This is a genomic window from Bacteroides sp. L10-4, from assembly GCF_013373675.1.
Taxonomy (GTDB): domain Bacteria; phylum Bacteroidota; class Bacteroidia; order Bacteroidales; family Bacteroidaceae; genus Bacteroides; species Bacteroides muris.
In genome coordinates this window covers 1-56,789 of the sequence record NZ_JABXJH010000017.1, presented here as the reverse complement: position 1 = coordinate 56,789, position 56,789 = coordinate 1, and the positions used below count along the sequence as shown (strand labels likewise).

The window sequence follows — 56,789 nt, the reverse complement described above, 5'->3', positions numbered from 1 at the left end:
TACCAGGAATATGCGGGAGCTCTCATTTCTTCATATTGATATGATGGTTCTAATCCTTATTGCAGTAGACCTTCCTGCTTTCAAGGCGTTTCTGCTTGTTAAACGAAATGAGTGGTGAAAAGGTTACATCAGACATTGAAGAATGTTGCATGATGCTGTTATTCAAAGCAAACGTAGTGACTGATTTTCTCCAAATCGGTATCGGAGAATTCCTCGTAAAGTGCAAAAGGTTTCAGACTATGAAGGTTGCCTTTCTTCTTTCGGTATTCTACAATGGCCTTTGCTTGGTAGAAGTTGATGTAAGGATGGTTGCGTAGCCTCTCTAGGCTACTACGGTTCAGGTTGATGAGGCGGATGGCCCGGGTGTCGATGGAAAACCAAGACTGCAATTGGCTGGTGTCCAAATGGATTTCTTGTAGTTGCGTGATGTCGTAGAATCCTCCCAGGCGTTGTCGGTAACTGATGATTAGACGGGCAATGCCGCTACCGATGCCTGGTATTTTCTTCAGCTCTGTGGTGTCGGCGCGGTTCAGGTCGACAAGAGTTCCGGCCGGATATTTTTCCGGCGCAATTCGGGAAGTGGCAGCGCTGTCATTGCTTGCAGGAGAGCTGTACAACCGGGCGGTTCTTGTTTCTGTGTCTTCCGGAGTGATGTGGATATAGGGCAGGAGTGTCTGATATTGTTTTTCTGTCATTCCATATATTTTCCGGAAATCTTCTGCCTTACGGAACTTCCCCCCTTTGCTACGGTAGCGGAGTATGTTTCGCGCCATCCATCCGGGCAGTCCCAGTCGACAAAAAGTGACGGAGTCGGCGGTATTGGGATTAAAACGGGCCAGGGAGACAGTTGGAGGGTGCTTTAGGAGAGAAGAATTAAATCTGTTGTCCCATTTTTGTTCCTTTTCTTGTATGGATGCGATGAACGATTCGTATTCTGCCATGGCAGTGGCCTGCCGCCGGATTGCTTCATCGGAGAGGGGGCGGTTTTCTCTTTGGTATATATAAATATACCCGGAGAGAAAGACGAGAATGATGCCGGTAATCAAAACCAGTATTCCGCGTCTTTCTCCTCGGGAGAAATAAAGGAATTCTTTAAAAGGATTCTGCATGATAGCTTATTTTAGAAAACCCAGTTCATTGATAAAAATCAGTGCAATTCCTGTTGGGGCGATGTATCTCAGAATGAATATCAGCAGCTTGTAGACGGATACTTTCAGAGTTCCGTTGTTACTGACTTCTTCCCATACGATTTTTTTGTCCAGATACCATCCTATGAAAATGGAAATGAAGAAACCGCCTAACGGCAACATTAGCTTGGCTGTTACAAAGTCGAACAAATCGAACAGGTTTAGCCCGAATACGGTATAGCTCTTGCCGATGCCGAGAGACAGTGAGCAGAAAACTCCCAAGAAAATGCAGCCGGCTGTTACGTATCTGGCTGCCTTGCTGCGTGAAAGCTTGAATTCTTCATGCAGATAGGCGGTTACCACTTCGTGCAGGGAAATGGTGGAAGTAAGTGCTGCCAATGCCAGTAGGATATAGAACATCAGAGATAGCAGGACTGCCAGCCAGGGAATATTGCCGAATGCTTGCTGAAAGACATTGGGTAGGGTGATGAACAATAGACTGGGACCTGCATCCGGTTGGATACCCACAGAGAAGGCGGCAGGGAAGATGATGAATCCTGCTAGGATGGCTACCATGGTGTCGATAGCGGCCACGTTGAGTGCCGTTTTGGACAAGTTTGTATCGTTACGGAAATAGGAAGCATACGTACAGAGACATCCCATCCCAAGACTTAGGGAGAAAAATGCCTGCCCCATAGCTCCAAGGAACACATTGCCGTCCACTTTGCTGAAGTCCGGTTTCAACAGGAATTCAATGCCTGCTCCTGCACCGGGCAGGGATATGGAGCAGATGGCAAGGATTATCAATAGGACAAACAGCATCGGCATCATGATTTTGGCTGATTTTTCAATACCTTTTTCCACTCCTTTGACAATGATGAGATGGGTGGCCAGCAGGAATAGCACCAGCCAGATGACCGGACGCCAGGGGTTGCTGACAAAGCTGTTGAAGGATGCGATGAAATCGGCTGCCGACTTCCCGGCAAAACTGTTGGTAGCCGCTTCGCCGATAAACTCAAGCGTCCATCCTGCCACAACGGAGTAATATCCCAGAATAAGGAATCCGGCCAGTACGCCCATACGTCCTACCCAACGCCAAGGCGTGCTGGGTGCCAATTTCTGATAGGCTCCTGCTGTATTGGCTCGCGAGCATCTGCCGATGAGGAATTCTGCAATCATGATGGGAAGCCCGAGAATGAGCACACAAACCAGGTATACAAGGATAAATGCCGCACCTCCGTGATTCCCGGTCTCAAACGGGAAACGCCAGATGTTACCTAGACCTACTGCGGAGCCTGCCGAGGCAAGTATGACGCCTAATTTGCTTCCGAAGTTAGCTCTGTCACTTTTTGTCATAAAACGTAGATTTTTCTTTCAATTCGTTATTAATACCACCTAAAACATGCAAATATAGAAAATGTTCTGTACTTTTGCGCACAGTTCGTTGATAATTTGGTATATGCTATATTATATTAAGAAATATCCGGTGTCGCTTTTTATTATTCTGACGGTGGTTTATCTTTCATTCTTTAAACCGCCTTCTACAGAAATAAGCAAGATTCCCAATATAGATAAGGTGGTGCATATCTGTATGTATTTCGGTATGTCAGGAATGCTGTGGCTGGAGTTTTTTCGCGCTCACCGGAGAGACAACGCCCCTTTATGGCATGCATGGGCAGGGGCGTTTGTCTGTCCCGTTTTGTTCAGCGGAATGGTGGAGTTGCTGCAAGAATACTGCACGACATACCGTGGCGGAGACTGGCTGGATTTTGCGGCCAATACCATGGGAGCGGTGCTTGCATCAACGGTCGGCTATTTCATTTTAAGGCCGAGGATGAAATAGGATTATAAGTATTCAACTACGGAACTTAGCTTGATTCCGTTCGATCCTTTTATCAGAATTGTTTTCCCACAAGGTTTCTCTCTTTGCAGCTCTGCGATGAGTGCGGTTACATCGGGATAACTCTGATAAGAGTGGCGTGTGGCGGCAAACAATTCCCCTACAAGAGCTACGTTCTTGAATCCGCATTCTTCCAGATAGTCTGTAATCTTCTGGTGCTCGTCGGCACTGTCTTTGCCCAACTCCCGCATATCTCCTAATATCAGCATTTTGTTTTCGGCCTGCATGTTCCGGAAGTTACTGATGGAAGCCATCATGCTGGTGGGATTGGCATTATAGGCATCGATAATCAGAGTGTTGTCCGCTGTTTTTTTTAGTTGTGAACGGTTGTTTTGCGGGGTATATCCGGCCAGTGCCTTGTTTATTTTCTCCGGTTCCACACCAAAAAAATGTCCGATGGTGACAGCTGCCAGAGCATTGGGGAAGTTATATTCACCGATAAGCTGGGTTTGTACTTCGTGATATTTGCTTTCATTGCCCGTTTTCCACTCGAAGGTGAGGTAAGGAGAATTGCCGGTGACGTGTCCGTTGATGTACAGTCCGTCCTCATTGCCGTAGGCAATCTGACGGAGTCCGTAGGCTATCTTTTTTAAGCAGGGATTGTCGTTATGGATGAAGATGGTAGCTTCTTTCCGCATCCGCAGATAGTCGTACATCTCTCCTTTGGTTTTGATGACTCCTTCAAAAGAGCCGAATCCTTCCAGATGTGCTTTTCCTACGTTGGTAATTATTCCGTAGTCAGGTTCGGCTATCTCTACCAGCTCCTTGATGTCTCCCGGGTGGCTGGCACCCATTTCCACCACGGCAAGGTCGTGTTCAGGGCGCAGGCGGAGCAAAGTGAGGGGAACACCGATGTGATTGTTCAAATTTCCCAAGGTATAGAGCACGTTGTGAGTTTGCGAAAGTACGGTGGACATCAGCTCCTTGGTAGTAGTCTTTCCGTTTGTACCCGTAATGCCGATGATAGGGGTACGCATTTGCCGACGGTGGTAATTGGCAAGTTGTTGCAAGGTTTTCAAGCTGTTTTCCACCACGATGTATCGTGTATCGCCTTCGGGGGCATAGGCTTCTTCGTCCACTATGGCATAAGCGCTTCCGCTTTCCAGCGCCCGGGAGGCAAAGGCATTTCCGTTGAACGACTCGCCTTTCAGCGCAATGAATAAAGAGCCTTGGGGGCAGTTACGGCTGTCAGTAGTGACACTGGTGCATGTTAGGAATATCTGATGTATAGCTGTTATATCCATGACTTTATAATTAAATCAATCTGGTAATTTGTAGTGAACCATTGTGCAAAGATATAGTTTTAATCTTCTCTCTTCTTGGACACAAGCAAAAAACTTATCAGTTTTATGAGTTTATGTATTTTGAAACCACTTTTTTGTTTACATTTGCAGGTATTATATAGAATAGAGAGCCTATGGAAATTCCAACTACCAAATATATAAATGTCAACGGTTCGTTGCTAGACCTCTCCAAGTCTCGTGTCATGGGCGTACTGAACGTTACTCCTGATTCCTTTTATGCCGGTAGCCGTACACAGACAGAGGTGGAAATTGCACGTCGGGTAAAACAAATAGTTTCGGAGGGAGCGGCCATTATTGACATAGGTGCTTACTCCTCCCGTCCCAATGCCGACAATGTCTCTGCTCGGGAGGAGATGGAACGGTTGCGTATGGGCTTGAAAATACTTTTTGAGATACAGCCGGATGCTGTGGTGTCGGTAGACACTTTCAGGGCGGATGTGGCAAGAATGTGTGTGGAGGAGTATGGTGTTGCCATCATCAATGATATTGCGGCCGGTGAGATGGATGCGGATATGTTCCATACCGTTGCGGCGTTGAACGTACCTTATATTATGATGCACATGCAAGGTACTCCGCAAAGTATGCAACAGCATCCTCATTACGACAATCTTCTGGAAGAGGTTTTCCTGTATTTTGCACGCAAGGTGCAGCAATTACGTGACTTAGGTGTGAAAGACATCATTCTGGACCCCGGTTTCGGCTTTGGAAAGACAATGGAACATAATTATGAATTGCTGTCCCATCTGGAAGAGTTCCGCATTTTTGAGTTGCCCTTGCTGGTAGGTGTTTCACGTAAATCGATGATATACCGCTTGTTGGACATTACTCCTCAGGAGGCGCTGAATGGTACCACGGTGCTCGATACCATCTGTCTGCTGAAAGGTGCTGACATCCTTCGCGTACACGACGTGAAAGAAGCCGTGGAAACCGTACGGATTGTGCAAGCCATGCAAAATAATTCATAACTTATAACTCAATTCGCTGTGTTTTTTGAATTTGGAATAAAAGATTTTATAGATATTCTGTTAGTGGCTTTCTTGCTATATTATACGTATAAGCTGATGAAAGCCTCCGGCTCTATAAATGTGTTTACGGGTATCTTGGTGTTTATCCTGATATGGCTGGTGGTGTCACAGGTGTTGGAGATGAAATTGCTTGGCTCCATCTTCGACAAGCTGGTCAGTGTGGGCGTGTTGGCGCTTATCATTTTGTTTCAGGACGAGATACGGCGCTTCCTGCTGACACTCGGCTCGCATCAGCATGCCAGTGCGCTGGTGCGCTTCTTCACTGGCAATAAGAAAGAGAAGTTGGAGCATGACGATATTATGCCGGTGGTAATGGCATGTATCAGTATGGGAAAACAGAAGGTTGGTGCCTTGATTGTTGTTGAGCATAATCTGCCTTTGGATGATGTGGTGCGTACGGGAGAAATTATCAATGCTGATATAAACCAGCGCTTGATTGAGAATATTTTCTTTAAGAACAGTCCGTTGCACGATGGAGCGATGGTTATCAGTAAGAAACGTATCAAGGCGGCGGGATGTATCCTGCCCGTTTCCCATAATTTGGACATTCCCAAGGAATTGGGGTTGAGGCATCGTGCCGCCATGGGAATCTCCCAGGTGTCTGATGCTCATGCCATCATTGTGTCGGAGGAAACCGGAGGTATTTCAGTGGCTTACAAAGGACAATTCTATCTGCGCCTGAATGCTGAGGAATTGGAAAGTTTGTTAACAAAGGAAAGCTGAGGTGTGACAAAATCTCCTGCTTTTACGTCATATAACATATGATATAAAACAAAAAAATATCTTATAACTAATAACTGAAAAGGATGGATAGACGAAATTTCTTACGGACGGGAAGTCTGGCGATGTTAGGTTCGCTGGCGGTACCCTCGTTGGCTATGCCTGCGTCAGTACGCGGAGCTTTAGGAGGAGCAGATAATCAGTCTGCCGTAGCTTCGGCAATGGCTCATTTTGGCGTAACAGAGGCTGACTTGAAGAAAGTGATGGTTGCCGCTCTGGAAAAAGGCGGTAATTATGCCGACCTTTATTTTGAACACACATTCAATAACAGTGTGGTTCTGATGGACGGCAAAGTAAACAGATGCGGTTCTAACATAGACTTCGGTATGGGCGTGCGCGTATTGGCGGGCGACCAGACAGGCTATGCTTACGTAGAGGGAGTAACTTTGGAAGAAATGTTGCGTGCTGCCCGGACAGCAGCACGTATTGCTTCTTCGGGCAAGGCAGGCAAGCCGGTGGGGCTGACGGAAAAGACAATTGCCAAAAGCCGCTATGCCGTCGCCGAACCTTGGGAGGACGTAAGTATCAAGACTAAAATCCCCTATCTGGAAAAACTGAACGAAAAGATTTTCTCTTTGGATAATCGGGTGCGCAAGGTGCAGGCATCACTTTCAGATACTACCTCGCACGTGCTTTTCTGCAATTCCGAGGGTGTGAGCTACTATGATTATCGCCCGATGGTCTCTTTTGCGGCTGTCTGTATCATGGAAGAAAATGGAAAGATGGAGAACGGTTATGCTGCTCGTTCTTACCGTAAGGGGTTTGAATTCCTGACGGACGACATCGTGGATATTCTTGCACGTGAGGCGGTGGATAAGACTGCTATCTTGTTCAAGGCTGTGAAACCCAAAGGTGGCGAAATGCCTGTCGTGATGGGGGCAGGCGGTTCGGGTATCTTGTTGCACGAAGCCATAGGACATGCTTTTGAAGCCGATTTCAACCGGAAACGTACTTCCATCTTCTGCGACCTCCTTGGAAAGAAGATTTGCAACGAACATATCAATGTGGTGGACGACGGTACCATCGCCTTCAATCGCGGCTCTGTAAACTTTGATGATGAAGGAGTGGAAGGACAAAAGACCTATATCGTGAAAGAGGGAATACTGACCAGTTACCTGCATGACCGTATTAGTGCCAAGCACTATGGTGTGGCTCCTACCGGAAACGGACGTCGCGATACTTTCCGCAATACTCCTATTCCTCGTATGCGTGCCACTTACATGGAAGCAGGCAACGTGAAAGAGGAAGACATTATCTCCACCGTGAAGAATGGTATCTATTGCGACCAGTTCACTAACGGCCAGGTACAAATCGGTGCCGGAGACTTTACCTTCTTCGTTAAATCGGGTTACTTGATTGAAGACGGCAAACTGACGCAACCTGTCAAGGATATCAACATCATCGGAAACGGTCCGAAGGCATTGGCAGACATTACGATGGTGGCAAGCAATGATAAGATTGACAACGGTACATGGACGTGTGGCAAAGATGGTCAGTCTTGTCCCGTTACCTGTGGTATGCCGTCGGCACTGGTCAGCAAACTGACTGTGGGAGGTGAAAGTTAAATATTAATGGAGAATTGATAGCTGATGATTGATAATGTTTCTTTCATTGTCAACTATCAACTGTCAACTATCACTATCAATTAAGGATATGATTACAGACGACAATAAAAAATTGGCACAATGGGCTATGGAGTATGCCTTGAAGAACGGCTGCCAAGCAGCCAAACTGGTGCTGTATACGAACTCTAATTCTTCTTTCGAACTGCGTGACGGCAAGATGGACCGTTTGCAGCAGGCTACGGAAAACGGATTGGGACTGAATCTTTATGTGGACGGACGTTTCGGCTCGTTCTCTACCAATCGCTTGAACAAAAAAGAATTGGAAACACTGATTAAGAACGGTATCGATTCTACCCGTTATCTGGCAGTGGATGAGTCGCGTATCTTGGCCGATCCGGCACGTTACTATAAAGGGGGAAAACCCGATTTGCAACTTTTTGACAAGACGCTCTACAATCTCAACCCCGATGACAAAGTGGAACTGGCCAAGGTTGCGGCCGGAGAAGTGATGGGCAAAGACGAACGTGTTATTTCGGTAGATTCTTCCTACAGCGACGGTGAAAGTTCTTCTTACCGCTTGATAAGCAATGGCTTTGAAGGAGAATCGAAAAGCACTTGGTTCTCTGTGTCGGCCAGCGTTTCCATAAAGGGAGAAGGAGAGGCGCGTCCGCAGGATTATTGGTATGGTTCATCCTTGTTCTATGATAAACTGACCAAAACGGGAATCGGTGCCAAGGCATTGGAACGCGTATTGCGCAAGTTGGGACAGAAGAAAGCAAAGTCGGGTAAATATACAATGGTGGTTGATCCTATGAATGTGGGAAATCTGCTCAGCCCGATGCTAAGTGCATTGTACGGTAGTGCTCTGCAGCAAAAGAACTCCTTCCTGATGGATAAGCTGGATGCGAAAGTGGCTTCCAGTCTCTTCACGTTGCGTGACGAGCCGCATGCTATCGGTGCAAACGGTTCACGCTATTTTGACAACGAAGGGGTGGCCACACAGCCGCGTGCTATCTTTGACGGAGGAGTATTGAAAACTTATTTCATTGATACTTACAATGCCAAAAAAATGGGTGTGGCTCCTACCATCAGTTCGCCTTCGCGCCTGATTCTGACACCGGGCGACAAAGACCTGAAGGGGTTGGTGGCCGATGTGCAGCAAGGAATCTTGGTTACCGGTTTCAATGGAGGAAACAGCAACAGCAGCACCGGAGATTTCTCTTACGGTATAGAGGGTTTCTTAATTGAAAACGGACAGCTGACACAGCCCGTCAACGAGATGAATGTGACGGGTAATATGATTACGTTGTGGAATTCTCTGGCAGCCGTGGGTAATGACCCGCAGCCGAACCGCTCATGGCAGATTCCTTCGCTGGTATTCGATGGGGTTAACTTCAGCGGATTGTAATGCTAGTTCAGCATCAGGCTCATATATGGGCTTGATGTTGTAAATATCTTTTCGGTGAGTTCGCCGATTGTAAGTGCCAAGTGGCTGCCCGGCAGACGCTTGGCACTATTCATACATTTACCATTGTTCAGGTAGTAGTAGCCGTTATTGGCACTGACCTGTTCATCGGTAAGATGAATGTTGAGTTTCAGTTCCGGATGGGCTGCGGCATAGATTTGCAACATGGTTTTGGCATTGATGATGCGTGCCATGCCCAAAAGTTGGCTTTCATCGGTAGCGGGAGGAGTGAGAACCCGGACGGACGGGAGATTCAGGCTTTGGCAGATAAGTTGAAGCAGTAAGGTTTTTGTTGCAGGAGTATCTGACACGATTTCTCCAATGCGCCAGTAGTCTTTCCTTATAGGATAGGTAATGGCCAAAGCTGTGATTTTCTCTCCTTTGTTCAAAGTGCAAACGGAGCCCTTCTCCAGTTGCAAATCGGCAATGATAACCCGGAAATCCTCCTCCGTATGCTGGATGCAGCAAGGGCACTCCCGTAATTTCCGATTGAAATATTCATATTTTTTTTCAGTATATTCGGCAGACATTTCCAGGGTGAAGCCCGTGTCGGCTGCCGGTGTGTCGGAAGCGATGAATGTCTCTTCGGTATAACGGAATACGGGGGCGTAACCGCTCCGAGCATAGTAGTCGAACAGCCACGGTTCTGCCGGTATCAGGGTAGACAAGGAGGCATTATTGTGCAACATCCGTGCAAAGGCTTGCGATAACAGCTCTTGCATTACGCCCCGATTACGGTAGTCAGGATGTGTGCAGGCGCCTGATATATAGGCTGTATGAATATCTTCTCCTTCGAACGTCATAGGATAAGGCAACATCTGTAGGGCGGCAATCACTTCTTCACCGCTCTGGATGGCAATATTGACATCATTGTTGTAGCGGAGTCGGAAATACATTTCAGTAAACTCCTCGCTATCATTGAAACAGAGCTTCCATAAATTCTTTACCTTTTCTTGTATCATCAACCCCTTGTCTTTTTAATCCCTACCCCTTACTTTCACCACTTGATTGCTTCTACCGGTTCATCTCTCAAGCATGCCACGTATTTTTCCAGAATAATGGCAGGCTGGTACGAAAGTTTGGCTTTGCGCAATCCTTCAATACCCAAATCTTCTTCACGGTTGAGGTAGACATACTGTTCAGAGATATGGTTGGCAAATTCATAGTTAATCATTGCGTACGCTCCGTCTATGCTGGTATCGGCCTTTTCCACATGTATCCCAAAGGTATCTTGGTTGATGGGCATTCCGAAAGTGAAGGCGGCAATCTTGCCGTCTACATGCAGGATGCCTCCGGTCAGTCCCAGTTCCTCAAAATTGTGGAGGGCGTAGACCAGTGCGCGACGTTCGTTGCCCGTTCCTTCATGCTGGTCGCAGTTGTTGGCCTTGCACCATTCGGCTTCCAGGTCCATACATTCTTGGATGCGGTCGGGAGTGATGGGGGTATATTCGTAGTTATAGGTACGCTTGAATTTGTTGACATGATTTCGTTTGGACTGGAATTTCTTTCCGGCAAGCGCGGCGAGATCTGTACGCAGATATAGGTAGTCGGCATAGTCCCGGTCTGCTGTGAATTGGAATTTTCCGGTCATGAAGGCTTCCAGTTCCGAGCACATGCTCGAGCATATCCCCAGCAGGCAGAAAGGTTCCCCTTCCCGGTGTGCGTCTTCAACCAGTGCATCCAGTACTTTTTTCAAATTCCCGTTGCCTATCGGCATCATGTACACCGGTTTGCCGTTTGCCCAGAATTTCAGTAAGAGGAAGCCTTCTATGATGGCAAACTTTGTATTGTATAGAAAGCGCCAGCTGCATAGGTTGGAGAATGAGAGGTCGCAATTCCTTCGCGGACTGTTCTGTGTATAGGAAGTGATAAGTTCTTTGTCTTGTAATTCGATATCTTTAAATGCAATCATGCGTTATTTTTAGTTGGTTATGATTATAAATAACAAAAATAAGAAGATTTTGTTAGAGTAGCCCTAATAATCGCAGAATAGTTGGAGTCAACAATGCTGTGAAGATACCGTTCAGGGTCAGGCCAAGACTGGCGAATGCGCCGTATTTGCGGCTGATGTCCATAGCTGTGGAAGTTCCTACCGCATGGGCGGCGGCTCCCAAGGAAAGGCCTTGTGCCATAGGGCTGCCAATGTGGGTCAGTTTCATGGTCTTGAAGCCCAGTATTCCACCCAACAAGCCTACACAGACCACTACGGCGGCGGTGAGTGAGGGAATGCCACCCAGCGACTTGGTTACTTCCATGGCTATCGGTGTAGTGACAGACTTGGGTGCCAGAGAGTAGATAATTTCGTCGGAAGCCCCCATCAGTTTAGCTATCAGCACAACCGAGACAACTCCTACAATGCAGCCGGCAAGTTGTGACAGCATGATGGGGAGCAACTGTTTCTTAATCGTTTCCAATTGGAGGTATAGGGGTACTCCCAAGGCTACAACAGCGGGTTTCAGCCAGAATTCTATCAGATGCCCTCCTTCATTGTAGGTCTCATAACTGATATGCGTCATCTTCAGGAAGATAATAAGGATGGCAATTGTCAGCAGGATAGGGTTTAGCAGCATGATGCCGGTCTTTTTCTGCAGAAGTTTGGCCAGAAAGAAAATCCCGAAGGTGACGGCCAATAGGAAAAACTCGTTTTCTAAAAAGTTCATTTGATTTTACGTGTTAGTTGATGAACCCATCCGGTGACTACAATCACCAGCAGGGTGCTGATTATGGAAGCGGTCACTATCGGCCAGAACTCGGAGGCGATAACATCGAAGTAAAGCATGAGGGCTACACCGGGCGGAACAAAGAAGAACCCCAGGTTGGCAACCAGAAAGTCGGACATGCCCTGCACCCAGTGCAGTTTAATCCAACCCAATTTCAAGAACAGGGTGAGCAACAGCATACCGATGATGCTGGAAGGCAGTTTGATGCCCGTTAAGAAAACTATTAGTTCCCCCAGGGCTAAACATCCGAAGAGGATGGCGCATTGACGAATCATAATACCTATTGTTATACGTTGAAAACGCTGCAAAGGTAGGTATTCTATGTATTGTTTGTTACCGTTGTATCCTGATTTTTTTCATGTCGTTGGTAGAGTCGGGCGAGTTGTCCCCGTGGAACGGGTAATTGTTTATTGTAGAGCGATATGTGTACGCACACATGAATGCCGGGAGTACCTAATGTTAAATATTATAATAATTGTGGTTTAGGCAGTAAAAAGAGTGGTGTTTGCAATGTAGATATTGCAAAATTGTGTACTTTTGCGGTGTGAATAGCACATACTGCCGATTCTTAATAGACAATTAAAATATCATGCAAAGATTAATTAACGAAATTGTTGAGCGTGCCAAAGCAAACCGCCAACGAATTGTTCTTCCCGAGGGTACGGAAGAACGTACATTGAAAGCTGCCAATCAAATCCTGACTGACGGAGTAGCCGACTTGATTATCCTTGGAAACCCTGCCGAGATAGAGGCTTGTGCCAAAGAGTGGGGGCTGGGAAACATAAATAAGGCTACTATTATCGACCCGGAAGACCATCCTAAGAAAGAAGAATATGCCCAGTTGCTTTGCGAGCTCCGCAAGAAGAAAGGCATGACCATCGAAGAGGCCCGTAAACTGGTTGTCGACCCGCTTTATCTGGGCTGCCTGATTATAAAGAATGGAGATGCTGATGGCCAGTTGGCAGGTGCACGTAACACTACGGGTAATGTACTTCGCCCTGCTTTGCAGATTATCAAGACCTCTCCCGGTATCACATGTGTCTCGGGTGCTATGTTGCTACTGACTCATGCTCCCGAGTATGGCAAGAACGGTGTTCTTGTGATGGGTGACGTGGCTGTGACTCCGGTGCCCGATGCTTCGCAATTGGCACAGATTGCCGTATGTACGGCTCGCACTGCTCAGGCTGTTGCCGGTCTCGACCCCAAAGTGGCCATGCTGAGTTTCTCTACCAAGGGCTCTGCCAAGCATGAAGTAGTGGACAAAGTGACTGAGGCTTTGAAGATAGCCAAAGAAATGGCTCCTGACATTGCCATCGATGGTGAATTGCAGGCCGATGCCGCCTTGGTGCCGGAAGTAGGTGCAAGCAAGGCTCCGGGTTCTTCCATTGCCGGACATGCCAATGTACTGGTTGTTCCCAGCCTTGAGGTGGGCAATATTTCCTACAAGCTGGTGCAACGTCTGGGACATGCCGATGCCGTAGGTCCCATCCTGCAAGGTATCGCCCGTCCGGTGAACGACCTCTCTCGCGGTTGCTCCATCGAGGATGTCTATCGTATGATTGCCATCACTGCCAACCAGGCCATTGCTGCCAAAAAACTTGCTGAATAATTTAAAAATCTGATAGGTTATATGAAAATCTTAGTATTGAACTGCGGTAGCTCGTCCATCAAATACAAATTGTTTGATATGGACCGGAAAGAAGTTATCGCTCAGGGTGGTATCGAAAAAATTGGTTTGAAGGACTCTTTTCTGAAGTTCACTTTGCCTGGTGGCGAGAAGAAAGTGCTTGAAAAGGACATCCCAGAGCATACCGTAGGTGTGGAATTTATCCTGAACACCTTGACAAGCCCTGAATATGGAGCCATCAAGTCTTTGGATGAAATTAACGCTGTGGGTCACCGTATGGTGCATGGAGGCGAAAAGTTCAGCGAGTCTGTACGGCTGACTCCGGAAGTGCTGGCTGCTTTTACTGCTTGCAATGACTTGGCTCCGCTTCATAATCCTGCCAACTTGAAAGGTGTAAATGCAATTGCTGCCATTCTGCCCAATGTTCCGCAGATTGGTGTATTCGATACAGCTTTCCACCAGACTATGCCGAAGCATGCCTACATGTATGCTGTTCCTTATGAACTTTATGAGAAGTATGGTGTACGCCGTTATGGTTTCCACGGAACTTCCCACCGTTATGTTTCGCAACGTGTTTGCGAATTCCTTGGCGTGCAGCCGGAGGGAAAGAAAATCATCACTTGTCACATCGGTAACGGTGGCTCTATTACTGCTATCAAAGATGGTAAGTGCATGGACACCAGTATGGGCTTGACGCCATTGGAAGGTTTAATGATGGGTACCCGTAGCGGTGACATTGATGCAGGTGCTGTATCGTTCATCATGGAGAAAGAAGGTCTGGATGCTAACGGTATCTCTAATCTGCTGAATAAGAAGAGCGGTGTGTTAGGTATTTTTGGTGAGTCCAGTGATATGCGTGACCTGGAAAATGCGGTAGCTGCCGGTAATCCGAGAGGCATCTTGGCTGAACAAATGTACTTCTATCGCATCAAGAAATATATCGGTGCATACGCTGCTGCATTGGGTGGTGTGGATATCATCGTATTTACGGGCGGTGTCGGAGAAAATCAGGCAAGTGCCCGTTGGGGTGCCTGCGAGGGTCTGGAATTCATGGGTGTGAAACTGGATGCCGAGAAGAACAATGTCCGCGGTGAAGAGATGGTCATCTCTGCCGATGATTCCAAGGTGAAGGTAGTGGTAATCCCCACTGACGAGGAGCTGATGATTGCTTCGGACACGATGGATATTCTGAAGAAGTAATATCGCTGTAATATTTCCCGGTTCCGGCTTCCCGGAGTCCGGATGTGGTTTCGCCCCTGCAAATATGTAATGTATTTGTAGGGGCGAAATGTTTTCCGAATCCTTTAAAATCCTTATCTTTGTTACTTGGTTAAAAACAATAAAGGCAATTTTCCGAATAACTTTAAATAAGAACTGCTTATGAAACGATTAATGTATGTGTTGTTCTTTGTACTGCTGACCAGCGGCATGGCCTATGCCCAGCAGGCGAAGTACGTGTTTTATTTCATCGGTGATGGAATGGGTGTGAACCAGGTGAACGGTACGGAGATGTATCTGGCCGAACAAGAAGGGCGTATCGGTGTAAGGCCTTTGCTGTTTACTACATTCCCGGTTGCCAGCATGGCGACTACTTTTTCTGCCACCAACTCGGTGACCGACTCTTCTGCTGCCGGAACAGCCCTGGCTACCGGTGCGAAAACTTACAATGGTGCCATCGGCATGGACGATAACAAAAGTGTTCTACAGAGTGTGGCCGATAGAGCCAAGAAGTCCGGTAAGAAAGTTGGAGTAACTACCAGCGTCAGCGTAGACCATGCTACTCCCGCTGCATTCTATGCCCACCAGCCGAGCCGTAGCATGTATTACGAAATAGCCCTCGACTTGCCGAAAGCCGGTTTCGACTTCTATGCAGGCGGCGGTTTCTTGAAACCGACCACTACTGCCGACAAGAAAGAGGCTCCGAGCATTTTCCCTATCTTTGAAGAAGCCGGTTATACCGTTGCAAGAGGTCTTGACGAATACAAGGCGAAGTCTGCCCGCGCAGATAAGATGATCCTTATCCAGAAAGAAGGTACAGAGCCTTCTTGCCTGCCTTATGCCATCGACCGCCAGGAAGGTGACTTGACGCTGGCCGAAATTACCGAAAGTGCCATCGCTTTCCTGACCAAAGGCAGTAATAAGGGTTTCTTCCTGATGGTGGAAGGTGGAAAGATTGACTGGGCCTGTCACGGTAACGACCCCGCCACAGTCTTTGAGGAAGTGGTGGATATGGACAATGCCATCAAGGTGGCTTACGAGTTCTATAAGAAGCATCCCAAAGAAACGCTGATTGTGGTAACTGCCGACCATGAAACCGGCGGTCTGGGTCTGGGTACCGGTAAATACGAGCTTCAACTGAAAGCCCTTGCCAAGCAGAAGCAGTCTCAGGATATCCTTTCACGTTCCATCACGGACTTACGCAAGATGCGCAAGGTTATCAACTGGCCGGAAATGAAGGAATTCCTGGCAGAAAAGATGGGTTTCTGGAAAGAACTGCCGGTGAGCTGGGAGCAGGAGAAGATGCTGCGTGATGCTTACGAAGAATCATTTGTGAACAAGCATGTAGTGTTTGAGGAAAGTCTTTATGCCAAGACTGAGCCCCTGGCCGTTGCCGCCAAGAAGGTGATGAGCCAGATTGCCATGGTAGGCTGGACCGGCGGCGGCCATACAGCCGGATATGTGCCGGTATTCGCAGTAGGTGCAGGCTCCAAGCTGTTCGTGGGTAAGATGGACAACACGGAAATCCCGAAACGCATAGCCAAGGCTGGCGGATACAAATAATATAAATTCACTCAGGTTACGCGGATTCTCACAGATTGGACGCTCTGATATCAAGTATAAGAGACTAATCTGTGAGAATCCGTGTAATCTGTGGTGGCTGTCAATTTATTCCTTAAGGTCCTTCTTTATAATTTCATCCATCTCCCGGATACGTTTCTCCCGTTCCTTGGCGGATTTTATTTTCTGGTCCTTGTATCCGGTATCTGTCCGTTCGGAGACCTCTTCGCTCCATTCCTCGAATTCATCCGTTGCCGGACGTCCGTGCGGGTCTATGTTCTCTTCGGCAATCGGGTCGTTTCTGTAAATCATATCATCCATGACGCTAATGTTTTTAATGTTATGATGTTATTGCAACCATGCCGGGAAAAAGTTCCGGTAATCTTCACTTTTTCGTAATCATTTATAAGAATAAACGTTTTATAGCGCGGGCAGCAGGTACTTCCATATTAGATTCAGCTCTGCCTGCATGTCGGGGATGTTGGCGGTGACGGCAATGACGGCATCCTTGTCCGGCAACACCAGTATGTATTGTCCGTTGGCACCATCGGCACGGTAGGCGTTGTGGCGGCAGCGCCACATCTGGTAGCCGTAGCCCTGCAGCCAGTCGCTTGTCTTGGCGCTCATCTTCGCTTTCTTCAGCATCTCCGGTTTCATGCCGGCGGGCAGTGAGGGCACTTGGCAGGCAGATGCCTCCTTTACCCATTCTTCGGGCAGAATCTGCTGTCCGTTCCAGTTTCCTTTCTGCAGGAACAGTTGTCCCATCTTGGCAAGGTCTTCCGTTTTGAGGTACAACCCCCAGCCTCCGGTATTGATGCCTTGCGGGCTTTCCTGCCACCGGGCGTTGACGATGCCAAGCGGGCGGAACAGACGGGGATAGAGATAATCCACCACTTTCTCGCCCGTCACTTTCTGTACGATGGCTGAGAGCATGTAGGTTCCCAGGCTGTTGTAGGTGTAGAAGGTACCGGGCTTGTGCTCCACGGGGAAGGCAAGGAACTCCTGCACCCAATCGGCGTCCGCCTTTTTGCGTACCGTTCCGGTGGGGTCGGTGTCGTGCCCGCAGTTCATGGTCAGCAGGTCGCGTACGGTCATGGCTGCCAGATTTTCGCTGACGGTTGCCGGAAGCTTGTCGGGGAAGAAGGAGATGACCTTGTCCGTCAGCTTCAGCCTGCCTTCGGAGGCGGCAAGTCCCACGGCGGTGGCGGTGAATGTCTTGCTGACGGAGTTCAGGATGTGAGGCTTATCCTCTTTCCCTTCGCCCATCCATTCTTCGGCAATGACATTGCCGTGTTGCACAATCATGATACTGTGCAGGTCTTGTCCGGCTTTCTTTACGGCATCCAGATATCTGTTCATGGCCTTGTCCAGCTTCGGAGCAGCAGCGGCGCGGAGCAGGCCCTTGGTCAGTTGGTTGATGGAAATCAGCTTTATGCCTTTGTCTTCAATGGCTTTCCGGACGCGGGGGCTTGTCAGCAGGTCGGTCACTCCCTGGCGGTCCAGCGCCACGTCCTCATATCCGATGTGGAAGACGGTTTTCATTTCATCGTTGTCCAGTGCCGGGTGGTCTAAGAAAAGGTAGCGCTGGTCCGGCTGCAACTTCTCCAATGCTTTGATGAAGCTGGCCTCCTTTTCTTCGGCGGTTCTTTTGGGGCCGTCGTACCCGATGTAGGTAAACCGGTAGTCCTTGGAGGAGTCCATGCGGTCGATGGACGGCAGGTTGTATTCTTTGGCGAGCCGTTGCACCAGCTCGTTCACTTCTTTGCTGAAACCGGTGGAGAGCATGTGTCCGGACAGATGGCTGAGTTGCGGAATGCTTTTCAGCGTCGTCTCTATCTGCGCGCGGAACTCCTGCTCTATCTCCTTGATGTCCCATTTCTGCTCCATGATGGACTGTCCCGGATAGGCGGGGTTAGGGAACATCATCGGGTAGAAATAGCCGTTCTCGTCCGTCAGGCTGGGGCAGTGGGTCAGCGGACGCCACTTCACGTTCTCCCACTCGCTGGTGATGACGAGGTGCAGGCCGACGTCCAGTCCCGGATTTTCTTTCAGCATCTTGATGGCTTCTGGATACCAGGCTGCTACGGGCATCACTTCCACGCTGCGGGCAATACCCGAGCGGTAGGTCTGGATGCAGGCTTCGTTGACGGAATGCAGGGCACCGAGATCGTCAATGCGGATGACAAGTGTCGGGGCGCCGGATTGTCCCCATACCGGCAATGCTCCTGCTGCGAGCAGGCATCCGGCAATCATGTTTTTCAGTCTTAAAGGTTTCATGGGTGGTAGTGGTATGATGGTCGACGATTTGAATATACGTATTATAGCTTTGTCTCTCCCTCCACATAATCTTCGAGGAAGAGGTTCTCGCCGTCAAAGACGGCATACGAGAAATAGTTTATCCAGTCGCCGAGGATGAGTATACGGGCGGTACTGCTCAGCATCAGGTCCAGCTCGATGTGGCGGTGGCCGTAGATGAAGTAGTTGATGTTGGGATGGCTTTTCAGGTATTCCTTGGTGTAGAGCACCAGGTATTCGTTGTTTTCTCCCATGTATGCGGGTTCTTTCCCGTCTATGCGTTTCAAGCGGCTGTGCTTGGCCCAGTTCAGTCCCAGCTCCATGCTCCAGCGGGGGTGCAGGGCAGAGAACAGCGTCTGTAGGGTACGGCTGCGGAACATGGCGCGCAGCATCTTGAACTTCTTGTCCGGGTCGCCTAGCCCGTCACCGTGGGCAAGGTAGAACTCTTTCCCGAAGATTTCGGCGGTCAGCGGTTCGCGGTGTATAATGACGCCGCACTCCTTGGTCAGATAGTCGCCACACCAAAGGTCATGGTTTCCCGTGAAAAAGTGGACTTCCACTCCCAAATCGGTCAGTTCGGACAGTTTGCCCAGAAAGCGGGTGTAGCCTTTGGGCACTACGGTACGGAATTCGTACCAGAAGTCGAACATGTCTCCCAGCAGATATACGGCCGATGCCTTGTGTTTGATGCTGTCCAGGAAATTGACCAGCCGCCGTTCTTGGGTTCGCCCATGTTCGATGGCTCGTGAGCCCAAGTGAGCATCCGAGAGGAAATATACATTTTTCATTATCAACTATCCATTATCAATTAGTTAAAGAAATCCCAGCTCCAGTTTCGCTTCTTCGCTCATCATGTCCTTGTCCCACTCGGGCTCGAAGACGAGATTGATGGTGGCGGAGGTCACCCCGTCGATGGATTCCACTTTCTGGCGTACATCTTCCATGATGAAGTCGGCTGCCGGACAGTTGGGGGCGGTCAGCGTCATGTCGATGGTTGTTTCTCCCAGGTCGGAGACGTCTATTTTGTAAATCAGTCCAAGGTCGTATACGTTGACCGGTATTTCCGGGTCGAATACGGTCTTGAGCATGGAGACTATTTTCTCTTCTATTTCAAATCTGGTCATATTTGTAAGGTCTTATATGTAGGTTTTCAAAGAACAAAGCTATGGAATTTAATTGAAAATGCCAAGTAACGCCCTTCTTTTCATTGCTTCGGGGCCACGGCTTTTTCATTTAAAGGAGTTCTCGGGAGTTAGAAGGGGGTATCGCCCTTCGGCCTTAGGAATTGAAGGCCGATGGTTCTGTTGATGTATAGCGATACTATCTTTCCACCGCAACGTCGGCATCCGACAGAATGACATCCGGCTGTTTCTTTACTGCATGTGCATGCCGGGGAAGCGGTCTCCATCTTCTTCATCTGCCCTCGGACTAGTGTCTTTGAAAGTGAACGACCCGGGTCGTCTGATTGAACAACCCTAGTCGTTCGATTGAACAACTCAGGTCGTTCGATTGAACGACTAGGGTTGTTCACTTATAAAAATATATATCATGTGCTGAATGCGAAAGTATGTCGGGGCTGTGGAACCATCTTGGTTGGCGGTAGAATGGCTTCTCGGTTTTTTGGTTTCCGGCATGCGGGAAACTGAAAATCCGCATGTGCAGTGAAGGGGGGAGAGAAGTTTCACCGGAAAACCCGATGGATAGGCAGACGGGAGAAGAAGATGAAGGATGTGAAAGGTGAAAAAGCGATGTAGCCTGTGGCGGGATGGTACGGAAAAACGGAAAGGGCTGAGGTCAGATAATCCCTTCGTCATTGAAGCTGTAATACTTTCCGTCCGTGACGATGATGTGGTCGGTCAGGCGTATGTTCATGGTCTGGGCGGCTTTTCTTACAAGCTCCGTAAGGCTGCGGTCGGCATGGCTGGGGGAGGGATTCCCCGATGGGTGGTTGTGGATAAGAACTATTTGTACGGCACGCTGTAGCAGGGCTTCGCGTAGAATGGTTCGGACGTCGGCGGTGGTCTGGTCGATGCCGCCGCGGCTGATGCGTACTTTGTCGATGACTTTGGCGGCTTGGTTCAGGAGCAGCACCCAGAACTCTTCGGTGGGGAGGTCGCAAAGCAGGGGATGGAACAGCTCGTAGATGTCGGCAGAGGAGCGGATGGTGGTACGTTCGGAGCGTTCCTGCAGTTTGCGGCGTTTGCCCAGTTCCAAGGCTGCCATGATGGTGATGCTCTTGGCGGGGCCGAAGCCTTTGAAGCGGGAAAAGTCGCGTACTTCCCATTTGCCCAGTTGGCTGAGGTCGTTGTTGCAGGCGGCAAGCACTCGCTGCATCAGGGCCACGGCGCTTTCCTCCGTATTGCCGGAGCCGATGAGGATGGCTAGCAGTTCAGCGTCGCTCAAGGCTTCCGCTCCTTTTTGCATCATCTTTTCCCGCGGGCGGTCTTCTGCAGCCCACTGGTTGATATTCAGTTTCTCCATTCCTTACCTTTCTTTTTCCGATTTTTCAAATTTGTCCGTCTTCGCCGATTCTTAATCTCTCCTTGTCACTTGTAAAAGTTCTTTTTGAACGCCTCGAACTCATCTTTGCCAAGTATGCAACGGTTCCACCAGGCGCGCAGGAACCCCGTCCCGTATCCGATGAGCTGGATGAAGGAGGCTGCAACGGAGTGGAGCCCGATGCTGAGGCTACGGTTCCGGATAGTGGAGTCGGTGCATACCAGAAGCGCATAAAGAGCGATGGGCAGCAGACTGTACGGACAGAAGGGCGTTCCCAGCAGGAATATGGCCACTCCCAGGGTGAATGCGGCAGGTAGCAGATGGACGGGCTTCAGTGATTCCGGATACTTCTTGTACAGATTGATGCGGGCAATCCCGGAATTGTGTACCTGCTTGAAGAACTTCCGGAAGTCTGTCCGGCGCTTGTGGTACACCCAGGCGCCTGGAAACAGCCGGCATGTATGTCCTCCCTTGAAGATTCGGATGCTGAAGTCGATGTCTTCCCCGAAACGCATCCGCGAGAATCCGCCTAGGGCTTGGTACACTTCCCGCCGCACACCCATGTTGAAGCTGCGCGGGTAGAACTTGTCCATCTTCTTCTTTCCCCCGCGGATGCCGCCGGTGGTGAAGAAGGAGGTCATGGAGTAGTTGATGGCTTTCTGTATGTCTGTGAATGACTCGTGTGCCCGGTCGGGGCCTCCGAAGGCATCGGCGGCTTCATGCTGCAGTTCCTTTTCCACTGCATGGAAATAGCCTTCGGGCAGGATGCAGTCTGAATCCAGTATTATCAGGTATTCGCCCTTGCTTCGTTCCGCCCCGTAGTTGCGGGTCTGCCCGGGGCCGGAGTTGGGCTTGTCATAGTAATGCACGTCCAATAGTTCCTGATGCTTCTCTATGACTGGCTTGCAGGGGATGGAGGACCCGTCCTCCACTACAATCACTTCAAAATCCTTGAAACTTTGTCGCGTCAAGCTATGCAGCAGTTCGTCCACCTCATCGGGGCGGTTGTATACGGGGATGATGACGGAGTATCTCATTGGTATGGCTCTATGTTTTGGTTGTCTCCGCAAAGATATATCATTTAAACTTTGCAGATGAATAAATGGAAAGAAAAATCCCCGGATGCCGAGCGGCACCGGGGATGATATGAAAAGGACATTTGCCTAATTTCCAAAAGGGATTATGCTTTTACTCGGCTTACGTAAGAACCGTCGCGCGTGTCGATTTCGATAGTCTCGCCTTCGTTGATGAACAAGGGAACGCGAACCGTTGCACCCGATTCCACGGTAGCGGGCTTCAGGGTGTTGGTTGCGGTGTCGCCTTTCAGACCCGGTTCGGTATATGTAATCTTCATCTGAACCTTGATAGGCATATCGGCATAAAGAACAGTTTCGGTAGAGGCATCGGAAACTACGTCTACTACCATACCTTCGAGCAGGAAGTCTACGCCGTTAATCAGGTCGTGGGCGATAGGAATTTGGTCAAAAGTTTCCTGGTTCATGAACAGGAAGTCATCTCCTTCTTTGTAGAGGAACTGGTGGGGACGACGCTCTACACGTACATCTTCCAGTTTCTCACCGATGTTGAAACGACGTTCCAAAACGTAGCCGTTCACCACGTCTTTCAGTTTGGTACGCATGAAGGTGTTACCTTTTCCCGGCTTTACATGCAGGAAGTCGATACAGAAATACAGCTTGCCGTCCATGCGGATGCAAGTTCCGATTTTAATGTCTTGGGCATTAATCATACTTATAGTCTTTAATATTATTATATTAGTATATGCTTCTCGTGCTGGTTTGCGGGTACAAAAGTAATGGAAATCGGTAAAAAACACAAAAACTTTTGAGAGAAAATGAGTTATCTCTTGGTTTATTTGAAAAAAGTACCTATTTTTGCAGCCCGAATTCGTGAGAATAATAACATAAAACAAGATACAGTAATGAAAAGAACATTTCAACCTTCTAACAGAAAGAGAAAGAACAAACACGGTTTCCGTGAGAGAATGGCTACAGCAAACGGCCGCAGAGTATTGGCAGCACGTCGTGCTAAAGGCAGAAAGAAACTGACTGTTTCTGACGAATACAACGGAGTAAAGGCATAATTGCCACCTTTTTCCAAAAGAAATGAGGAAGCTGCAAATAGCGATATTTGCAGCTTCCTGTGTAATAGGGGGCTCTTAAACGGGAATCAGCCGGAATCTTGTAGATATGCTGGATAGTGAGTGTTTTGGGGCTGGCTTCCTTGATTGATAGTTTCTGTTCTTTTACTGTTGTTCCTTGGTTCCTTTAGTTGAGTATCAGACTGCCGTAATGTTTCCGGGTTGTCGGGAACTCGTTCGTGGCTTACCAGATGTTTGTGTGAATATGTGATAAGAGAATACGGCTTATCTGTAGCTTGTGTCGTTTTTTTGATAAAAATTGCTTATCGCATTTTTTTACGTATATTGTGCTCGTGGAGTTTCGTATAATTGTTTAAGTGGTTGAACTTGTTTATTATGGGGTACTCTGACATCTTTCCACGGAACGTGTTTTTTGATTGCTGCTATTGTTTTTGTGCTGGTAGTGGTAAGTGCTGCGGTGAGGGAATTCTCTGGTAAGAGCCATGAATAGAAAGGACTATGCCGTTTGCATTGATTGCATCCAGAAAATAAATGTAAAACCTATAGGCAGACGATTCTTTTTACGTATCTTTGTCCCGAATAATGCATTATCACTATGACAATAAAAGATTTTTTCTCTTTCCGGCAGAACAAGCTCTTTTGGGCAAATATCCTTGCGATGGTTATCGTGGTAGTAGGATTGCTGTTTGGGGTGCTGAAAGGACTGGATATATATACCCGCCACGGCGAGGCTGTGATAGTGCCCGATGTGAAGGGCATGGGAGTGGAGGAAGCCGGAAAAATATTCCGTAACCACGGTCTGGTCTGCATCGTTTCAGATTCCAGTTATGTCAAGGCTCTTCCTGCCGGCTGCATTCTCGAGTATAATCCGGCAGCCGGGCAAAAAGTAAAGGAAGGACGTACCATCTATCTTACAATCAATAAAATTGAAATTCCCCTGCACGTAGTGCCCGATGTGGCGGACAACAGTTCGTTGCGGCAAGCGGAAGCGCGTATTCTGGCTTCGGGCTTCAAACTGGCCGAGATACAGTATATTTCGGGCGAGAAGGACTGGGTGTATGGCGTGAAGTATAAGGGCCGTCAGCTGTCCATCGGTGAAAAAGTGCCGGTCGGCGCGGTGCTGACGCTGATAGTAGGAGATGGAGGTGTCTTGCAGACAGACTCTCTGGGAACGGAGCCTGTGGGGGATGCCGTTCAACCCGTGTCGTCCGAAGACTCTGCAACAGACGAGTCCTGGTTTTGATAAACATCTGACTTTAATCGTAAATTGTAAATCGTCAAATTGTAAATGCTGTGATGATAGAAGAATTGCCGGATGATATAGATAACGATGAACTGGACGACGTAGAGCCGGTTGGCGACGAGGCGCAACTCTATGAACACTTCCGTATAGTGGTGGACAAGGGGCAGGAGATGATGCGTGTGGACAAGTATCTGTTCGACCGACTGACAAACGCTTCCCGCAACCGTATCCAGAAAGCTGCCGATGCAGGCTTCGTGATGGCCAACGGCAAGGCTGTGAAAAGCAGCTATAAAGTGAAGCCGCTGGATGTCATTACCATGATGATGGACCGTCCACGCTATGAGAATGAGGTTATTCCCGAAGATATTCCGCTTGAGATAGTATATGAGGACAAGTATCTGATGGTAGTGAACAAACCTGCCGGCCTGGTGGTGCATCCCGGTCATGGCAACTATCATGGTACGCTTGTCAACGCCATAGCCTGGCACATGAAGGATAATCCCGATTATGATGCCAATGACCCGCATGTGGGACTGGTGCATCGTATCGACAAGGATACTTCCGGCCTGCTGGTGATAGCCAAGACGCCGGATGCCAAGACAAATCTCGGTAATCAGTTTTTCAACAAGACAACAAAGCGCCGCTACCGTGCGCTGGTCTGGGGAAATGTGGAGCTGGACGAAGGTACCGTTGTCGGCAACATCGGCCGTAATCCCAAAGACCGTATGCAGATGACTGTTCTTCCCGACGACCAGGGAAAACATGCCGTCACTCATTACCGGGTACTCGAGCGTCTGGGATACGTCACTCTGGTGGAATGTATCCTCGAAACGGGACGCACCCATCAAATCCGTGTGCACATGAAGCACATCGGACACATACTTTTCAATGACGAACGTTACGGCGGACATGAAATCCTGAAAGGAACCCACTTCGCCAAATACAAACAATTTGTAAACAACTGCTTCGACGCTTGTCCGCGGCAGGCATTGCATGCCATGACGCTGGGGTTTGTACATCCCGTCACCGGAGAAGAAATGGACTTCACTTCGGAATTGCCCGATGACATGACCCGGCTGATAGATAAATGGAGAGGCTATATCAGTAACAGAGAATTAGAATGAAACGCACGATTGCTATTGTAGCTGGAGGAGATACCTCCGAATTCCACGTCTCCCTGCGTAGTGCACAGGGGATTTACTCCTTCATCGACAAGGAGAAGTATACCTTATATATTATAGAAATGCGCGGACTGGACTGGCATGTACAGCTGCCCGACGGCACCAAGGCTCCGGTAGACCGTAACGACTTCAGCTTCGTGCTGGATGGCGCGAAAGTGACATTCGACTTTGCCTACATCACCATCCACGGGACTCCGGGTGAGGACGGCCGTTTGCAGGGCTATTTCGATATGCTCCACATCCCTTATTCGTGTTGCGGAGTGCTGGCGGCGTCGCTCACTTACGATAAGTTTGCCTGCAACCAGTATCTGAAAGGTTTCGGCGTACGCATTGCCGAATCGTTGCTGCTACGTGGCGGACAGTCGGTGACGGATGAAGACGTGATGGAGAAAATCGGTCTGCCTTGCTTCATTAAGCCCAGCTTGGGAGGTTCCAGTTTCGGCGTGACCAAGGTGACGGCGAAAGAGCAGATACAGCCCGCCATAGCCAAGGCATTTGCAGAAGCGCAGGAAGTATTGGTGGAGGCCTTTATGGACGGAACCGAGATTACCTGCGGCTGTTACAAAACAAAAGACAAGTCCGTAGTGTTTCCCATTACGGAGGTGGTGAGTCATAACGAGTACTTCGATTATGAGGCTAAGTATAACGGTGCGTCTGACGAGATTACTCCTGCCCGCATCTCGGACGATTTGACCCGCAGGGTGCAGGCGCTCACTTCTGCCATTTATGATATACTCGGGGCCTACGGCATTATCCGCGTGGACTATATTATTACCAAAGGTGAAAAGATTAATCTGCTGGAGGTAAATACCACTCCCGGAATGACTGCCACCAGCTTCATTCCTCAGCAGGTTCGCGCTGCCGGGATGGATATGAAGGATGTAATGACAGATATTATAGAAAATAGGTTTAATCATTAATCATTATGAATGCGAGCGTAGAATTTGATGAAATCCGTCCTTATCATGATGAGGAACTTCCTCAGGTTTATGAGGAGCTGATTGCCGATGAGGCATTCCGGCAGGCAGTGGAGGCTGTGATGCCTGGTGTACCTATTGAAGTGTGGTCGCAGAAAATGCGCGCATGTAAAACCAAACTGGAGTTTCAGAAGACTTTCTGTTATCGACTTTTGTGGAAGTTGGCAAAGGAGGCTACGGACGGATTGACTCTGGAGCATACAGCGTTGCCGGTTGACAAGTCGGTGGCGTATACCTATATTTCCAATCATCGCGACATTATTCTTGACTCCGGTTTCTTGTCCATTCTCTTGGTAGACCAGGGCATGGATACGGTAGAGATTGCCATTGGTGACAACCTGTTGATTTATCCGTGGATTAAGAAATTTGTGCGTGTCAACAAGTCCTTCATCGTGCAGCGTGCGTTGACCATGCGCCAGATGCTGGAGGCTTCCGCACGCATGTCCCGCTATATGCACTATACCATTGGCGAGAAGAAACAGTCCATCTGGATTGCACAGCGCGAAGGGCGTGCCAAGGACTCCAACGACCGTACGCAGGATAGTGTGCTGAAGATGCTGGCAATAGGCGGTGAAGGTGACATCATTGACCGTTTAATGGAGATGAATATAGCTCCGCTTGCCATTTCTTATGAATATGACCCTTGCGACTTTCTGAAAGCGCAGGAATTCCAACTGAAACGGGACATTGAAGGCTATAAGAAAACGAAGGCTGATGATTTGCTGAATATGCAGACCGGACTGTTCGGCTATAAAGGGCGGGTACATTTCCAGACGAGTGCTTGCATAAATGACGAATTGGTGAAAATGGACCGTTCGCTTTCGAAGCCCGAACTCTTTGCACGTATGTCTGCGCTGATAGACAAGCGTATTCATGCCAGTTACCGGATGTATCCCAATAATTATGTGGCGCACGACCTTCTCGAGGGGAATGAGGATTTTTCCGACCATTACACTGCCGAGGATAAACAGCGCTTCACGGACTACATGGAACAACAGCTGGAACGCATTTCCATTCCCGATAAGGATGTGGATTTCCTGCGTGGAAAGATGTTGTCGATGTATGCCAACCCGTTGAAGAATTATCTGGCGGCTATAAAAGAATGAATACATGAAGAGGTGCTGTTATTGGTGGCTTTTGCCTTTGTTGGTTTGCCTGTTGGCTGGTTGTGGCGATGATGATTATCATTATCCTTCCGTGAGGTTGGAATTCTTGACTGCCTTTTCGGGGGCTGACGGCTATCTGCGGTCTGTTGTGACGGATGAAGGGGAAACCTTGCCGGTAGTGGAGGACAAGACAAAGACGAACATAGAGTCGAACGCCTCGGTACGTGTCATCAGTAATTATGCTTCGGAGGTTACTGCCGACGGAACTGCCGGTGCGGTACTGTATGCTTTGAGCGGTGTTCTCTCTGTTGCTCCCCAGACAGCCGACAAGTTTGAGGAGGGCGTCAAGACGGAGCCTGCTGATGTGCTGGGTATCTGGATGGGACTTGACTATCTCAACATGGTATTGACAGTCAAGGAGAATGGTGAGCATAAGTTTCATTTCGTAGAGGATGAAATAACCGTGGATACCACTGCCGGGTGCAGTGAGGTATACCTGACGCTGTATCATGATGCAAAGGAGGAGGTGGTATCGTATACCAGGCGTGCCTACGTTTCCGTACCTTTGAGGCAGTATGCGGCAGAGGGTATACGGAAGGTTATGGTTCATTTTAGTGTGCACACTTATTCTGGTGACATCAAGGCTTACGATTTTGTTTATAACCCTGACTAAAATGAAATATTCGATGAAGACATTGTTCGCTGGCCTTTGCCTCGTTTTTGCCATCCTATTTTCCTGCGGGCAGAAGGAAGGACAGTTCAAGTCTGTTTCAGTGGATGACTTTTCCACATTGATAGCCAATCCGGAGGTGCAGCTTCTGGACGTGCGCACTGTTGCCGAATACTCGGAAGGACATGTGCCCCACAGTATCAATATCAATGTGCTGGATGAGTCGTTTGAAACGATGGCCGACTCCACTCTGCAGAAAGACAAACCGATTGCGGTATATTGTCGCAGTGGTAAGCGCAGTAAAAAGGCCGCCGCCATACTGAGCAAAAAAGGATATATAATCTATGATCTTGACAAAGGTTTCATCGGTTGGGAAGAAGCGGGGAGGGAAGTGGAAAGGTAATAACGGTTGTGCAGAAACACGGTTCTTTCATTCATTTAAGGGAGTTAGAAGGAATGGAAGAGAGCCGGAGGCGATAGTATCGCCATACATTAACAGAATTATCGGTTTTTAACTCCTGAGCCCGAAGGGCGATAACTCCTTCTAACTCCCTTAGGTGAAAGAACTGTGAGTGATTATTAGATACCTTCAAGCAGTCTTTTCAGCACCACTGTTGCTGAAATCTCCCGATTGGCCGCTTCGGGGATTACGATGGACTGCGGACTTTCTATCACATCATCTGTCACAATCATGTTGCGTCGAACCGGCAGGCAGTGCATGAAGTAGGCATTGTTGGTAACAGCCATCTGGCGCTCGCCTACTGTCCAGGCGCGGTCTTTGCTCAATATTTGTCCATAGTTGTCGCCAGTATAGGCAGCCCAGTTCTTGGCATAGACAAAATCAGCTCCTTCAAAAGCCTTCATCTGGTCATATTCTACGTGGGCATTTCCTACAAATTTGGGGTCGAGTTCATAACCTTCGGGATGCGTAATCACAAAGTCATAATCTGTTGCATTCATCCATTCGGCAAAGGAGTTGGGGACAGCCTGGGGCAATGGACGCGGATGTGGAGCCCATGTCATCACTACTTTGGGGCGTGTCGTCTTCTTATACTCCTCAATGGTTATCAAGTCGGCAAAACTCTGTAACGGATGGCGTGTGGCAGCTTCCATGGAGAATACCGGTCGGCCCGAATGCTTGATGAACTGCTCCAGTATCACTTCGTTGTAATCGTCTTCCTTGCTTTCGAAACGTGCGAAAGAACGTACGCCGATGATGTCGCAATAGCAGCCCATCACGGGAATGGCTTCCAATAAGTGTTCCGGTTTGTCACCGTCCATGATGACGCCACGTTCCGTTTCCAGTTTCCAGGCTCCTTGGTTGATATCCAGTACAATCACGTTCATGCCCAGATTCAATGCGGCCTTCTGTGTACTGAGGCGGGTACGCAGGCTGGAGTTGAAGAAAATCATCATCAGCGTTTTGTTACGTCCCAGTTCCACATATTTGAAACGGTCTTTCTTAATCTCGAATGCTTCGTTCAGTGCAGACTTTAGGTTACCTATGTCCTGCACGCAAGTAAAGTTCTTCATATTACAGTCTTTTTAGTGTATCTATATCTTCGTTATATCAGCTGTCAAGGTCTGGTCTGTCCGGAACCTTCGACAATCCATTTGTATGTAGTGATTTCTTCCAGGGCCATCGGACCGCGGGCGTGTAGCTTTTGGGTGCTGATGCCGATTTCGGCACCAAGTCCGAATTGTGCGCCGTCGGTGAAGGAGGTCGGTGCATTGACGTACACACAAGCGGCGTCCACTTCCCGGCAAAACCATTCGGCCCGTGTCTTATCGTCCGTAATGATGCATTCGCTATGCTTGGAACCGTGTTTTCGGATATGTGCCAATGCTTCCTGAAAAGAATTCACGGTTTTAATGGCCATCTTGTAGTCCAGGAACTCTCTGCCGTAGCACTTTTCAGAGGCGAGTCTCAACAAATCGGCGGGATATTTGCCAAGCAGGCTGTGGTAGGCAGGTTCATCGGCAAATATCTCTACATTGCTTGATTGCAGCGGCAGGCATAGGTCGGGCAAATTGGCCAGGCTGTCGGCTTCAATAATCAGGCAATCTAAAGCATTGCATACACTGACGCGGCGTGTCTTGGCATTGGCAATGATGGATGGACCTATGCTTATATCGCCATAGCGGTCGAAGAACGTATGGCATACGCCGGCACCAGTCTCTATAACCGGTACTGTGGCATTCTGACGTACGAAGTTTATCAGGCTGCTGCTGCCGCGCGGAATTATCAAATCTACATAATCGTTGGCGTGCAGTAGTTCGGCAGTCGCCTCTCTGTCGGCAGGAAGCAGTTCCACGATGTGTGTATCTACATTGAAATGTTCCAGTACTTCGTGTATCACGCTGATTATGGCACGGTTGGAATAGTCTGCATCGCTCCCGCCTTTCAGAATACAGGCATTTCCGCTTTTAAGGCAGAGTGAGAATACATCGAAACTGACGTTGGGACGAGCTTCGTAGATAATGCCTATGACACCAAAAGGCACACTGACCCTTTTTATCTTCAATCCGTTGGGCAATATATTTTCTTTAAGCACCTTTCCCAAAGGAGAAGGGAGGGCAGCTACGTTGCGGATATCCGCAGCAATGTCCTGCAAACGGCTTTTTGTCAGTCTCAGGCGGTCGTATTTAGGGTCGGCAGAAGGCATACGCTCCAAATCCTTCTGGTTTTCACTCAGAATAAAGTCTGTTTTATTTATGGCAGCGTCTGCGACAGACAGTAATATCTGGTTGATTTTTTTGTCGCTCAATGCTAACATATTACGGCTGGCATCTTGTACGGCGACAAAAGTTTTGTTTAAGTTCATTTCCTCATTGAATATAGGGTGATAAATATGCAAGTATAAATATATATCGTGGGATAATATTCGTCTGTGGTTTATTCTATATATAGGTAGTCGTAGTGCACTACGGTTTTCTTTCCATGTTTTCCCATTGTTTCCCGCGCCTGACTGGAGTCGCAGTTGGCTTTTCCCACACCGATGGGTTTACCGTTGAAGTCGATAATCCGTACGATGTCATCCTTCTCGAACTCACCTATAATGTCAGTGATACCTACTGGGAGGATGCTTACTGCTTTGTCCGAGAAAAGCAGTTCGGTGGCACGATGATTGATGTGCAGCTCACCTTTGGCAAACCCTTCGCTGTGCGCAATCCATTTCTTGATACTTGATACCGGTTCCGGAGACGGAATGAAGCGGGTATAGTTTAAAGGATTAGGGATTAAGGATGAGGGATTGTCGTCCGGAGTGATGGGGCAGTCCCATCCTTTATCCTTCATCCTTAATCTTTCATTCTTCATTATTTCCACGAGGATGTTGTCCCGCTTCCCGTTAGCTATGATAACTGTGATGCCTTCATCTGCCACTTTACGGGCAATGTTGGTTTTGGTCAGCATGCCACCGCGCCCGAAGCTGGACTTGGAAGTTTGTATGTAGGAGGAGAGGTCCTTGTCTTGTCCTATTTCACGGATAACCCGAGAACCCGGGTCGGTGGGTGAACCGTCGTAGATACCATCTATATTGCTGAGAATGATTAGTGCCTGAGCATCCATCATGGAGGCTATCAGACCGGACAGCTCGTCGTTGTCGGTAAACATCAGTTCGCTTACAGAAATGGTGTCGTTTTCGTTGACAATGGGAATAACGCCGTTCTCCAACATTACGGTCATACAGTTTTTTTGGTTGAGGTAATGGCGGCGGGTGGAGAAGTTCTCTTTCATTGTGAGTACTTGTCCTACGGAAATGCCATGCTCCCGGAACAGCTCGTAGTAACGGTTGATGAGCTTGGCTTGTCCCACGGCGGAAAAAAGCTGGCGCTGGTCTACACTATCCAGCTTCTTGGCGGGGCACACTTCGCTACGTCCCGAAGCAACGGCTCCGGAAGAAACTAGTATTATTTCTATGCCGGCTTTGTGTAGCTCGGCTATCTGGTCTACCAAAGCAGACATACGGGTAATGTCGAGAGTACCGTCACGACGTGTCAAAACATTGCTGCCTATCTTGATGGCAATTCTATTGAAATCAATCCCCATTGTGTTTCTTTTCGTATTCGCAGACTACTTCCATGGCAGCTTCGGAGTCCTTCTCATTGACGAGAACGGAAACATCTACCGCAGTGGCAGGCAGTACAACGTTTACTACCATTCCGTCTTTTGTTACAGCTTCAATATCACTATTTCCCAGCAAGCTCTTTACTAGTTCTGCTTCCCACGGTGAACCGGTGAACACCTCAACAAGTTTGCTTTTGTCTTCTTCTTTCATGATGGTATGAATTTAGAGGTTTTTGTCTTACAAAGATAACAAATGTTTTTGTTTTAATGTTTAATGCTGACGGATTTATAGTTCAATCCTCTCAACTCTTATCGATTCATTCAGGAAAGTGGAAGCCGATTCAGTGAATTTCTCCTCCGATTCTGTGGTGCGGTAGACGCATCTTCCGCCTTTGGTGCATTTTCTGTCCATTTCCGGATGGCGGTGAAGATAGTCTTTCAGGCTGTCTGCCACCAGTTCCCCTTGGGTGACGGTTGTGATGCCGTCGGGCATGTATTGCTGTATCTTAGGCAACAGCAACGGGAAGTGCGTGCAGCCCAGGATGACGGTGTCTATTTCCGTGTCTTTGATTAGCAGGTTGTTGATGTTCTTGCGTATGAAGTAGTCGCTACCCTCACCTTGTGCCTCATTGTTTTCTACGAGTGATACCCATAGAGGGCAAGCTTCACCGCTCACTTTTATGTCGGGGAAGAGTTTATGCACTTCCAGCGGATAGGATTCCGACTTGATGGTTCCTGCCGTGGCAAGCACTCCCACATGGCGGCTTTGGGTAATACTCCCTATACATTCTACAGTCGGACGGATTACTCCCAACACACGGCGCATTGGGTCGAGACGAGGCAAATCATTCATTTGTATGTTGCGCAGGGCTTTTGCCGAAGCTGTATTGCATGCCAGGATGACGAGGTGGCAACCCATCTCGAATAGTTTGGTGACTGCCTGTAAAGTGAATTCATAGACAATCTCGAACGAGCGGGTTCCGTAAGGCGCACGTGCGTTGTCACCCAGATAAATGTAATCATATTGGGGAAGTGCTTCCCGTATCTTGCTTAGGATAGTCAGTCCACCATATCCGGAATCGAATATTCCGATGGGACCGGCTGCAGAAGGTAATGTTTGTTTCATGCGTTCTAAAGGCTATGTGTCATGCAAAGATAATTCAAATTTCTCAGTAATGTATAAAAAATAAGCGCGGACAAAACTATCCGCGCTTGCTCTATTATAAATAATTCTATTATTTAATGCCCAATTGCGTTTTAACTTTGGCGGTTACATCAATGCTCTGTGCTCCAACGAAAGGTATCGGGGTACGAGCCAAGTCGAAAATGTAGACAACGCTTTCAGCTTTGCCCACAGCCTGAATGGCTTCGTCCAGTTTCTGATAGATGGGGGCCATGGCATCTTGCTGTGCTTTCTGCATGCTTTGATAAGCTTCTTGCTGGAACTGTTCTTGACGTTGAGCCATATCTTGCAACTCTTTCTGGCGTCTTTCTGCAATGTTTTTCGGCAGAGAGTCGGCTTGTGCCAGGAATTCCTGATACTTCTTTTGGAATTCTTCGTTGGTACGCTGCATTTCATCCTGGTATTTTTTAGACATGGCGTCTAGGTCAGCTTGAGCTTTGGTAAATTCAGGCATAACAGCGATTACTTCCTGAGAATTCATGTGGGCGAATTTAGCTTGCGCCATAACTCCCAGCGGGAGGGCGAACATAACTACGAGTAGTGCGATTTTTTTAAGCATAATGTTTATTATTTATTTGAATGATTATTCATCGGGGGCAAATATAGCGCAAACTGAACGCAATACAAAATAAGCAAGCTTATTTTTAATCCTGAAGAGTCTATATTCCGAAACAAATGTATGAAATTAATTTGAATATCCCAGTCTTGCAAGTACCTCATTGCTGACGTCAATACTTGGTGAGGCAAAAATGATACTTGATGCGGAAGCACGGTCTACAACTACTGCATATCCGTTCTGTGTAGCAATTTCCTTTACAGCATTGTATATTTCATCTTGAATAGGTTGCATCAGACTTTCACGTTTCTTATATAGCTCGCCTTCCGGACCGAAATATTTGCGGCGCAGTTCGGCTGCCGATTTTTCTTTAGCGACAATCTCTTCCTCCTTTTTGCCTCTCTGTGTTTCAGAAAGGGAAGCAATCTGAGACTGATAGTTCTTGTACAAAGTCTTGGCTTCTTCGGAAATCTTTTCAACTTCACTCTGCCATTGTCTGGAAACTTGTTCCAGTTGTTCGTTGGCACGTTCATAGGCAGGAATATTTTCCAGGATATATTCCATATCAATCAAGGCGAACTTCTGTGCACTGGCTGTTGTGCTTACTGCAAACAGCGTAAAAAGAATCAATAAACTCTTCTTCATAACGATACTGCGTTAATTGTCAATTATCAATCGTCCATTACTTAGAATTCCTGTCCCAAGATGAAGTGGAACTGGCTGCCACCATATTGCGAGGAACCCATTATCTTGTCGAAACCGTAAGCCCAGTCAATACCCATCATACCAATCATCGGGAGGAAGATGCGGACACCGACACCGGCTGAACGCTTCAATTCGAACGGATTGAACTTATTGACATCATGCCATGCATTACCGGCTTCTACAAACGTTAACGCATAAATACTGGTACTTGTTTCGAGCATCAAAGGATATCTTAATTCCAGTCCGAGACGTGTATAGGCATAACCTTCAGAACGGTATGGAGTCAATGAACTGTTCTCATAACCGCGGAGGGCAATACTTTCTGTAGCATAGCTGGAGTAGCCGGTCATACCGTCACCACCTACGTCAAACGTTTCGAACGGAGATTTTTTGTATTTGTTGTAGTGTCCCAGCAGACCGAATTCTACACGTCCCATCAATACCGGAGTACGTTTAACGGTAATCGGGTCCATCAACGGGATATAGATTTTGGATTTGAATTTCCACTTGTGATATTCAATCCACTTGTGCATCTTGTTCATGTCTTCCTGACTGCTGGTGCTGTACTTGCTGTAATCGGTACCGTCGAACAGAGAGAAAGGCGGTGTGATTTGTGCAGACAACGAGAATTCGGAACCTTGGCGTGGATAAATCGGATTGTCGATAGAGCTACGGGACAAGGTCAGGTTGAGGCTGAGGTTGTTACACTTACCGTTGGTAACCGGGAAGTACTGCCAGTCACTCAGAACATAACGTTGATAAGACAACTCGGCTGTGAACTGGAAGTAGTCATCCGGCCATTTCAAACGCTTACCGAACATCACTGCGAGACCATACATCTGGATAGATTTGTCCGGGTCGTAATAATTCTCGTAGTTATTGTAGCTGCCGTAGTTGTACATACCGTAGCCATACATACCGCTATAAAAGCTGTTGTAATAGCTGTTCATGTAGGCCGAATTGTAATAACGGCTACTGATGTCGGTCTGGCGGGAATAGAAAGCTGATACGGAGAACGCGTTCGGGCGTTTACCGCCAAACCACGGGTCATAGAATGAAACGCTGTATGACTGATAGTATTTGGCATTGGTCTGGCCGCTGATGGTCAACGTCTGACCGTCACCTTGCGGGAGAATACCACGGTAGTTCTCACCCGGATGTAGCAGGTTGGACAGAGAGAAGTTGGTGAACTTCAGACTTAACTTACCGATAATACCCGTTTGTCCCCAACCGGCAGAGAACTCTACTTGGTCATTGGCTTTGGATACAAGGTCGTAACCGATGTCTACCGTGCCGTCTTCCGGTCTCGGCTGGATGTCGGGTTGGATTTGTTCGGGGTCGAAGTGTCCCATCTGCTGGATTTCACGCATGGAACGCATCAGGTCCTCACGGCTGAAGAGTTCGCCCGGACGGGTACGGAGTTCACGGCGTACCACGTTTTCATATAAACGGTCGTTACCGTTGATGCTGACTTTGTTGATGGTAGCCTGGCGGCCTTCGTAGATACGCATTTCTAGGTCGATGGAGTCGCCCACGATGTTTACTTCCACCGGTTCGAGGCTGTAGAACAGATAACCGTTGTTGTAGTAGAGGTTGCCGATGGCATCGTCGTCGGTCATTGTACGTTCTTCAAGCAGCTTTTGGTTGTAGACGTCGCCCTTCTTCATCTGGAGGAGGAAGTTCAGTTGTTCGGAAGGATAAAGTGTGTTACCTACCCAAGTTACATTGCGGAGGTAGTATTTCTGTCCTTCCTCAATCTGCATGAAGATGTCCACCGTGCGGTCATCATAAGGCTTGATGCTGTCTGTCACGATAATGGCGTCGCGATAACCCAGTTCGTTGTATTTATCGATGATTAACTGTTTGTCCGCTTCGTAGTTGTCCTCAATGAATTTCTTGGTGCGGAACAGATTGATTAGTTTGCCCTTTTCGTTTGTTTTCTTCATCACACGCTTCAGCTTCTTGGTTGCGAGGACCTCGTTGCCTGCGATGGTGATTTGATGTACTTTCACTTTCTCTTTTTTGTCGATGTCGATGTTGACAATCACTTCATTTTTCTTTTCCGGATCATCCCGTTGAGTGATGATTACATCTGCATTCTTGAAGCCCTTGTCGTCAAAGTATCGTTTTATCAGGGTCTTGGCACGGTCCACCAGATTAGGTGTAATCTGCCCCCCCTTTATCATACCGATTCTGCTTTCCAAATCTTCACGCTCCGACTTTTTCACACCGTTGTAGCGGATGTCGGAAACACGCGGACGCATCGTCAGACGAATGGTCAGCCAGATTTTGTCACCCTCAATTTTGTCTGCTGTGATTTCCACGTCCGAGAACAGACCATGGCGCCAGTAGCGCTTACAAGCTTGTGTAATTTCATCACCCGGCACGGTGATGGTCTGCCCTTTGGACAGTCCGGACAATCCGACAATTACATAATCCTCATAGTTTTGGGCTCCTTCAACCTTAATGTCGGCTATTTCATACTTCTTGGGGGTTCCCGAATAGAGTATAACCGGCTTTTCGGCTTCATCGGTGTTGTTTATGTCCTGTGCTGCTGTTGTCAGAGTGCAGCCGAAAAGGCAGACAAACGTTACGAGTATGGAGAAAATACGATAGTGCATCTTTTTATTTACTATTTTACAATTTACTATTTACTATATTGGGTGTCCGTTGATTAATTGATTTGCTCGCTGGTCTTGCCGAACCTGCGTTCGCGTTTCTGATAGTCACATATGGCTTTACGTAGTTCTTCTTCGCGGAAGTCGGGCCAGTAAGTATCACAGAAATAGAGTTCCGAATAGGCGCATTGCCATAGCATGTAGTTGCTGAGGCGGAGTTCGCCTCCGGTGCGTATCAGCAAGTCGGGGTCGGGCATGAAGTGGGTTGTCAGATGACGGGATATGAGCTCACTGTCGATTTGTTCGGGTTTCAGCTCACCTTTCTGTACCAGGTCGGCTATTTGCCGGGCAGCTTCCGTTATTTCCCAGCGGGAAGAGTAACTCAATGCCAGCACTAGACACATTCCCGTGTTGTGGGAGGTGTGTGCCACACAAGTGATGAGCCGTTGCTGTACGTTGGCAGGTAGTTTTTCAATATCTCCTATTACTCGGAAGCTGATATTGTTCTTCATGAACGTCTCTTCCTCTATGGAGTCGAAGAGCAGTCCCATCAGGGCGGCTACCTCGTCCGACGGACGATTCCAGTTCTCGGTAGAGAACGTATATAAAGTAAGGTATCTGACTCCTAATTTAGCGGCTTCCTCTGCAATGATATGCACAGTTTCCGCACCGGCCTGATGTCCATAGCTACGTTCGTGTCCACGCTGCTTGGCCCACCGTCCGTTACCGTCCATGATAATCGCCACATGCTGTGGTATCCGGTTTAGATCGATTTCTTCCTTGTATGACATCATTATTATTGTATTTCGAAGCCCAATCTGTTAAGACGTCCGCGCCATACCTCATTCTTGGTTCCGTTACCGCCGAATATTACCCAAATGAAGTCCCGTTTGTCTGCCGGGGCCACTGTCTTGTCTTTCGTCGGTTCCACTATGATGGAATACGCTCCTTTACCTTTGAATTCCTGAGGTAGCAGGAATTTGGTTTCTGTCTGGCTCCACGCAATGCCCGTGATGGAGCTGTAGATGGCGTCAAGTTCTCCTCCAAAACAATAGAGCATACCGCCATAGAACATGATGGCGGGGTTCACTATGCTGGGACAATATGTGTCGTACATTGTGTTGTCCAAACTAGCCCAACCTTTGCCGTCCAATGAGAACCAGGGTATTGTCTCTTTTTCACTGACCGGCGGCATTCCTACCAGAATCACCTTCTCTACACCATTGCCGGTTCGGGTCTGGGTTGTGGATATGTTTTCGGTAGGGAATCCTGCCGGTACTTCCTCAAGGATAAGGTTGTCAGCCGTGTTTTCCGCTTCCCAATTCTTTCCGTCTTTACATATATTGAAATATTGCTTTCCGTTGATTTCCACAATGCCCGAAAGCCGGTCGGAGAAACCATTGATGAGGACTATGACATTGTCTCCCAATGTGGTGACTTCTGTCCAAGCGGCGCCATCAGTGGAGCTGAATACTTTTTTGCTTTTCGTCACCATATAGAGTGCATCGTTATACTCTACGGCAGATGTCAGCTTTACATCTGAGGGGAGGTTGCTGACATTAATCTCACTCCAGTTGTATTCATCGGGCGCGGTCGATGTCCTGTAGGCGCTAGTGTTGGAAGTGTAGACAAACAGTTCATCTCCCAGTACAACCGCTTTTTGCTGGCCTAAATTGATGGTATTGGAGAATACATTCCCTCTTTTCTGCATGTCTGTCCAGACGAGTGAGTCCGGGTCTTGCAGATGTACATTAATTTTCAGTTTATATTCTCGGATTGTAATGCCATCGGCGGCATGTGCTTTGAACAGCATGCCGGCATCGTTGTTCATGGCGGGTCTTAAATCTACGGAGTCCGACATGACAAATACCGTGTCGGTAGGCGAGCCTGAAGTTATCCAACCGGTAACGTCCATAGTATCAATTAAAATACGGTCGATGATGGTATCCGAACCTACGGGCAAGGAATCCCTGTTATAGATGAGTCTTTTAAGCTGGTCAATTGTAAATTTGTAATGTTTGCCATGTATGGTATCAATACCAAAAGCATGTATAGTAGCATCGGAGCTGAATTCATAATTGTCGTCAGAGTCAAGGCATGAACTTAGAGCAAATGACACAATAAGAAAACTCGCAATTACTGATAGAAACTTTATTCTCATTTTGAAAGTTAGTGTTTATTTACAAGTTGCAAAAATAGGAACATTTTTTTCTATAAACAGCTTTACGTAGAAGTTTTATATAAAATTATAGATAATAAGACTGTTTTTCCCGATAGAAAAGTCCTGGAATGAGGCTGTTGATGATTTTTTACGATGTTTGAAAAACATGTGGCACATAATGTGCCGGTCTGAAGGGACGATTCCATTCAAGGCCTCGTAGCCTCATTTTTCCTTGCCCGCCCCCGTACACTATGATGATACGGAACAGACGCGGAAAGAGGGCGGCGCAAAGCTGATGGCAGACTGTTTGGAAAGTGTGTGCCAATCCGTTCTTGGAATCTTTGGGATAATACTGAACAGGATTGAAGCACGCTTCTAGATTTTGTTTACGGCCGTATAATGGCGAAAATTTCTATTAAAGAAATGTTCTTTCATAAAAGGATGTCTGTCGCTGACTTTGGGTGCTTTGACTCCGGAGCGTAGGAGGCACGGGGCTTCTTCTACAAAGATTTCGTCCCACAGTCCGGCATCAATGAAGGATTGGAGCGTTTGGCTGCCACCCTCTACCAAAAGGGATTGTAATCCGCGTGTATACAGCGTTTCCATGATTTCGGGGAGTATGTTCTGCCGGTAGTCGCTGACCGGCAGATACTCTGTATTCGGTAGCGGAGCGTGCGGGGCTTCTGTAAAAACGAGGGTCGGCACGCTACCGTCAAATAGGTGAAGGTTGGGGGATAGCTTTTGTTGCCGGTCCAGCACGATACGTACCGGTGAATGACCATGCCAATGGCGGACATTCAGGCCGGGATTGTCCAGTTCAGCCGTACGGGTACCTACTAATATGGCACTGTGCTCTGTCCGTTTTTTGTGCACCATCATTGAGGTCAGCGGGCTGGAGAGAATGATTGGTTTGCCGTCCGTGCGGGAGTAATCGATGTATCCGTCTGAAGATTCCGCCCATTTCAAGGTGATGTAGGGGCGTCGCAAAGTATGGAAGGTGATGAACCTGCGGATGAACTGCCGACATTCTGCTTCCAGCACTCCGACAATAACTTCACGTCCGGAATCCTTCAGTTTCTGTATGCCCCGGCCCGCAACCTTGGAGAAAGGATCTCCGCACCCGATGACGATGCGTGGAATCTGCTTCTCGATGATGAGGTCTGCACATGGAGGAGTTTTGCCATAGTGCGAACACGGTTCCAGGCTGACGTAAATGGTGGACTGCCTCAGTAGGGATGTGTCTTTCACGGAACGGATGGCGTTGACCTCGGCGTGGGCTTCTCCGCAGCGCACATGGTATCCTTCACCTATGATTTTCCCGTCACATACTATTACTGCTCCTACCATCGGGTTGGGCGCTGCATTGCATTGCCCGTTTCGTGCCAGTTGGATGCACCGCAGCATGTATTTCTCTTCTTCTGAATTCATGTCCTTGCTTATCTTTTGGTTGAATAATCAAAATTAATGATTACTTTTGCAGCCCGAATAAAACCGGACTCCGAATGAATGTAACCGTTTCACATATCCGCAGCGCTTTGCAGGAGTGCTATCCTCCCCGGGAGGCGGCCAACCTTTCGCGTATTGTCTGCTGTGAAATGTTTGGTCAGAGTAATATTGACTATTACCTGGGCAAAGATATGATTTTATCTCCAAACAATGAAAGGGAATTGGAAAGCATTCTTTCCCGTCTGTGCAATTTTGAGCCCATACAGTATGTGCAGGGTGCTGCCCGTTTCCTGGGACGTACTTTTCAGGTGGCGTCGGGGGTACTTATTCCCCGTCCTGAAACGGAAGAACTGGTGGAGGCGATGTTGAAGGAAATCGCTCCGGCTTCCCGTATTCTCGACATTGGTACCGGAAGCGGGTGCATTGCCGTCACTTTGTCTAAGGAGTTGCCGGAGGCGGAAGTAACCGCTTGGGATATTTCCGGAGAAGCTCTTGCCATAGCCGACGGTAATAACCGTTTGCTGCAGGCTTCCGTACAATTTGTACAGCGTGATGTCCTGACGTATCAACCTGCTGAGGATGACTGTTTTGATGTAATCGTCAGTAATCCACCTTATGTTACGGAAACAGAAAAGCGGGACATGGAGCCTAATGTCTTGAACTGGGAACCTTCGGAGGCTTTGTTTGTTCCGGACAGCGACCCGCTCCGTTTCTATCGGTGTATAGGTGAACTGGGACGGAGAATGCTGACGGCCGGCGGCCAACTCTATTTTGAAATCAACTGGGCATTTGGAGAGGCTGTCGCTTCGATGCTTCGCAAGCAAGGCTATGCGAATGTCCGTATCCGAAAAGATATTTCCGGCAACGACCGGTACGTAATTGCAGAACGATGGAAATAACTGAAACAGAAGCTTTGAACAGAGTGGCGGCATATTGCTCCACTGCCGAGCATTGCCGGGCGGAGATTGCAGAAAAACTGCAACGCTGGGGCATTGCCTATGATGCCATAGACCGTATCATCAATCGTTTGGAGCAAGAAAAGTACATTGATGAAGAGCGCTTCTGTCGTGCTTTCATCAACGACAAATACCGTTTTGCCAAATGGGGCAAGATGAAGATAAGGCAGGCGCTCCAGTTGAAAAAGATATCTTCGTCTGTCTATTGGCCCTATTTGAACGAGATTGATGAAGAAGAATACCACTCTGTTCTGCAGAAGCTGCTGGCGGCAAAGCGTAAAAGCGTCCGTGCCGAAAATGAGTATGAACTGAATGGTAAATTGATGCGTTTTGCCTTGAGCAGGGGGTTCGAAATGAAGGATATATGTCGTTGCATAGAGGTTTCAGGGGAAAATGACTACTCCGAATGAAAATTATCGGCTTTCTCTTTTTAATTCTCATTCTGTTTCCGTATTTTTGCGCCATATTTATCATATATAGATTAGTTTTGCTATGAAAACTTTAGAAAGATTGTTTGCAGAGAAGTTGCTGAAGATAAAAGCGATTAAGCTACAACCGGCTAACCCGTTTACTTGGGCATCTGGATGGAAGTCTCCGTTTTATTGTGATAACCGCAAAACCCTTTCTTATCCTTCTCTCCGTAATTTCGTGAAGATTGAAATTACGCGTCTGATTTTGGAACGTTTTGGACAGGTGGATGCCATTGCCGGTGTGGCAACGGGAGCTATTCCGCAAGGTGCCTTGGTGGCCGATGCATTGAGCCTGCCATTTGTATATGTACGCTCCACTCCGAAAGACCATGGACTGGAGAATTTGATTGAAGGTGAACTTCGTCCCGGTATGAAGGTGGTAGTCGTGGAAGATTTGATTTCTACGGGTGGAAGTAGCTTAAAGGCTGTAGAAGCTATCCGTCGTGACGGATGTGAGGTCATCGGTATGGTGGCTGCCTATACTTATGGTTTCCCGGTTGCTGAAAAGGCATTTAAGGATGCCAAAGTACCTTTGGTGACACTGACCAATTACGAGGCTGTACTGGAAGTGGCATTGCGTACGGGCTATATCGAGGAAGGAGATGTGGAGACTCTGAATGAATGGCGTAAAGACCCTGCACATTGGGAATCTGGGAAATAAGAACTTATTTGTAAAAATATTGATATGGATAAAAGAGCCATTCGGATAGATTCTGTCCGGATAGTTCTTTTTTTCTTTTTGAATACGACTGATTATGACGAAATTTGAGAGTGGAGTGAAAGTTGTACCGGCTTCACAAGAAGCTGTTTATGAAAAGCTTTCCGACCTGAGCAATCTGGAGAAAGTGAAAGACCGTTTGCCTGAAAACAATGTGAAGAGTTTTAGTTTTGATGCAGAAAGCATAACGATAGAAGTGGCTCCTGTAGGAAAGATTACGTTACAAATTGTGGAAAAGGAACCTTGCAAGTGTATCAAGTTTGCAACAACCACTTCACCGTTGCCCTTCAATCTGTGGATACAGATTGTACCCGTTACCGAAACTGAATGCAAAATGAAGCTTACCATCGGCATGGATATAAACCCGTTTATGAAGACTATGGTACAAAAGCCTTTGCAGGAAGGACTGGAGAAAATGGCAGATATGTTGGCGATGATACAATATTAATTATTAACTATTAATCATTAGAAACAACGTGGCTCAGAAACTTTGGGAAAAATCCATTCAGGTAAATAAAGATATCGAACGCTTCACGGTAGGCCGTGACCGTGAAATGGACCTTTATTTGGCAAAGCACGATGTGTTGGGTTCCATGGCGCACATCACGATGCTTGAAAGCATTGGTTTGTTGACGAAAGAAGAACTGCGGCAATTGCTGGCCGAATTGAAGGAAATCTATGCAATGGCCGAGCGCGGAGAATTTGTGATAGAAGAGGGAGTGGAAGACGTTCACTCGCAAGTGGAACTTATGCTGACGCGTAACTTGGGTGATATAGGTAAGAAAATACACAGCGGACGTTCGCGTAACGACCAGGTGTTGCTCGATTTGAAGCTCTTTACCCGTACAGAGATAAAGGAGGTGGCGGAAGCTGTGGAACAATTGTTCCATGTGCTGGTTATGCAGAGCGAACGCTACAAGGATGTACTGATGCCGGGCTATACACACTTGCAGATAGCCATGCCGTCTTCTTTCGGACTTTGGTTTGGGGCATACGCCGAGAGCCTGGTGGACGATATGATGTTCCTTCAGGCTGCTTTCAAGATGTGCAACCGCAATCCTTTGGGGTCTGCTGCGGGATACGGTTCCTCATTCCCGCTGAACCGTACGATGACTACCCGTCTTTTGGGATTTGATTCCCTCAACTACAACGTAGTGTATGCCCAGATGGGGCGTGGCAAGATGGAGCGTAATGTAGCTTTTGCCCTTGCCAGTGTGGCCGGAACCATATCGAAATTGGCTTTTGACGCATGTATGTTCAACAGTCAGAACTTCGGTTTTGTGAAGCTGCCGGATGATTGCACTACCGGTTCCAGCATCATGCCTCACAAGAAGAACCCAGACGTCTTTGAGTTGACGCGTGCCAAGTGCAACAAATTGCAGTCCCTTCCCCAGCAGATTATGATGATAGCCAACAATCTTCCTTCCGGCTATTTCCGTGACTTGCAGATTATCAAAGAGGTCTTTCTGCCTGCTTTTCAGGAACTGAAAGACTGTCTGCAGATGACAACTTACATTATGAATGAAATCAATGTAAACGAGCATATTCTTGATGATGACAAGTATCTGCTTATTTTCAGTGTGGAGGAAGTCAACCGTTTGGCACGTGAAGGGGTGCCTTTTCGCGATGCCTACAAGAAGGTGGGACTGGATATTGAAGCCGGGAACTTTTCGCATAGCAAAGAAGTACACCATACCCATGAAGGCAGTATCGGAAACCTTTGCAACGATGATATCTCTGCCTTGATGCAGAAAGTGGTAGAGGGCTTCGATTTTGGTACCATGCAAGCTGCAGAGAAAGAGTTGCTGGGCAGGTAAAAGGTTCTACGGCTTCAAGTCCCGGTTCGAGTACTGTACTTTTATAAAAAAAAATTTGGCAGAAACGGGAAAACTGTTTATCTTTGCACCCGTTATCCAAATGCGGAAATAGCTCAGTTGGTAGAGCATAACCTTGCCAAGGTTAGGGTCGCGAGTTCGAGTCTCGTTTTCCGCTCTCTTTTTCCCTTTTTTAGGATGCTCGAATGGTGGAATGGTAGACACGAAGGACTTAAAATCCTTTGGCCATTGCGGCTGTGCGGGTTCAAGTCCCGCTTCGAGTACTCTAAGGGACGAATCGTGTTTTTCACGGTTCGTCCCTTTTCTTTTATCTCTGTTATTCGTTGGATATGAGTGCTTTAGAAGAAAGAATTTGTTGCGGTTCTGAAACATCCGTATCCAAGCTTTTCTATTTTATTGTACAATAAAGCTAAGAATTTGCAGTATATGAGAATGCTGGATGAACGGAAGACGGTACGCTGTGCAAATGGAGTGGATAAATATTTATAAACCGTAGCGGACAAAGTGTTTTCCTTAATGGAACAAGTTGTTCTTATTGTGGAGAACACTTTGTTTTTCCTTATTGGCATGTGCTTACCGATGAAAGAAAGAATTTATATGAATAGCTTCCTCTTTATTGTTCAGAACAGCTTGGGGCGTTTGTTGTTGAACCGATAGCCGATGCCCAACATCAGATAATTGGGCTCATGAAATTCCCGGAGGTTATATCCTATATGGAGATACGAATTGCGTGTTACGTCTATTTTCAGGGCAAGAATCTGATAGAAAGACTTCATGTCACCACCACCGTGCAGAATGTTGGCCCCCAGACCGATACCTACCGTGAAGTAGGGCATGACAAGTTCTCCGCGGGCAGATAAGCCCAATGCCATCTGCTTCTTGGCGGGCGGAGTATGGAAGCCGTTCTCTTCATCGTACGATTCCTTCATGTTCGCGCTGTGGTCGTATACGCCGTCCAGAGCCACACCGGCGCGGAATTTATAGCCGAAGTTGTACATGGGTGCAAAGCTGAAACCGACCACGTTGTAAGTGCCGGGTGCGGGTACCTGGCCACTACTGCCCTCATGGGCCACTGCTTTCTTTCGCCAGGAGCCGAACAAAGTCAGGTCGTAGCTGACGTGGCGGGGGAATGGAGGAACGATAGGGCGTTGCCATGATGGGGTGAGCTCATCCGCTCTGCGGTTAAAGTTATATACCAGCCCCACTTTGCAGTCCACCGTGTTCAGACCGGAGTTGGGATATTGGGTATTTCCGTTGGAAAAGTGGCTTCCGGTAGCTCCTATCATCAGGTCGAATTTGGGGGAGAGCGCCCACTTTAAGTAAAGGTTCACATTGAGATAAGCATTCACTTTCGAGCCGATAATCTGGTTCTCCGGGTTGTCTTGGCCGTCGTAGGGTTTCCAGCCGAAAGATGCGCCGAAGTTCCATTCGTAGTTCAAGGATATGCGGGGGCTGAATCGGGCGATGCGTCCCCCTTGAAACAGGTAGACGGCCAGCGGGTTGCCCAGCTCTTCCGGAGTGCCGAAGTTGAAATAGCCGACCCCGATTCCTTGATAGGCTCCTATATAGGCTTGGTCGGCAGCGGTGTGCGGACGGAGTTGGAAGGAGTATTTCAGATGACCGGCATAGGCATTTTTCATGGCCTTGTATTGGTGGTTGGAGTACTCCAGAAAAGGGTTGGTCTGAAAAATATATCCGGCACGCCCTTCTACGCCTAATCTATGGATGAAGCGCTGTGAGAAAGGGAGTGTATCCCGTTTGTATTCCGAATGACTATCGGATGTCCACTGCTGGGCGTATATTGTATCAGACAAGGAAAGTGCCGCTCCTAAGAAAGCTAGTATTTTCCATATCTGCATTCTATTTTTCATATGCCGTGTCGGTCTTTCTTGTTTATAAATGTTCCAAGTGAAGTTTAATTTCGTGCAAATATAGTTTTTTCCTCCTTTTGGTGTTCACAATGAGGCAACTGTCTGTAAAAGAGGGGGGTAAAACAGAAATCATCAATAGAATGGCAGACTTCAATCTTATCCCCTCCTTATTCATTCGTCCGGATGCTGCCTTATGGTTCAGATGCCGGGTGACGAGTATTATTTCCGGTTGTTCTCCCGGATTTCCACACGGCGGATTTTCCCGCTGATGGTTTTGGGGAGTTCATCGACGAACTCGATGACACGCGGATATTTGTAGGGAGCCGTCACTTTCTTCACGTAGTTCTGCAACTCCTTGGCAAGCTCTTCTCCGGCGCGTGCCTTGTACTCTTTTGCCAACACAATCGTAGCTTTTACCACTTGGCCGCGGATTTCATCGGGCACACCGGTAATGGCACATTCCACTACGGCTGGGTGGGTCATTAATGCACTTTCCACTTCGAACGGGCCGATGCGGTAGCCGCTACTTTTGATGACGTCGTCGGCGCGGCCCACGAACCAGAGGTAGCCGTCTTCGTCTTTCCAGGCTACGTCTCCCGTGTAGTAAATGCCGTTGTTCCATGCCTCGTGGGTGCGGTTGGCATCGCGGTAGTATTCCTTAAACAATCCCAGCGGTTTGCCTTTGCCGGTACGGATTACAATCTGTCCCTGCTCACCGGCTTCCACAGAACGGCCGTCGTTGTCTATCAGGTCTACGTCGTATTGCGGATTTGGCAATCCCATGCTGCCGGGTTTCGGTTTCATCCACGGCATGGTGGCAACGGTAAGGGTCGTTTCGGTCTGTCCGAAGCCCTCCATCAGCTTGATGCCCGTCAACTTCTTGAAGGTATCAAATACGGCGGGGTTCAATGCTTCTCCGGCGATGGTGCAGTATTCCAGGCTGGATAAGTCGTACTTAGTAAGGTCTTCGTGAATGAGGAATCGGAAGATGGTGGGCGGCGCACAAAGCGACGTGACGTGATAATCTTGTATCTTCTCCAGTATGGCTGCGGGAGTGAATTTCTCGTGGTCGTATACAAATACGTTGGCGCCGGCAATCCATTGCCCGTATAGCTTTCCCCACACAGCTTTTCCCCAACCGGTGTCGGCAATGGTGAGGTGTAGGCTGCTCTCTTTCAGGTTGTGCCAGAAGCTGCCGGTGACGATATGTCCCAACGGATAGGTGAAGTCGTGCGCTACCATCTTGGGTTCTCCGGTAGTACCGCTGGTGAAGTACATCAGGGAGATGTCGTCGTTCGTGTTCGGATGTTCCGGTTTCACGAAAGGAGCGGCGGCCTCGATACCTTTGTGGAAGTCTTCGAATCCTTCGGCAACTTCCGGTCCGACGCTTACCAGATGTTTCACGGTAGGAGAGTCCGGCATGGCTGCCGTGATATGGCCGGTGATGACGCTTTCGCCGGCGCAGACTATCATTTTGATGTCTGCGGCGTTGCAACGGTATACGATGTCTTTCTTCGTCAGCAGGTGGGTGGCGGGAATCACCACTGCACCGAGTTTGTGCAGTGCCACAATGCTGAACCAGAATTCGTAACGGCGTTTCAGTATCAGCATCACCATGTCTCCACGGCCGATGCCGAGACTTTGGAAATAGGAAGCCGTCATGTCTGTGTACCGTTTCATGTCGGCAAAGGTGAACTGCCGGCATTCGCCTTGGTCATTGGTCCACAACAGTGCGGGTTTGTCGGGCTGCTCGGCTGCCCAGGCATCCACCACGTCGTAGCCGAAGTTGAAATTCTCCGGTACGTTTATCTTCAGGTTCTTGATGAAGTCCTCCTGTGAGGTGAAGGATGTTTGAGATAAAAATCTTTCTACCATAACTTTATTACATGATTACTGCCAGGAATTTCACTGTCTTTCCGTCAAGCGCCTTCATGCCGTGTGGCAGTTTGGAGTTGAAGTATAGACTGTCTCCTTCGTTTAAGATTAAGTCTTTGCCGTCGATGCTGACCATCATACGGCCTTCCAGTACGAGGTTGAATTCCTGACCGGCATGGCTGTTGTAATGTATCGGCTCGCTATCCGGTTTAGGTTCTACGGTCACGATGAACGGGTCTGCCGTGCGGCTGATGAAACCGGCTGCCAGCGATTGGTATTTATATGCCTTGGTACGTTCTATACTGGTTCCTTTTTCGGCACGTGTCAGGAAGTAGGAATTCATTTTGGGCTCTTGCCCGAACATCAGTGCGTCCAGTGATATGCCGTAGTGCCGTGCTATCTTCTGCAGCATGCTGACGGAGATGTCGAATTCTCCGGTTTCGGCAAGGCGGTACTCTTCTGCGGAGATGTCGCAGTCGCGGGCGATATCGTCGGCAGTCAGTTCCAATACGTCGCGCAGTCCGCGCAGGCGTTCGGCTATTTGTCTGATCTGTTCGTCCATAATTATATTTGTTTTAAATGGGTTTTCATTTGCTTGCTTTTATCGCTTTTATCACGGTAGAGGTGAAACCTTCGTGCTCCAGTTCGTTGATTCCCTTGATGGTGATTCCTCCGGGGGTGCAGACCTTGTCTATCTCGATGCTGGGGTGCGTGTCATTGTTCAGAATCAGCTCGGCTGCTCCCTTCAGGGACTGTGCTACCATGCGCATGCCGTCTTTGGGGTAGATGCCCAACTCGATGCCGGCCTGCATGGCTGCCTGGATGTACTTTAGCGCGTAGGCGATGCCGCAGGAGGTCATGGCTGTGGCGGCTGCCATTTTTTCTTCGGGCAGCCATAAGGCCATTCCCATTTCGCAGAAGATGTCCAGCATCAGTTTGCGCTGTTCGTCGGTGGTGTTGTTTCCGGTGATGAGGGTCATGCTCTGCATTTCGCTGATGGCGGTGTTGGGGATGAGGCGGAATACGGGCTGGCCGAGGTTCCCGGTGTAGCCCGCCAATTGCCCGCAGGAGATGCCTGCCGCTACGGACACCACCAGGGTGTCCGCCTCTATGCCCAGCTCCTTGACGACCGGTTCTATCAGCCAGGGCTTCACGGCCAGAATCACCATGTCGGCGCCTTTGGCGGCCGCGCGATTGTCGCGGGTCACTTGCAGGGCTGGAAATGCGGCTTTCAGCCTGTCCAGTTTGCCTTGTGAGGGGTTCGATACGGTGATGCTTGTGGCGGGCACGATACTTCCCTTTGCCATGCCGCGTGCGATGGCACTGCCCATGTTTCCGGCTCCGATGATGGCTGCTTTCATGTCGATGGTTTTATTCTGAATACTTTTCGAAGGGCAAAGATATGTATTTTATCACTGAATGTGACAAGTTTATGGCAAAAAGTAAAGCCGAATGGAAGATTATGGCTATATTTGTCTTCCTAATAATAAAAGAAACGTTTATGGATAACGGGTTTGATTACGGCCTTGTGCCCCCGAAATATGCCCATTGCTTTAATGAGGCCTGTCCGTACGGCAAGCATTGCCTGCGCAGGCTGGCGGCGGTTCATGCACCCGCCGGGGTGGAGTTTGTCACCTGTCTCAATCCTGCGGCCTATCCCATGGGCGACACCCGTTGCAGGCATTTTCGTCCGGCGGACAAGATACGTCTGGCGTGGGGCGTGTCCCGCTTGTGCAACGAAGTGCCCTATGGCATTGCGCGGGGCCTGATGACCCGTGTCCGCCACTCCTTTTCCAAGCCTACTTACTACCGCATCCTGCATCAAGAGCGCCCTCTTTCCGTGGAAGAGCAGGAGAAGATAGCGGCGCTCTTCCTTCGTGAAGGCGTGGAGACGGCTCCCCTTTACGACCGCTATACGGAAAATTACGATTGGAAAGCCTGATTCTGTTACTTCGTTATGTATGAACGGGTTATCGGTTCCACCATTTTTGTCCGGGGTGGAACCCATTTCCCACTACGACTGAAAGCGTTTCCCTTTCTATGGGAAACGCTTTCAGTCGTAGTGGGAAATGGGCTGGGTATGGGAGGCTAAAGACCCGGAGCGATGAGAGAAGGGCATTCCGGGAGTCAGAAGGAGTTAAAGACCGACAACTATTTCTGACTTCCGGAATGAAAGAGCCGGAATTTTAAAGTACTTTTTTGAAACGTTCCAGGAATTCCCTTGCTTCGTCCATGCCGAGGCAAAGAGGAGGTAGCAGGCGGAGTACGTTCGTGCCGCTTACGCCGGTGAATACATGCTGCTCTTTCAGCAATTTTGTACGCAGTTCTTTGATGGGGGCTTCAAATTCCAGTCCTATCATCAGTCCTCGTCCGCGAACGTCCTTGATTTGCGGGAACTTTCTCAGTTCTGTCATCAGGAAGTCACCGACTTGTGCTGCATTTTCTATCAGATTTTCTTGTTCTATGACGTCCAGCACAGCAAGAGCGGCACTGCAAGCCAGGTGGTTTCCACCGAAAGTGGTTCCAAGTTGCCCGTAGACTGGTGTAAACATTGGACTGATGAGTACACCTGCCATCGGGAAACCGTTGCCGATGCCTTTGGCCACGGTGATGATGTCGGCTTTGATGCCGTTGTATTGATGGGCGAAGAACTTGCCGCTGCGTCCGTATCCGCTTTGGATTTCATCAAGAATCAAGACCGTGTTGTGTTCCGTACAGGTCTGGCGGAGAGCCTGCATGAATTCGTCTGTCGGCAACTGGATGCCTCCTACGCCTTGTATGCCTTCGATGATTACCGCACAGACATCTCCTTTGGACAATTCGGCCTTCATGGCTTCGGTGTCGTTCAGCGGGAGATAGGTGACGTGTCCGCAGTTATTGATGGGAGCGATGATTTTAGGATTGTTCGTCGCTTCCACTGCCAGTGAGGTACGTCCGTGGAATGCTTTCGAGAAGGATATCACACGGGTGCGGCCATTGTGGAAGGAGGCGAGCTTCAAGGCGTTTTCATTGGCCTCGGCACCGCTGTTGATGAGGAACAGCGAGTAGTCGTCATAGCCGCAGGCCTTTCCCAGGCGCTCTGCCACTTGCTGTTGCAGCTTGTTAATTACTGAGTTTGAGTAGAATCCTAACGTAGCAACTTGGTTGCTCACCATCTCTACATAATGTGGATGTGCATGTCCGATTGAGATGACTGCATGGCCACCGTAGAGGTCGAGGTATTCGGTACCATTCTCGTCCCATACATGGCAGCCTTTTCCTTTGACGATGTTGATGTCAAAGAGGGGATATACGTCGAATAAATTCATTTTTTTTAGAATGCAGAAGGTTTCAACCGTAATCCTACGGTCTCTTCCAGGTTAAACATTAAATTCATGTTATGGACAGCTTGTCCGCTGGCACCTTTCAGAAGGTTGTCGATGCAGGAAATGATAAGTAGTTTGTCGCCATGCTTCTCCAGATGGATGAGGCACTTGTTGGTGTTTACCACTTGCTTCAGGTCAATATTCTTCTCCACGATGTGTGTAAAGGAATCTTTGGCGTAGTATTCTTCATACATGCGGACGATTTCTTCCAGGGCCACTTTGGTCTTCACCACTATTGTGGTGAAGATACCGCGCGGGAAGTCGCCACGGTAGGGGATGAAGTCAATATCCGCATCGAAACTGTTCTGCAGCTGTTTGAGCGATTGCTTGATTTCGGGCACATGCTGGTGCTCGAAAGCTTTGTAGACGCTCATGTTGTTGTTGCGCCAACTGAAGTGGCTTGTGGCACCCGGTTTCACGCCTGCACCGGTACTTCCGGTAATGGCATTCACCATGATAACATCGCTCAGCATCAGATGTTTGGCAAGCGGCAGCAAACCCAGCTGTATGCAGGTGGCAAAGCAGCCCGGATTGGCTACGTGCTTCGCTTTGCAGGTGGCACGGCGGTTCAGCTCCGGTAGGCCGTAGATGAAATCATGTTCGGGAGAGGCTATGCGGTAGTCCATGGAGAGGTCGATGATTCTCAGTTCCTCGGGCACGTTGTGGCTTTCGAGGAATTTCTTCGTGTCGCCGTGTGCGGTGCAGAAGAAGAGTACATCAATCTCATCCAACGGCAGTTCGTCGGTGAATACTAAGTCTGTTTCGCCGTACAAGCCTTCGTGTACGTCGGTAATTTTGTTGCCGGCGTTGCTTGAGCTGTTTATGAAAACGATTTCCGCTTCCGGATGGTTGAGCAGCAAACGTATCAGTTCGCCTGCCGTATATCCGGCTCCGCCGATGATTCCTACTTTAATCATATGCCCTCCTTCTCGTCTTTATGATTTGAATAATAAGCGCGCAGTGCCGTAGAGGTTACTTTGATGAAACCTTTGGCATCTTCTGCCGTCCATCCTTTCTGCATCTCGCCATATTCGCCGAACTTGTTTTTCACAAGGTCGTCTTTGCTTTCTACACCTACGGTAGAGAAGCAGAGCGGGTGAAGTTCGAGGATAGCCGTACCGTTCACGTTACGTTGCGAGGATTCCAGCATGGCTTCGATGTCACGCATTACCGGTTCCAGATATTGGCTTTCGTGCAGGAACATGCCGTACCAGTTGGCTACCTGGTCCTTCCAGTATTGCTGCCATTTGCTCAAGGTATATTTCTCCAGAAACCTGTGTGCACCGATAATCAGCATAGGTGCGGCAGCTTCGAAACCTACGCGACCTTTGATACCGATAATCGTATCGCCTACGTGCATGTCGCGACCAATGCCGTATGCCGCACCAATCTCTTCCACCTTCTGGATGGCTTTTATGGGGTCGTCGAACGTTTCGTCGTTCACAGCTTTCAGTTCCCCCTTTTCAAAAGTGAGGCGCAACTGCTCGCTGCCCTCTTTGGTGCAGTGTTTCAGATAGGCGCTTTCGGGCAACCCTTGCGCGGAATCCAGAATCTCGCCACCACAAATGGAAGTGCCCCACAAACCTACGTTATAGGAATATTTTAGTTTGGTGAAGTCGGCGGCAAAGCCGTGTTTGTTCAGATAATCAATCTCTTCCTGACGGCTCAGTGCCATGTCGCGTGTCAGCGTGATGATTTCCACGCCCGGAGCCATGACGAGGAAAGTCATGTCGAAACGAATCTGGTCGTTACCCGCACCTGTAGAACCGTGGGCGATGGCATCCGCGCCGATTTCGTTGGCATAGCGTGCAATGGCCAATGCTTGGAAGATACGTTCGGAACTTACAGAGATAGGATAGGTGCCGTTACGCAAAACATTGCCGAATACCATGTATTTCAAGCTTTTCTCGTAGTACTCCTGCGTCACGTCGAGGGTGACGTATTCTTTGGCGCCCAGTTTGTAGGCATTCTCTTCATTTGTCTTCAACTGTTCAGCACTGAAGCCACCCGTATTGGCGCAAGCTGCATATACTTCGTACCCTTTTTCTTTGGCAAGGTACATCACCGTAAATGAGGTATCCAAACCGCCGCTGAATGCGACTACCACTTTTTTCTTCTTTTCCATATCCTTAGTATTTTCATATTTTATCCTCTTCGTGCAGCTTCGGGTCGTAAAGCATTGCTGTGCAGATGCAGAATTTACGGTTCTTAGCTACCAATATATCATGGTTGATACAACCTTCGCAACCTTTCCAGAATGATTCGTCATCGGTCAATTCGTTGAAGGTGACAGGCACGTACCCCAACTCGGTATTCATTTTCATAACGGCAGCTCCACTGGTGAGACTGAAAACTTTGGCATTGGGCCAGCGTAGGCGTGCCAGGCGGAAAGAGGCAGTCTTGATACGTTTTGCCAGTCCCAGTCCCCGGTATTTGGGGTGTACTATCAAACCGGAGGTTGCTACATATTGCTTGTTGCCCCAGCTCTCTATGTAGGTGAAACCGGCAAAATCGTCTCCACACAAGGCTATGATGGCCTTTCCTTCTTTCATTTTAGTAGCTACGTATTCGTGCGTGCGTTCTGCGATGCCTGTTCCGCGTACCTTGGCAGCTTCCCGGATGGTATCCAAAATCTTGTCCACGTAAACTTCATGTGAGGCGTCAGCCACCATCACATCAATTTGTTTCGAATCCATTTCTTATTTAATTTCTTGTTTTTTGTTGTTATCTGTCATTTAATGTTCGGGATGATTTGCGCTAGGAAGCTGCGTACCTCGTCATGTGACGCTGCTTCGTGCACCACCAGCATGATGGTGTCATCTCCGGCAATGGTACCCAGAATGGCGGGACACTCCCGGTTGTCGATGTCGTAGGCCATGCTGCTGGCATACCCGGGCCGGGTACGGATGACGGCAATATTGCCTGAAAATTGAAGTGAAACGAATCCGCTTGTCATCAACATTTCACTTGCACTTTGATCGTTCGAACGTTTATACATGATGTTGTTGGGCAGCACATATACGTATTTGCCGTTCATGTTTGCTGCTTTCGCTACTTTCAGCTGTTTCAAGTCGCGTGACAAGGTGGCTTGTGTCAGTTCAAAGCCTTCCTTGCTCAAGGCTTGCAACAGTTCTTCCTGCGAACTGACGTCTTTGCTTGAGATAATCATCTTGATGGCGTCTAACCGATTGGCTTTTTTCTTCATTTTCTGTATAATTATTCTAAGAGTAGCGCAAAATTAGGGATTATTTCGGAAAGAATATGCAAAAATGAGAGTTTTTTTATTCTTTTTATACATTGGGTATATTGTATATACTGTTCTTGTTCTCTTTGTTGCAGCCTTGTTTGTCTGTTCTTTCACGTTATTGGAGATTGTTTCCGTATGTCTTTGGTAAATGTTGATATAATATAGAATAGATATGCAATTGTCAAATCTGACACCCTTTCAATCAAAAACTGTACAAGAAGTAGGGGGATAATCCCCTATTTTTGTATCGTTGAATAGCAACTAAAACAAATTGTCATGAAACAATGCTTTTTTGGGGTCGACTTGGGGGCTACCAGTGGGCGCACAATTTTGGGAACTTTTACTTCGAATGGTTTGGAAATGCGTAAAGCTAAGCAATTGCTGGTGGGTACTTCTTTATCGGTGAAAGAAATCTCTTTTATGCTCGACTATAAGTCTACCGAGCATTTCTTTTCCTCGTTTAAGAAACGTACGGGGTTCACTCCATTGGAGTATCGCTCTTATGGTCAGGAAACCGGAGGAGAGGAGGAATGGAATAAAACAAAAAAAGACTTAACTCCTAAAAGTTAAGCCTTTTCTGTCGGCTACACTATCGAATTATCGAACACTTTTATAAAGGATTTCGAGAAGATTATCCAATATTTGTGCAAGTACAGTAATGAATATAAAAGATGAAATTTTATTCAATATTGTTTCTTATTTAGTTAACTGATAAGGGGTAACGCCGTAACTTGGCTCTCTGAATATCCGTTTTTAGTAGGTATGATTGATAAAAACAAACGAGTCTGTATCTAAATTTTCTGGTCCAGATATTTTTTTCTATGAAATCAACCTACTATTCTTTACATTCTTACTTCATTTTACTATTTATCTAATATAAAATCAATTAGTATGGATAATATAGGAAAAAGAATGTATCGCAATCTTGGAGATGATACCAAAGCAAAAATCAGTCAATCATTAAGAGGCAGAAGCAAATCAGCTTCGCATATCCAAGCAATATCACAGGGCATGAGTAATTACTGGAAGACTATACCAGTCAAACCAGATGATAATCCAAGTGATAAAACAGAAAAAGAGGGGCAATAACCCCTCTCTTTTCATAATCCTTTGATTACTTCATTATCAAAGGGGGAAATTGTAGCCTACAGAGTACACTTCCCACAAGAATAAAAGAATAACTTTAATTTTTTAATGAAATCGCAACATTAGTGTCCCATAAAAAATAGGGACTAGTTAAACATTAAATAAATTTGGCCCATTTGGTCCGAAACGGTCTTTGTCATATTGAAATTTAGTTTTGTCGAAGAGGTCTTTCAAGTGCGTTTTGTCA

56 protein-coding genes, 2 tRNA genes and 1 pseudogene are annotated in these 56,789 nt (G+C 48.0%); 25 read left to right on the top strand and 34 right to left on the bottom strand.

Features of this window, described 5'->3' with window-relative positions:
• Nucleotides 1-158: 158 nt before the first annotated feature.
• Complete coding sequence (locus HU824_RS07685) at nt 159-1,109, bottom strand: helix-hairpin-helix domain-containing protein (RefSeq protein ID WP_176468539.1); 951 nt, start codon at nt 1,107-1,109, stop codon at nt 159-161.
• Between the two features lie 6 nt (nt 1,110-1,115).
• Nucleotides 1,116-2,483, bottom strand: coding sequence for a sodium-dependent transporter (locus HU824_RS07680; protein ID WP_176468538.1), 1,368 nt, complete (start codon nt 2,481-2,483; stop codon nt 1,116-1,118).
• A 103-nt stretch (nt 2,484-2,586) separates the two neighbouring features.
• Here HU824_RS07680 and HU824_RS07675 point away from each other — a divergent pair, with 103 nt between their 5' ends.
• On the top strand, nt 2,587-2,970 hold the full coding sequence (locus HU824_RS07675; RefSeq protein ID WP_176468537.1) for a VanZ family protein: 384 nt from the start codon (nt 2,587-2,589) through the stop codon (nt 2,968-2,970).
• 2 nt (nt 2,971-2,972) lie between these two features.
• Here HU824_RS07675 and murF read toward each other — a convergent pair whose 3' ends face one another.
• The gene (murF, locus tag HU824_RS07670) at nt 2,973-4,271 is read right to left on the bottom strand and encodes a UDP-N-acetylmuramoyl-tripeptide--D-alanyl-D-alanine ligase (RefSeq protein WP_176468536.1); all 1,299 of its coding nucleotides are present in this window, start codon (nt 4,269-4,271) and stop codon (nt 2,973-2,975) included.
• Between the two features lie 173 nt (nt 4,272-4,444).
• Between murF and folP the strand changes: the two genes are divergently transcribed.
• From folP to HU824_RS07650, 4 genes are all read left to right on the top strand, one after another.
• Nucleotides 4,445-5,296, top strand: coding sequence for a dihydropteroate synthase (gene folP / locus HU824_RS07665; protein ID WP_176468535.1), 852 nt, complete (start codon nt 4,445-4,447; stop codon nt 5,294-5,296).
• 18 nt (nt 5,297-5,314) lie between these two features.
• Nucleotides 5,315-6,079, top strand: coding sequence for a diadenylate cyclase CdaA (cdaA, locus tag HU824_RS07660; protein WP_136008932.1), 765 nt, complete (start codon nt 5,315-5,317; stop codon nt 6,077-6,079).
• Between the two features lie 83 nt (nt 6,080-6,162).
• Nucleotides 6,163-7,701 (top strand): TldD/PmbA family protein, encoded by a 1,539-nt coding sequence (locus HU824_RS07655; RefSeq protein ID WP_136008933.1) that lies wholly within the window; start codon nt 6,163-6,165, stop codon nt 7,699-7,701.
• An 88-nt stretch (nt 7,702-7,789) separates the two neighbouring features.
• A complete protein-coding gene (locus HU824_RS07650; protein ID WP_136008934.1) occupies nt 7,790-9,109 on the top strand; it encodes a TldD/PmbA family protein in 1,320 nt (439 codons plus the stop codon).
• 2 nt (nt 9,110-9,111) lie between these two features.
• Here HU824_RS07650 and HU824_RS07645 read toward each other — a convergent pair whose 3' ends face one another.
• Genes HU824_RS07645 through HU824_RS07630 form a run of 4 tightly spaced genes read right to left on the bottom strand, consistent with a single transcriptional unit; the run spans nt 9,112 to nt 12,161 of the window.
• Nucleotides 9,112-10,128 carry a GNAT family N-acetyltransferase gene (locus HU824_RS07645; RefSeq protein ID WP_176468534.1) on the bottom strand — a complete coding sequence of 339 codons (1,017 nt, stop codon included), beginning with the start codon at nt 10,126-10,128 and terminating at the stop codon, nt 9,112-9,114.
• 35 nt (nt 10,129-10,163) lie between these two features.
• Nucleotides 10,164-11,078: a DUF2156 domain-containing protein gene (locus tag HU824_RS07640; RefSeq protein ID WP_176468533.1), complete on the bottom strand. Its 915-nt coding sequence runs from the start codon at nt 11,076-11,078 to the stop codon at nt 10,164-10,166.
• Between the two features lie 52 nt (nt 11,079-11,130).
• On the bottom strand, nt 11,131-11,826 hold the full coding sequence (locus HU824_RS07635) for an LrgB family protein (protein WP_176468532.1): 696 nt from the start codon (nt 11,824-11,826) through the stop codon (nt 11,131-11,133).
• Nucleotides 11,823-12,161 (bottom strand): CidA/LrgA family protein, encoded by a 339-nt coding sequence (locus tag HU824_RS07630; RefSeq protein WP_117600260.1) that lies wholly within the window; start codon nt 12,159-12,161, stop codon nt 11,823-11,825. Before HU824_RS07630 ends, HU824_RS07635 begins: the two co-directional genes overlap by 4 nt.
• A 314-nt stretch (nt 12,162-12,475) precedes the next feature.
• On the opposite strand from HU824_RS07630, the gene pta reads away from it, so the two are divergent.
• From pta to HU824_RS07615, 3 genes are all read left to right on the top strand, one after another.
• Entirely contained in the window at nt 12,476-13,495 is a 1,020-nt protein-coding gene (pta, locus tag HU824_RS07625) for a phosphate acetyltransferase (protein ID WP_136008938.1), read from the top strand.
• A 21-nt stretch (nt 13,496-13,516) separates the two neighbouring features.
• The gene (locus HU824_RS07620; protein WP_136008939.1) at nt 13,517-14,713 is read left to right on the top strand and encodes an acetate/propionate family kinase; all 1,197 of its coding nucleotides are present in this window, start codon (nt 13,517-13,519) and stop codon (nt 14,711-14,713) included.
• A 180-nt stretch (nt 14,714-14,893) separates the two neighbouring features.
• A complete protein-coding gene (locus tag HU824_RS07615) occupies nt 14,894-16,294 on the top strand; it encodes an alkaline phosphatase (RefSeq protein ID WP_176468531.1) in 1,401 nt (466 codons plus the stop codon).
• Nucleotides 16,295-16,399: 105 nt separating this feature from the next.
• Here the strand turns inward: HU824_RS07615 and HU824_RS07610 are convergent, their stop codons facing one another.
• From HU824_RS07610 to efp, 7 genes are all read right to left on the bottom strand, one after another.
• Nucleotides 16,400-16,612 (bottom strand): hypothetical protein, encoded by a 213-nt coding sequence (locus HU824_RS07610; protein WP_008662841.1) that lies wholly within the window; start codon nt 16,610-16,612, stop codon nt 16,400-16,402.
• Nucleotides 16,613-16,711: 99 nt separating this feature from the next.
• On the bottom strand, nt 16,712-18,568 hold the full coding sequence (locus HU824_RS07605) for a ChbG/HpnK family deacetylase (RefSeq protein ID WP_176468530.1): 1,857 nt from the start codon (nt 18,566-18,568) through the stop codon (nt 16,712-16,714).
• 41 nt (nt 18,569-18,609) lie between these two features.
• Complete coding sequence (locus tag HU824_RS07600; protein ID WP_136008942.1) at nt 18,610-19,374, bottom strand: UDP-2,3-diacylglucosamine diphosphatase; 765 nt, start codon at nt 19,372-19,374, stop codon at nt 18,610-18,612.
• A gap of 24 nt (nt 19,375-19,398) precedes the next feature.
• The gene (locus HU824_RS07595; RefSeq protein WP_136008943.1) at nt 19,399-19,710 is read right to left on the bottom strand and encodes a metal-sulfur cluster assembly factor; all 312 of its coding nucleotides are present in this window, start codon (nt 19,708-19,710) and stop codon (nt 19,399-19,401) included.
• A 670-nt stretch (nt 19,711-20,380) separates the two neighbouring features.
• Nucleotides 20,381-21,067: a DNA repair protein RadC gene (gene radC / locus HU824_RS07590; RefSeq protein ID WP_136008944.1), complete on the bottom strand. Its 687-nt coding sequence runs from the start codon at nt 21,065-21,067 to the stop codon at nt 20,381-20,383.
• Between the two features lie 65 nt (nt 21,068-21,132).
• On the bottom strand, nt 21,133-22,122 hold the full coding sequence (locus HU824_RS07585; protein WP_176468529.1) for a glycosyltransferase family 2 protein: 990 nt from the start codon (nt 22,120-22,122) through the stop codon (nt 21,133-21,135).
• Between the two features lie 143 nt (nt 22,123-22,265).
• Complete coding sequence (gene efp, locus HU824_RS07580; RefSeq protein WP_136008946.1) at nt 22,266-22,832, bottom strand: elongation factor P; 567 nt, start codon at nt 22,830-22,832, stop codon at nt 22,266-22,268.
• A gap of 192 nt (nt 22,833-23,024) precedes the next feature.
• Between efp and rpmH the strand changes: the two genes are divergently transcribed.
• From rpmH to HU824_RS07545, 7 genes are all read left to right on the top strand, one after another.
• Nucleotides 23,025-23,186 carry a 50S ribosomal protein L34 gene (gene rpmH / locus HU824_RS07575; RefSeq protein WP_004292199.1) on the top strand — a complete coding sequence of 54 codons (162 nt, stop codon included), beginning with the start codon at nt 23,025-23,027 and terminating at the stop codon, nt 23,184-23,186.
• Between the two features lie 613 nt (nt 23,187-23,799).
• Entirely contained in the window at nt 23,800-24,447 is a 648-nt protein-coding gene (locus HU824_RS07570; protein ID WP_176468528.1) for a PASTA domain-containing protein, read from the top strand.
• Nucleotides 24,448-24,500: 53 nt separating this feature from the next.
• The gene (locus HU824_RS07565) at nt 24,501-25,571 is read left to right on the top strand and encodes an RluA family pseudouridine synthase (protein ID WP_136008983.1); all 1,071 of its coding nucleotides are present in this window, start codon (nt 24,501-24,503) and stop codon (nt 25,569-25,571) included.
• Complete coding sequence (locus HU824_RS07560) at nt 25,568-26,548, top strand: D-alanine--D-alanine ligase (RefSeq protein WP_136008948.1); 981 nt, start codon at nt 25,568-25,570, stop codon at nt 26,546-26,548. Before HU824_RS07565 ends, HU824_RS07560 begins: the two co-directional genes overlap by 4 nt.
• A gap of 5 nt (nt 26,549-26,553) precedes the next feature.
• Complete coding sequence (locus tag HU824_RS07555) at nt 26,554-27,711, top strand: acyltransferase (protein ID WP_176468527.1); 1,158 nt, start codon at nt 26,554-26,556, stop codon at nt 27,709-27,711.
• Between the two features lie 4 nt (nt 27,712-27,715).
• Nucleotides 27,716-28,384 carry a NigD-like C-terminal domain-containing protein gene (locus HU824_RS07550; RefSeq protein ID WP_176468526.1) on the top strand — a complete coding sequence of 223 codons (669 nt, stop codon included), beginning with the start codon at nt 27,716-27,718 and terminating at the stop codon, nt 28,382-28,384.
• A 13-nt stretch (nt 28,385-28,397) separates the two neighbouring features.
• Nucleotides 28,398-28,784, top strand: a complete 387-nt coding sequence (locus HU824_RS07545) for a rhodanese-like domain-containing protein (RefSeq protein WP_136008951.1) — start codon at nt 28,398-28,400, stop codon at nt 28,782-28,784.
• 176 nt (nt 28,785-28,960) lie between these two features.
• Here the strand turns inward: HU824_RS07545 and HU824_RS07540 are convergent, their stop codons facing one another.
• From HU824_RS07540 to ribD, 11 genes are all read right to left on the bottom strand, one after another.
• Nucleotides 28,961-29,914: an acetylornithine carbamoyltransferase gene (locus HU824_RS07540; RefSeq protein ID WP_136008952.1), complete on the bottom strand. Its 954-nt coding sequence runs from the start codon at nt 29,912-29,914 to the stop codon at nt 28,961-28,963.
• 44 nt (nt 29,915-29,958) lie between these two features.
• Nucleotides 29,959-31,206: a glutamate-5-semialdehyde dehydrogenase gene (locus HU824_RS07535; protein WP_176468525.1), complete on the bottom strand. Its 1,248-nt coding sequence runs from the start codon at nt 31,204-31,206 to the stop codon at nt 29,959-29,961.
• A 71-nt stretch (nt 31,207-31,277) separates the two neighbouring features.
• Nucleotides 31,278-32,432 (bottom strand): glutamate 5-kinase, encoded by a 1,155-nt coding sequence (proB, locus tag HU824_RS07530; protein ID WP_176468524.1) that lies wholly within the window; start codon nt 32,430-32,432, stop codon nt 31,278-31,280.
• Nucleotides 32,422-32,661 (bottom strand): DUF2007-related protein, encoded by a 240-nt coding sequence (locus HU824_RS07525; RefSeq protein WP_136008955.1) that lies wholly within the window; start codon nt 32,659-32,661, stop codon nt 32,422-32,424. Before HU824_RS07525 ends, proB begins: the two co-directional genes overlap by 11 nt.
• Before the next feature lie 75 nt (nt 32,662-32,736).
• Complete coding sequence (gene murI / locus HU824_RS07520; protein WP_136008956.1) at nt 32,737-33,576, bottom strand: glutamate racemase; 840 nt, start codon at nt 33,574-33,576, stop codon at nt 32,737-32,739.
• A gap of 109 nt (nt 33,577-33,685) precedes the next feature.
• On the bottom strand, nt 33,686-34,192 hold the full coding sequence (locus HU824_RS07515; protein ID WP_136008957.1) for an OmpH family outer membrane protein: 507 nt from the start codon (nt 34,190-34,192) through the stop codon (nt 33,686-33,688).
• Nucleotides 34,193-34,318: 126 nt separating this feature from the next.
• A complete protein-coding gene (locus HU824_RS07510) occupies nt 34,319-34,834 on the bottom strand; it encodes an OmpH family outer membrane protein (RefSeq protein WP_136008958.1) in 516 nt (171 codons plus the stop codon).
• A gap of 41 nt (nt 34,835-34,875) precedes the next feature.
• Nucleotides 34,876-37,515 (bottom strand): outer membrane protein assembly factor BamA, encoded by a 2,640-nt coding sequence (bamA, locus tag HU824_RS07505; RefSeq protein WP_176468523.1) that lies wholly within the window; start codon nt 37,513-37,515, stop codon nt 34,876-34,878.
• 53 nt (nt 37,516-37,568) lie between these two features.
• A complete protein-coding gene (locus HU824_RS07500; protein WP_176468544.1) occupies nt 37,569-38,303 on the bottom strand; it encodes an isoprenyl transferase in 735 nt (244 codons plus the stop codon).
• Between the two features lie 5 nt (nt 38,304-38,308).
• A complete protein-coding gene (locus HU824_RS07495; RefSeq protein ID WP_176468522.1) occupies nt 38,309-39,673 on the bottom strand; it encodes a DUF6242 domain-containing protein in 1,365 nt (454 codons plus the stop codon).
• A 375-nt stretch (nt 39,674-40,048) separates the two neighbouring features.
• Nucleotides 40,049-41,101: a bifunctional diaminohydroxyphosphoribosylaminopyrimidine deaminase/5-amino-6-(5-phosphoribosylamino)uracil reductase RibD gene (gene ribD, locus HU824_RS07490; RefSeq protein WP_176468521.1), complete on the bottom strand. Its 1,053-nt coding sequence runs from the start codon at nt 41,099-41,101 to the stop codon at nt 40,049-40,051.
• 74 nt (nt 41,102-41,175) lie between these two features.
• Here ribD and prmC point away from each other — a divergent pair, with 74 nt between their 5' ends.
• The 7 genes from prmC to HU824_RS07455 all read left to right on the top strand — a co-directional run bounded on the left by prmC (nt 41,176) and on the right by HU824_RS07455 (nt 45,361).
• Nucleotides 41,176-42,018, top strand: coding sequence for a peptide chain release factor N(5)-glutamine methyltransferase (gene prmC / locus HU824_RS07485; protein ID WP_176468520.1), 843 nt, complete (start codon nt 41,176-41,178; stop codon nt 42,016-42,018).
• Nucleotides 42,009-42,485 (top strand): regulatory protein RecX, encoded by a 477-nt coding sequence (locus HU824_RS07480; RefSeq protein ID WP_176468519.1) that lies wholly within the window; start codon nt 42,009-42,011, stop codon nt 42,483-42,485. Before prmC ends, HU824_RS07480 begins: the two co-directional genes overlap by 10 nt.
• 82 nt (nt 42,486-42,567) lie before the next feature.
• Nucleotides 42,568-43,206 (top strand): orotate phosphoribosyltransferase, encoded by a 639-nt coding sequence (gene pyrE, locus HU824_RS07475; RefSeq protein ID WP_136008964.1) that lies wholly within the window; start codon nt 42,568-42,570, stop codon nt 43,204-43,206.
• A gap of 94 nt (nt 43,207-43,300) precedes the next feature.
• The gene (locus tag HU824_RS07470; protein ID WP_136008965.1) at nt 43,301-43,711 is read left to right on the top strand and encodes an SRPBCC family protein; all 411 of its coding nucleotides are present in this window, start codon (nt 43,301-43,303) and stop codon (nt 43,709-43,711) included.
• Between the two features lie 28 nt (nt 43,712-43,739).
• A complete protein-coding gene (argH, locus tag HU824_RS07465) occupies nt 43,740-45,080 on the top strand; it encodes an argininosuccinate lyase (RefSeq protein ID WP_176468518.1) in 1,341 nt (446 codons plus the stop codon).
• Nucleotides 45,081-45,182: 102 nt separating this feature from the next.
• Nucleotides 45,183-45,255: transfer RNA gene (locus HU824_RS07460), tRNA-Gly, on the top strand.
• Nucleotides 45,256-45,277: 22 nt separating this feature from the next.
• A tRNA-Leu gene (locus HU824_RS07455) sits at nt 45,278-45,361 on the top strand.
• Nucleotides 45,362-45,718: 357 nt separating this feature from the next.
• Here the strand turns inward: HU824_RS07455 and HU824_RS07450 are convergent.
• The 4 genes from HU824_RS07450 to proC all read right to left on the bottom strand — a co-directional run bounded on the left by HU824_RS07450 (nt 45,719) and on the right by proC (nt 50,205).
• The gene (locus HU824_RS07450) at nt 45,719-46,969 is read right to left on the bottom strand and encodes an acyloxyacyl hydrolase (RefSeq protein ID WP_176468517.1); all 1,251 of its coding nucleotides are present in this window, start codon (nt 46,967-46,969) and stop codon (nt 45,719-45,721) included.
• 219 nt (nt 46,970-47,188) lie between these two features.
• The gene (locus tag HU824_RS07445) at nt 47,189-48,844 is read right to left on the bottom strand and encodes an AMP-binding protein (RefSeq protein WP_176468516.1); all 1,656 of its coding nucleotides are present in this window, start codon (nt 48,842-48,844) and stop codon (nt 47,189-47,191) included.
• A 7-nt stretch (nt 48,845-48,851) separates the two neighbouring features.
• A complete protein-coding gene (locus tag HU824_RS07440; RefSeq protein ID WP_136008969.1) occupies nt 48,852-49,406 on the bottom strand; it encodes a helix-turn-helix domain-containing protein in 555 nt (184 codons plus the stop codon).
• Between the two features lie 25 nt (nt 49,407-49,431).
• Nucleotides 49,432-50,205, bottom strand: a complete 774-nt coding sequence (gene proC / locus HU824_RS07435; RefSeq protein ID WP_136008970.1) for a pyrroline-5-carboxylate reductase — start codon at nt 50,203-50,205, stop codon at nt 49,432-49,434.
• 140 nt (nt 50,206-50,345) lie between these two features.
• Between proC and HU824_RS07430 the strand changes: the two genes are divergently transcribed.
• Nucleotides 50,346-50,786: a DUF6078 family protein gene (locus HU824_RS07430; protein ID WP_136008971.1), complete on the top strand. Its 441-nt coding sequence runs from the start codon at nt 50,346-50,348 to the stop codon at nt 50,784-50,786.
• A 244-nt stretch (nt 50,787-51,030) separates the two neighbouring features.
• Here HU824_RS07430 and HU824_RS07425 read toward each other — a convergent pair whose 3' ends face one another.
• From HU824_RS07425 to argR, 5 genes are read right to left on the bottom strand one after another with little or no spacing between them, the layout of a single operon-like run.
• Nucleotides 51,031-52,152, bottom strand: coding sequence for an aspartate aminotransferase family protein (locus HU824_RS07425; protein ID WP_136008972.1), 1,122 nt, complete (start codon nt 52,150-52,152; stop codon nt 51,031-51,033).
• A gap of 5 nt (nt 52,153-52,157) precedes the next feature.
• Nucleotides 52,158-53,126 (bottom strand): N-acetyl-gamma-glutamyl-phosphate reductase, encoded by a 969-nt coding sequence (argC, locus tag HU824_RS07420; RefSeq protein WP_136008973.1) that lies wholly within the window; start codon nt 53,124-53,126, stop codon nt 52,158-52,160.
• Complete coding sequence (locus HU824_RS07415) at nt 53,123-54,334, bottom strand: argininosuccinate synthase (protein WP_136008974.1); 1,212 nt, start codon at nt 54,332-54,334, stop codon at nt 53,123-53,125. The genes argC and HU824_RS07415 overlap by 4 nt, the downstream gene beginning before the upstream one ends.
• Before the next feature lie 13 nt (nt 54,335-54,347).
• A complete protein-coding gene (locus HU824_RS07410; protein ID WP_005825115.1) occupies nt 54,348-54,905 on the bottom strand; it encodes a GNAT family N-acetyltransferase in 558 nt (185 codons plus the stop codon).
• A 35-nt stretch (nt 54,906-54,940) separates the two neighbouring features.
• Nucleotides 54,941-55,414 (bottom strand): arginine repressor, encoded by a 474-nt coding sequence (gene argR / locus HU824_RS07405; RefSeq protein WP_136008975.1) that lies wholly within the window; start codon nt 55,412-55,414, stop codon nt 54,941-54,943.
• Between the two features lie 396 nt (nt 55,415-55,810).
• Here argR and HU824_RS07400 point away from each other — a divergent pair.
• Nucleotides 55,811-56,026: pseudogene (locus HU824_RS07400) on the top strand (helix-turn-helix domain-containing protein); the annotation flags it as partial.
• Nucleotides 56,027-56,347: 321 nt separating this feature from the next.
• Nucleotides 56,348-56,545, top strand: a complete 198-nt coding sequence (locus HU824_RS07395) for a hypothetical protein (RefSeq protein WP_004292281.1) — start codon at nt 56,348-56,350, stop codon at nt 56,543-56,545.
• Nucleotides 56,546-56,789 lie beyond the last annotated feature (244 nt).

Excerpts from the sequence above, each read along its gene's own strand:
- HU824_RS07565 (WP_136008983.1), top strand. The coding sequence starts at position 24,501 with ATGATAGAAGAATTGCCGGATGATATAGATAACGATGAACTGGACGAC.
- HU824_RS07525 (WP_136008955.1), bottom strand. The coding sequence starts at position 32,661 with ATGAAAGAAGAAGACAAAAGCAAACTTGTTGAGGTGTTCACCGGTTCA.
- argC (WP_136008973.1), bottom strand. The coding sequence starts at position 53,126 with ATGATTAAAGTAGGAATCATCGGCGGAGCCGGATATACGGCAGGCGAA.
- folP (WP_176468535.1), top strand. The coding sequence starts at position 4,445 with ATGGAAATTCCAACTACCAAATATATAAATGTCAACGGTTCGTTGCTA.
- bamA (WP_176468523.1), bottom strand. The coding sequence starts at position 37,515 with ATGCACTATCGTATTTTCTCCATACTCGTAACGTTTGTCTGCCTTTTC.
- HU824_RS07410 (WP_005825115.1), bottom strand. The coding sequence starts at position 54,905 with ATGGATTCGAAACAAATTGATGTGATGGTGGCTGACGCCTCACATGAA.
- pta (WP_136008938.1), top strand. The coding sequence starts at position 12,476 with ATGCAAAGATTAATTAACGAAATTGTTGAGCGTGCCAAAGCAAACCGC.
- HU824_RS07500 (WP_176468544.1), bottom strand. The coding sequence starts at position 38,303 with ATGTCATACAAGGAAGAAATCGATCTAAACCGGATACCACAGCATGTG.
- HU824_RS07440 (WP_136008969.1), bottom strand. The coding sequence starts at position 49,406 with ATGGACGAACAGATCAGACAAATAGCCGAACGCCTGCGCGGACTGCGC.
- HU824_RS07480 (WP_176468519.1), top strand. The coding sequence starts at position 42,009 with ATGGAAATAACTGAAACAGAAGCTTTGAACAGAGTGGCGGCATATTGC.
- HU824_RS07545 (WP_136008951.1), top strand. The coding sequence starts at position 28,398 with ATGAAGACATTGTTCGCTGGCCTTTGCCTCGTTTTTGCCATCCTATTT.
- HU824_RS07680 (WP_176468538.1), bottom strand. The coding sequence starts at position 2,483 with ATGACAAAAAGTGACAGAGCTAACTTCGGAAGCAAATTAGGCGTCATA.
- HU824_RS07620 (WP_136008939.1), top strand. The coding sequence starts at position 13,517 with ATGAAAATCTTAGTATTGAACTGCGGTAGCTCGTCCATCAAATACAAA.
- efp (WP_136008946.1), bottom strand. The coding sequence starts at position 22,832 with ATGATTAATGCCCAAGACATTAAAATCGGAACTTGCATCCGCATGGAC.
- HU824_RS07425 (WP_136008972.1), bottom strand. The coding sequence starts at position 52,152 with ATGAATTTATTCGACGTATATCCCCTCTTTGACATCAACATCGTCAAA.
- HU824_RS07585 (WP_176468529.1), bottom strand. The coding sequence starts at position 22,122 with ATGAGATACTCCGTCATCATCCCCGTATACAACCGCCCCGATGAGGTG.
- HU824_RS07675 (WP_176468537.1), top strand. The coding sequence starts at position 2,587 with ATGCTATATTATATTAAGAAATATCCGGTGTCGCTTTTTATTATTCTG.
- HU824_RS07645 (WP_176468534.1), bottom strand. The coding sequence starts at position 10,128 with ATGATACAAGAAAAGGTAAAGAATTTATGGAAGCTCTGTTTCAATGAT.
- HU824_RS07535 (WP_176468525.1), bottom strand. The coding sequence starts at position 31,206 with ATGAACTTAAACAAAACTTTTGTCGCCGTACAAGATGCCAGCCGTAAT.
- rpmH (WP_004292199.1), top strand. The coding sequence starts at position 23,025 with ATGAAAAGAACATTTCAACCTTCTAACAGAAAGAGAAAGAACAAACAC.
- HU824_RS07600 (WP_136008942.1), bottom strand. The coding sequence starts at position 19,374 with ATGAAAAATGTATATTTCCTCTCGGATGCTCACTTGGGCTCACGAGCC.
- HU824_RS07635 (WP_176468532.1), bottom strand. The coding sequence starts at position 11,826 with ATGAACTTTTTAGAAAACGAGTTTTTCCTATTGGCCGTCACCTTCGGG.
- radC (WP_136008944.1), bottom strand. The coding sequence starts at position 21,067 with ATGGAGAAACTGAATATCAACCAGTGGGCTGCAGAAGACCGCCCGCGG.
- prmC (WP_176468520.1), top strand. The coding sequence starts at position 41,176 with ATGAATGTAACCGTTTCACATATCCGCAGCGCTTTGCAGGAGTGCTAT.
- proC (WP_136008970.1), bottom strand. The coding sequence starts at position 50,205 with ATGAAAGCAGCCATCATCGGAGCCGGAAACATGGGCAGTGCCATCGCA.
- HU824_RS07685 (WP_176468539.1), bottom strand. The coding sequence starts at position 1,109 with ATGCAGAATCCTTTTAAAGAATTCCTTTATTTCTCCCGAGGAGAAAGA.
- ribD (WP_176468521.1), bottom strand. The coding sequence starts at position 41,101 with ATGAATTCAGAAGAAGAGAAATACATGCTGCGGTGCATCCAACTGGCA.
- HU824_RS07640 (WP_176468533.1), bottom strand. The coding sequence starts at position 11,078 with ATGATTGCATTTAAAGATATCGAATTACAAGACAAAGAACTTATCACT.
- HU824_RS07555 (WP_176468527.1), top strand. The coding sequence starts at position 26,554 with ATGAATGCGAGCGTAGAATTTGATGAAATCCGTCCTTATCATGATGAG.
- HU824_RS07610 (WP_008662841.1), bottom strand. The coding sequence starts at position 16,612 with ATGGATGATATGATTTACAGAAACGACCCGATTGCCGAAGAGAACATA.
- HU824_RS07415 (WP_136008974.1), bottom strand. The coding sequence starts at position 54,334 with ATGGAAAAGAAGAAAAAAGTGGTAGTCGCATTCAGCGGCGGTTTGGAT.
- HU824_RS07445 (WP_176468516.1), bottom strand. The coding sequence starts at position 48,844 with ATGGTAGAAAGATTTTTATCTCAAACATCCTTCACCTCACAGGAGGAC.
- HU824_RS07570 (WP_176468528.1), top strand. The coding sequence starts at position 23,800 with ATGACAATAAAAGATTTTTTCTCTTTCCGGCAGAACAAGCTCTTTTGG.
- HU824_RS07650 (WP_136008934.1), top strand. The coding sequence starts at position 7,790 with ATGATTACAGACGACAATAAAAAATTGGCACAATGGGCTATGGAGTAT.
- murI (WP_136008956.1), bottom strand. The coding sequence starts at position 33,576 with ATGAAACAAACATTACCTTCTGCAGCCGGTCCCATCGGAATATTCGAT.
- HU824_RS07630 (WP_117600260.1), bottom strand. The coding sequence starts at position 12,161 with ATGATTCGTCAATGCGCCATCCTCTTCGGATGTTTAGCCCTGGGGGAA.
- HU824_RS07470 (WP_136008965.1), top strand. The coding sequence starts at position 43,301 with ATGACGAAATTTGAGAGTGGAGTGAAAGTTGTACCGGCTTCACAAGAA.
- argR (WP_136008975.1), bottom strand. The coding sequence starts at position 55,414 with ATGAAGAAAAAAGCCAATCGGTTAGACGCCATCAAGATGATTATCTCA.
- HU824_RS07560 (WP_136008948.1), top strand. The coding sequence starts at position 25,568 with ATGAAACGCACGATTGCTATTGTAGCTGGAGGAGATACCTCCGAATTC.
- HU824_RS07450 (WP_176468517.1), bottom strand. The coding sequence starts at position 46,969 with ATGAAAAATAGAATGCAGATATGGAAAATACTAGCTTTCTTAGGAGCG.
- HU824_RS07540 (WP_136008952.1), bottom strand. The coding sequence starts at position 29,914 with ATGAAGAACTTTACTTGCGTGCAGGACATAGGTAACCTAAAGTCTGCA.
- murF (WP_176468536.1), bottom strand. The coding sequence starts at position 4,271 with ATGGATATAACAGCTATACATCAGATATTCCTAACATGCACCAGTGTC.
- HU824_RS07515 (WP_136008957.1), bottom strand. The coding sequence starts at position 34,192 with ATGCTTAAAAAAATCGCACTACTCGTAGTTATGTTCGCCCTCCCGCTG.
- HU824_RS07605 (WP_176468530.1), bottom strand. The coding sequence starts at position 18,568 with ATGAAACCTTTAAGACTGAAAAACATGATTGCCGGATGCCTGCTCGCA.
- HU824_RS07550 (WP_176468526.1), top strand. The coding sequence starts at position 27,716 with ATGAAGAGGTGCTGTTATTGGTGGCTTTTGCCTTTGTTGGTTTGCCTG.
- HU824_RS07430 (WP_136008971.1), top strand. The coding sequence starts at position 50,346 with ATGGATAACGGGTTTGATTACGGCCTTGTGCCCCCGAAATATGCCCAT.
- HU824_RS07510 (WP_136008958.1), bottom strand. The coding sequence starts at position 34,834 with ATGAAGAAGAGTTTATTGATTCTTTTTACGCTGTTTGCAGTAAGCACA.
- pyrE (WP_136008964.1), top strand. The coding sequence starts at position 42,568 with ATGAAAACTTTAGAAAGATTGTTTGCAGAGAAGTTGCTGAAGATAAAA.
- HU824_RS07655 (WP_136008933.1), top strand. The coding sequence starts at position 6,163 with ATGGATAGACGAAATTTCTTACGGACGGGAAGTCTGGCGATGTTAGGT.
- HU824_RS07395 (WP_004292281.1), top strand. The coding sequence starts at position 56,348 with ATGGATAATATAGGAAAAAGAATGTATCGCAATCTTGGAGATGATACC.
- HU824_RS07615 (WP_176468531.1), top strand. The coding sequence starts at position 14,894 with ATGAAACGATTAATGTATGTGTTGTTCTTTGTACTGCTGACCAGCGGC.
- proB (WP_176468524.1), bottom strand. The coding sequence starts at position 32,432 with ATGGGGATTGATTTCAATAGAATTGCCATCAAGATAGGCAGCAATGTT.
- HU824_RS07595 (WP_136008943.1), bottom strand. The coding sequence starts at position 19,710 with ATGACCAGATTTGAAATAGAAGAGAAAATAGTCTCCATGCTCAAGACC.
- HU824_RS07495 (WP_176468522.1), bottom strand. The coding sequence starts at position 39,673 with ATGAGAATAAAGTTTCTATCAGTAATTGCGAGTTTTCTTATTGTGTCA.